This window comes from Arthrobacter sp. B0427-1-12, from assembly GCF_059092905.1.
Window position 1 is genome coordinate 57672 of record NZ_JBNHIC010000009.1, and the last position, 53399, is coordinate 111070.

Annotated in this window: 47 protein-coding genes and 4 tRNA genes (1 of these 51 only partly in view); 31 read left to right on the forward strand and 20 right to left on the reverse strand. The window is 66.2% G+C overall.

Annotated features, from left to right (window positions below):
* The 6 genes from gyrA to AC5RWU_RS08285 all read left to right on the forward strand — a co-directional run.
* A protein-coding gene (gene gyrA / locus AC5RWU_RS08260; RefSeq protein ID WP_494030475.1) for a DNA gyrase subunit A crosses the window boundary here: on the forward strand, positions 1-2335 show its 3' portion. 392 nt of this gene lie to the left of the window's left edge; 2335 of the gene's 2727 nt are visible here — the last part of the coding sequence; its start codon lies off the left edge, out of view; it ends in the stop codon at positions 2333-2335.
* Positions 2332-2859: a DUF3566 domain-containing protein gene (locus tag AC5RWU_RS08265; protein WP_494030474.1), complete on the forward strand. Its 528-nt coding sequence runs from the start codon at positions 2332-2334 to the stop codon at positions 2857-2859. The genes gyrA and AC5RWU_RS08265 overlap by 4 nt, the downstream gene beginning before the upstream one ends.
* A gap of 87 nt (positions 2860-2946) precedes the next feature.
* Positions 2947-3020: transfer RNA gene (locus tag AC5RWU_RS08270), tRNA-Ile, on the forward strand.
* Between the two features lie 48 nt (positions 3021-3068).
* Positions 3069-3185, forward strand: coding sequence for a DLW-39 family protein (locus AC5RWU_RS08275; RefSeq protein ID WP_494030473.1), 117 nt, complete (start codon positions 3069-3071; stop codon positions 3183-3185).
* A gap of 10 nt (positions 3186-3195) precedes the next feature.
* Positions 3196-3268, forward strand: a tRNA-Ala gene (locus AC5RWU_RS08280).
* An 88-nt stretch (positions 3269-3356) separates the two neighbouring features.
* Entirely contained in the window at positions 3357-4250 is an 894-nt protein-coding gene (locus AC5RWU_RS08285) for a DMT family transporter (RefSeq protein WP_494030472.1), read from the forward strand.
* 114 nt (positions 4251-4364) lie between these two features.
* Here AC5RWU_RS08285 and AC5RWU_RS08290 read toward each other — a convergent pair whose 3' ends face one another.
* Entirely contained in the window at positions 4365-5324 is a 960-nt protein-coding gene (locus tag AC5RWU_RS08290; protein WP_494030471.1) for a hypothetical protein, read from the reverse strand.
* 177 nt (positions 5325-5501) lie between these two features.
* On the opposite strand from AC5RWU_RS08290, the gene AC5RWU_RS08295 reads away from it, so the two are divergent.
* Together AC5RWU_RS08295 and AC5RWU_RS08300 are read left to right on the forward strand one after the other, a co-directional pair.
* Positions 5502-6044, forward strand: a complete 543-nt coding sequence (locus tag AC5RWU_RS08295; RefSeq protein ID WP_494030470.1) for a peptidylprolyl isomerase — start codon at positions 5502-5504, stop codon at positions 6042-6044.
* A 52-nt stretch (positions 6045-6096) separates the two neighbouring features.
* Complete coding sequence (locus AC5RWU_RS08300) at positions 6097-6966, forward strand: rhomboid family intramembrane serine protease (protein ID WP_494030469.1); 870 nt, start codon at positions 6097-6099, stop codon at positions 6964-6966.
* Positions 6967-8035: 1069 nt separating this feature from the next.
* Here the strand turns inward: AC5RWU_RS08300 and AC5RWU_RS08305 are convergent.
* A complete protein-coding gene (locus tag AC5RWU_RS08305) occupies positions 8036-8284 on the reverse strand; it encodes a cell division protein CrgA (RefSeq protein WP_494030468.1) in 249 nt (82 codons plus the stop codon).
* A 358-nt stretch (positions 8285-8642) separates the two neighbouring features.
* On the opposite strand from AC5RWU_RS08305, the gene AC5RWU_RS08310 reads away from it, so the two are divergent.
* Genes AC5RWU_RS08310 through AC5RWU_RS08320 form a run of 3 tightly spaced genes read left to right on the forward strand, consistent with a single transcriptional unit; the run spans position 8643 to position 10185 of the window.
* Positions 8643-9377, forward strand: a complete 735-nt coding sequence (locus AC5RWU_RS08310; protein ID WP_494030525.1) for a class E sortase — start codon at positions 8643-8645, stop codon at positions 9375-9377.
* Complete coding sequence (locus tag AC5RWU_RS08315) at positions 9377-9544, forward strand: hypothetical protein (RefSeq protein ID WP_494030467.1); 168 nt, start codon at positions 9377-9379, stop codon at positions 9542-9544. Before AC5RWU_RS08310 ends, AC5RWU_RS08315 begins: the two co-directional genes overlap by 1 nt.
* The gene (locus AC5RWU_RS08320; RefSeq protein ID WP_494030466.1) at positions 9541-10185 is read left to right on the forward strand and encodes an aminodeoxychorismate/anthranilate synthase component II; all 645 of its coding nucleotides are present in this window, start codon (positions 9541-9543) and stop codon (positions 10183-10185) included. Before AC5RWU_RS08315 ends, AC5RWU_RS08320 begins: the two co-directional genes overlap by 4 nt.
* Positions 10186-10279: 94 nt before the next feature.
* Here the strand turns inward: AC5RWU_RS08320 and AC5RWU_RS08325 are convergent, their stop codons facing one another.
* From AC5RWU_RS08325 to AC5RWU_RS08355, 7 genes are read right to left on the reverse strand one after another with little or no spacing between them, the layout of a single operon-like run.
* Positions 10280-12577, reverse strand: coding sequence for a protein kinase domain-containing protein (locus AC5RWU_RS08325; RefSeq protein ID WP_494030465.1), 2298 nt, complete (start codon positions 12575-12577; stop codon positions 10280-10282).
* 43 nt (positions 12578-12620) lie between these two features.
* On the reverse strand, positions 12621-14474 hold the full coding sequence (locus tag AC5RWU_RS08330; protein ID WP_494030464.1) for a protein kinase domain-containing protein: 1854 nt from the start codon (positions 14472-14474) through the stop codon (positions 12621-12623).
* Entirely contained in the window at positions 14471-15916 is a 1446-nt protein-coding gene (locus AC5RWU_RS08335) for a peptidoglycan D,D-transpeptidase FtsI family protein (RefSeq protein ID WP_494030463.1), read from the reverse strand. Before AC5RWU_RS08335 ends, AC5RWU_RS08330 begins: the two co-directional genes overlap by 4 nt.
* A complete protein-coding gene (locus AC5RWU_RS08340; protein WP_494030462.1) occupies positions 15913-17337 on the reverse strand; it encodes an FtsW/RodA/SpoVE family cell cycle protein in 1425 nt (474 codons plus the stop codon). The genes AC5RWU_RS08335 and AC5RWU_RS08340 overlap by 4 nt, the downstream gene beginning before the upstream one ends.
* A complete protein-coding gene (locus tag AC5RWU_RS08345) occupies positions 17334-19016 on the reverse strand; it encodes a PP2C family protein-serine/threonine phosphatase (protein ID WP_494030461.1) in 1683 nt (560 codons plus the stop codon). Before AC5RWU_RS08345 ends, AC5RWU_RS08340 begins: the two co-directional genes overlap by 4 nt.
* Before the next feature lies 1 nt (position 19017).
* Positions 19018-19494 carry an FHA domain-containing protein FhaB/FipA gene (locus AC5RWU_RS08350; RefSeq protein ID WP_494030460.1) on the reverse strand — a complete coding sequence of 159 codons (477 nt, stop codon included), beginning with the start codon at positions 19492-19494 and terminating at the stop codon, positions 19018-19020.
* Entirely contained in the window at positions 19494-20231 is a 738-nt protein-coding gene (locus AC5RWU_RS08355) for an FHA domain-containing protein (RefSeq protein ID WP_494030459.1), read from the reverse strand. Before AC5RWU_RS08355 ends, AC5RWU_RS08350 begins: the two co-directional genes overlap by 1 nt.
* A 487-nt stretch (positions 20232-20718) precedes the next feature.
* Between AC5RWU_RS08355 and AC5RWU_RS08360 the strand changes: the two genes are divergently transcribed.
* The 10 genes from AC5RWU_RS08360 (at position 20719) to AC5RWU_RS08405 (ending at position 29472) form a co-directional block, all read left to right on the forward strand.
* Positions 20719-20801 (forward strand) — tRNA-Leu (locus AC5RWU_RS08360).
* A gap of 88 nt (positions 20802-20889) precedes the next feature.
* Positions 20890-21267 carry a VOC family protein gene (locus AC5RWU_RS08365; protein WP_494030458.1) on the forward strand — a complete coding sequence of 126 codons (378 nt, stop codon included), beginning with the start codon at positions 20890-20892 and terminating at the stop codon, positions 21265-21267.
* A 64-nt stretch (positions 21268-21331) separates the two neighbouring features.
* Positions 21332-23314, forward strand: coding sequence for an acetoacetate--CoA ligase (locus AC5RWU_RS08370; RefSeq protein WP_494030457.1), 1983 nt, complete (start codon positions 21332-21334; stop codon positions 23312-23314).
* Positions 23311-24513, forward strand: coding sequence for a thiolase family protein (locus tag AC5RWU_RS08375; RefSeq protein WP_494030456.1), 1203 nt, complete (start codon positions 23311-23313; stop codon positions 24511-24513). The genes AC5RWU_RS08370 and AC5RWU_RS08375 overlap by 4 nt, the downstream gene beginning before the upstream one ends.
* Before the next feature lie 19 nt (positions 24514-24532).
* On the forward strand, positions 24533-24964 hold the full coding sequence (locus AC5RWU_RS08380; protein WP_494030455.1) for a Zn-ribbon domain-containing OB-fold protein: 432 nt from the start codon (positions 24533-24535) through the stop codon (positions 24962-24964).
* Positions 24961-26070 (forward strand): thiolase family protein, encoded by a 1110-nt coding sequence (locus AC5RWU_RS08385; protein WP_494030454.1) that lies wholly within the window; start codon positions 24961-24963, stop codon positions 26068-26070. Before AC5RWU_RS08380 ends, AC5RWU_RS08385 begins: the two co-directional genes overlap by 4 nt.
* 439 nt (positions 26071-26509) lie before the next feature.
* The gene (locus tag AC5RWU_RS08390; protein ID WP_494036956.1) at positions 26510-27229 is read left to right on the forward strand and encodes a DUF559 domain-containing protein; all 720 of its coding nucleotides are present in this window, start codon (positions 26510-26512) and stop codon (positions 27227-27229) included.
* Between the two features lie 207 nt (positions 27230-27436).
* On the forward strand, positions 27437-27958 hold the full coding sequence (locus AC5RWU_RS08395; RefSeq protein ID WP_494030451.1) for a sigma-70 family RNA polymerase sigma factor: 522 nt from the start codon (positions 27437-27439) through the stop codon (positions 27956-27958).
* Positions 27955-28704, forward strand: a complete 750-nt coding sequence (locus AC5RWU_RS08400; RefSeq protein ID WP_494030450.1) for an anti-sigma factor family protein — start codon at positions 27955-27957, stop codon at positions 28702-28704. Before AC5RWU_RS08395 ends, AC5RWU_RS08400 begins: the two co-directional genes overlap by 4 nt.
* A gap of 33 nt (positions 28705-28737) precedes the next feature.
* Complete coding sequence (locus AC5RWU_RS08405) at positions 28738-29472, forward strand: glutamine amidotransferase (RefSeq protein WP_494030449.1); 735 nt, start codon at positions 28738-28740, stop codon at positions 29470-29472.
* Positions 29473-29484: 12 nt separating this feature from the next.
* On the opposite strand, the gene AC5RWU_RS08410 is transcribed toward AC5RWU_RS08405, so the two are convergent.
* Both AC5RWU_RS08410 and AC5RWU_RS08415 read right to left on the reverse strand, forming a co-directional pair.
* Entirely contained in the window at positions 29485-30357 is an 873-nt protein-coding gene (locus AC5RWU_RS08410) for an SDR family oxidoreductase (RefSeq protein ID WP_494030448.1), read from the reverse strand.
* Positions 30354-30851, reverse strand: coding sequence for a Dps family protein (locus tag AC5RWU_RS08415; protein ID WP_494030447.1), 498 nt, complete (start codon positions 30849-30851; stop codon positions 30354-30356). Before AC5RWU_RS08415 ends, AC5RWU_RS08410 begins: the two co-directional genes overlap by 4 nt.
* Before the next feature lie 218 nt (positions 30852-31069).
* On the opposite strand from AC5RWU_RS08415, the gene AC5RWU_RS08420 reads away from it, so the two are divergent.
* Positions 31070-32458 (forward strand): SRPBCC family protein, encoded by a 1389-nt coding sequence (locus AC5RWU_RS08420; RefSeq protein WP_494030446.1) that lies wholly within the window; start codon positions 31070-31072, stop codon positions 32456-32458.
* A 73-nt stretch (positions 32459-32531) separates the two neighbouring features.
* Here AC5RWU_RS08420 and AC5RWU_RS08425 read toward each other — a convergent pair whose 3' ends face one another.
* The 5 genes from AC5RWU_RS08425 to AC5RWU_RS08445 are packed head-to-tail and all read right to left on the reverse strand — an operon-like array spanning position 32532 to position 38710.
* Positions 32532-33482, reverse strand: coding sequence for a carbohydrate ABC transporter permease (locus AC5RWU_RS08425; RefSeq protein WP_494030445.1), 951 nt, complete (start codon positions 33480-33482; stop codon positions 32532-32534).
* Positions 33479-34405 (reverse strand): carbohydrate ABC transporter permease, encoded by a 927-nt coding sequence (locus AC5RWU_RS08430; RefSeq protein ID WP_494030444.1) that lies wholly within the window; start codon positions 34403-34405, stop codon positions 33479-33481. The genes AC5RWU_RS08425 and AC5RWU_RS08430 overlap by 4 nt, the downstream gene beginning before the upstream one ends.
* A gap of 4 nt (positions 34406-34409) precedes the next feature.
* Entirely contained in the window at positions 34410-35807 is a 1398-nt protein-coding gene (locus tag AC5RWU_RS08435; protein WP_494030443.1) for an ABC transporter substrate-binding protein, read from the reverse strand.
* Positions 35808-35864: 57 nt separating this feature from the next.
* The gene (locus AC5RWU_RS08440; RefSeq protein ID WP_494030442.1) at positions 35865-37142 is read right to left on the reverse strand and encodes a cytochrome P450; all 1278 of its coding nucleotides are present in this window, start codon (positions 37140-37142) and stop codon (positions 35865-35867) included.
* Positions 37139-38710: an FAD-dependent oxidoreductase gene (locus tag AC5RWU_RS08445; protein ID WP_494030441.1), complete on the reverse strand. Its 1572-nt coding sequence runs from the start codon at positions 38708-38710 to the stop codon at positions 37139-37141. The genes AC5RWU_RS08440 and AC5RWU_RS08445 overlap by 4 nt, the downstream gene beginning before the upstream one ends.
* 74 nt (positions 38711-38784) lie before the next feature.
* Between AC5RWU_RS08445 and AC5RWU_RS08450 the strand changes: the two genes are divergently transcribed.
* On the forward strand, positions 38785-39345 hold the full coding sequence (locus AC5RWU_RS08450) for a cysteine hydrolase family protein (RefSeq protein WP_494030440.1): 561 nt from the start codon (positions 38785-38787) through the stop codon (positions 39343-39345).
* On the opposite strand, the gene ku is transcribed toward AC5RWU_RS08450, so the two are convergent.
* Positions 39342-40175, reverse strand: coding sequence for a non-homologous end joining protein Ku (gene ku, locus AC5RWU_RS08455; RefSeq protein WP_494030439.1), 834 nt, complete (start codon positions 40173-40175; stop codon positions 39342-39344). The two genes, AC5RWU_RS08450 and ku, sit on opposite strands and share 4 nt — an antisense overlap.
* Positions 40176-40258: 83 nt before the next feature.
* Between ku and AC5RWU_RS08460 the strand changes: the two genes are divergently transcribed.
* The gene (locus AC5RWU_RS08460) at positions 40259-42883 is read left to right on the forward strand and encodes an ATP-dependent DNA ligase (RefSeq protein ID WP_494030438.1); all 2625 of its coding nucleotides are present in this window, start codon (positions 40259-40261) and stop codon (positions 42881-42883) included.
* A gap of 19 nt (positions 42884-42902) precedes the next feature.
* Complete coding sequence (locus tag AC5RWU_RS08465; RefSeq protein WP_494030437.1) at positions 42903-43280, forward strand: VOC family protein; 378 nt, start codon at positions 42903-42905, stop codon at positions 43278-43280.
* A 28-nt stretch (positions 43281-43308) separates the two neighbouring features.
* Here AC5RWU_RS08465 and AC5RWU_RS08470 read toward each other — a convergent pair whose 3' ends face one another.
* A complete protein-coding gene (locus AC5RWU_RS08470; RefSeq protein WP_494030524.1) occupies positions 43309-44064 on the reverse strand; it encodes a CPBP family glutamic-type intramembrane protease in 756 nt (251 codons plus the stop codon).
* A gap of 207 nt (positions 44065-44271) precedes the next feature.
* On the opposite strand from AC5RWU_RS08470, the gene AC5RWU_RS08475 reads away from it, so the two are divergent.
* The 3 genes from AC5RWU_RS08475 (at position 44272) to AC5RWU_RS08485 (ending at position 47312) form a co-directional block, all read left to right on the forward strand.
* Positions 44272-46728: a phosphoketolase family protein gene (locus AC5RWU_RS08475; RefSeq protein WP_494030436.1), complete on the forward strand. Its 2457-nt coding sequence runs from the start codon at positions 44272-44274 to the stop codon at positions 46726-46728.
* 135 nt (positions 46729-46863) lie between these two features.
* Positions 46864-47136: a hypothetical protein gene (locus AC5RWU_RS08480; protein ID WP_494030435.1), complete on the forward strand. Its 273-nt coding sequence runs from the start codon at positions 46864-46866 to the stop codon at positions 47134-47136.
* A 99-nt stretch (positions 47137-47235) separates the two neighbouring features.
* Positions 47236-47312, forward strand: a tRNA-Met gene (locus AC5RWU_RS08485).
* A 68-nt stretch (positions 47313-47380) separates the two neighbouring features.
* On the opposite strand, the gene AC5RWU_RS08490 is transcribed toward AC5RWU_RS08485, so the two are convergent.
* Positions 47381-49324, reverse strand: a complete 1944-nt coding sequence (locus AC5RWU_RS08490; protein ID WP_494030434.1) for an acyl-CoA dehydrogenase family protein — start codon at positions 49322-49324, stop codon at positions 47381-47383.
* A 303-nt stretch (positions 49325-49627) separates the two neighbouring features.
* Between AC5RWU_RS08490 and AC5RWU_RS08495 the strand changes: the two genes are divergently transcribed.
* Positions 49628-50671 (forward strand): LacI family DNA-binding transcriptional regulator, encoded by a 1044-nt coding sequence (locus tag AC5RWU_RS08495; protein WP_494030433.1) that lies wholly within the window; start codon positions 49628-49630, stop codon positions 50669-50671.
* A gap of 16 nt (positions 50672-50687) precedes the next feature.
* Here AC5RWU_RS08495 and AC5RWU_RS08500 read toward each other — a convergent pair whose 3' ends face one another.
* Positions 50688-51794 (reverse strand): GTP pyrophosphokinase, encoded by a 1107-nt coding sequence (locus tag AC5RWU_RS08500; RefSeq protein ID WP_494030432.1) that lies wholly within the window; start codon positions 51792-51794, stop codon positions 50688-50690.
* 63 nt (positions 51795-51857) lie between these two features.
* Between AC5RWU_RS08500 and AC5RWU_RS08505 the strand changes: the two genes are divergently transcribed.
* On the forward strand, positions 51858-52775 hold the full coding sequence (locus AC5RWU_RS08505; RefSeq protein ID WP_494030431.1) for a carbohydrate kinase family protein: 918 nt from the start codon (positions 51858-51860) through the stop codon (positions 52773-52775).
* 51 nt (positions 52776-52826) lie between these two features.
* On the forward strand, positions 52827-53363 hold the full coding sequence (locus tag AC5RWU_RS08510) for a YbhB/YbcL family Raf kinase inhibitor-like protein (RefSeq protein WP_494030430.1): 537 nt from the start codon (positions 52827-52829) through the stop codon (positions 53361-53363).
* Positions 53364-53399: the final 36 nt, after the last annotated feature.

Consider the following 53399-nt stretch of genomic DNA (forward strand, 5'->3'; position numbering starts at 1 on the left):
CGGCGCCGCCGCCCCGCGGTATACCGAGACCAAGATGGCACCCCTAGCCATGGAGATGGTCCGCGACATCGACGAGGAAACCGTCGATTTCCAGGACAACTACGACGGCAAGAACCAGGAACCGACCATCCTCCCGTCCCGGTTCCCGAACCTGCTGGTCAACGGCTCCTCCGGCATCGCCGTCGGTATGGCTACCAACATTCCGCCGCACAACCTGCGCGAAGTGGTCAACGGCGTGCAGTGGCACCTGGACCACCCGGACGCCACCAGGGAAGAGCTGCTGGAGGCGCTCATCCAGCGGATCAAGGGCCCGGACTTCCCGACCGGCGCGCAGATCCTGGGACACAAGGGCATTGAGGACGCCTACCGCACCGGCCGCGGATCCATCACGATGCGTGCCGTGGTCAATGTGGAGGAGATCCAGGGGCGCACCTGCCTGGTCGTCACCGAGCTGCCGTACCAGGCCAACCCGGACAACCTGGCCATCAAGATCGCCGAGCTGGTCAAGGACGGCAAGATCCAGGGCATCGCGGATATGCGCGACGAAACTTCCGGCCGTACCGGCCAGCGCCTGGTGATTGTGCTCAAGCGTGACGCCGTGGCCAAGGTGGTGCTCAACAACCTGTACAAGCACACGCAGCTGCAGGACAACTTCGGCGCCAACATGCTGGCGATCGTCGACGGCGTGCCCCGCACCCTCAGCCTGGACGCCTTCATCCGGCACTGGGTCACTCACCAGTTGGACGTCATCGTCCGCCGCACCCGCTACCGGCTGCGCAAGGCGGAGGAAGCCGCCCACATCCTGCGCGGCTACCTCAAGGCTCTGGATGCGCTGGACGAGGTCATCGCCCTGATCCGTGCTTCGCAGACCGTCGAGGATGCCCGCAACGGCCTGATGGACCTGCTGGAGATCGACGAGATCCAGGCGCAGGCCATCCTCGACATGCAGCTGCGCCGCCTGGCCGCGCTGGAACGCCAGAAGATCCAGGACCAGCACGCCAAGCTTGAAGCCGAGATCGTCGAATACAACTCCATCCTCGCCTCCGATGAACGCCAGCGGAGCATTGTCAGCGAGGAGATGATGGAGATCGCGGATAAGTACGGGGATGACCGCCGCACGCAGATCATGATGGGCTATGACTCGGACATGAGCGTCGAGGACCTCATCCCCGAAGAGGAGATGGTGGTCACCATCACCCGAGGCGGCTACGTCAAGCGCACCCGAAGCGACAACTATCGCTCCCAGCAGCGCGGCGGCAAGGGCATCAGGGGTGCCCAGCTGCGCGGGGACGACGTCGTGGACCACTTCTTCGTCACGACCACCCATCACTGGCTCCTGTTCTTTACCAACCTGGGCCGTGTCTACCGCGCGAAGACCTATGAGCTTGCCGAGGGCGGCCGCGAAGCCAAGGGCCAGCACGTGGCGAACCTTCTGGCCTTCCAGCCGGAAGAGCACATCGCCCAGGTGCTGGATCTGCGGGACTACCAGCAGACGCCCTACCTGGTGCTGGCCACCAAGAAGGGCCTAATCAAGAAAACCCGGCTGGAAGACTATGACACCAACCGGTCCGCCGGCGTCATCGCCATCAACCTCCGTGACGGGGACGAGCTGGTCTCCGCACGGCTGGTTTCGGAAAGCGATGACCTCATGTTGGTTTCCCGCCGTGGGCAGTCGCTGCGCTTCACCGCAACCGACGAGGCCCTGCGTCCCATGGGGCGCGCGACCTCAGGGGTCACCGGCATGAAGTTCCGTGAGGACGATGAACTGCTGGCGGCCGACGTGGTTACCGACGGTTCCTTTGTGTTCATCGTCACCGAAGGCGGCTACGCCAAGCGGACCTCGGTGTCCGAATACCGCGTTCAGGGCAGGGGCGGCCTGGGCATCAAGGTGGGCAAGTACCAGGAGGAGCGCGGCCATCTGGCCGGTGCCCTGATCGTGCAGGAGGAAGACGAGGTTCTGGTGGTCATGGAAGGCGGCAAGGTGGTGCGGTCCTCGGTGGCCGGTGTCCCGGCCAAGGGCCGAGACACCATGGGCGTCATTTTTGCCAAGCCGGACAAGAATGACCGAATCATCGCCGTCGCGCGGAACACCGAACGCGGGCTGGGCGAGGACGAGGAAGCGCCCGAAGAGGCCGAATCCCCAGCGCTCGCGGGAACCGGTGGGCCGGCCGAGGGTGACGTCGAGCCGGGCACCGGCGGGGACGAAACCGGGGTCATGGCTGCCGTGGACCGGGATGCCGGATCTGCGCCGGCGGCAGATGATGAAGTACCGTTGTCTGCAAACGGACAGGGCGGCCGCGATGCCGCGCCTGAAATTGATGGAGGTACCGAGTGAGCACACCCAACTCAAACCCGCGGCCGGGGGGGACCCGTCCTCAGCCAGGCAGCGGACCGAGGGTGAACACTCCGGCACGTCCGGCACAGCGTCCGGCACCGGCCTCTGCGGCCAAGACGGCGCAGCGGCCCAATCTGGTGAAGCCGGCTCCTAAGGCCAAGGCCCGCCGGGCGCGACTGCTGGTGAGCAAGATCGATCCCTGGTCGGTGCTGAAGATGTCCTTCCTGCTGTCGGTGGCGCTGGGCATTGTCACGGTCGTGACGGCCATTGTGCTGTGGACCGTGTTGGACTTGACCGGCATTTTCGACAGCGTCAATGCCCTGCTGTCCGAAATTTCCGGGACCGAAGGCGGCGGCTTCAGCATCCAGTCCTTCGCCTCTCTGGGGCAGGTCGTGTCTTTTGCCACCATCATCTCCGTGGTGAACGTCGTGCTGCTGACGGCGCTGTCGATGCTTGCCGCGGTGCTCTACAACATCGCATCGACGCTGGTCGGCGGCATCGGCGTGACCCTGACCGATGACTAGAGGGCGCTGAAACCGGGCCCATCGGCGCCGATTTGGGATTCAGCGGCAAAGTGCTGTAGAGTCTTATCTCGGCCCGATGAGGCATCGGGGCGTATAGCTCAGGCGGTTAGAGCGCTTCGCTGATAACGAAGAGGTCCCAGGTTCAAGTCCTGGTACGCCCACGGACCCGTTACTGACCGGAGGAATCCGGACCCGTAAGGAGGCACACTGTGAAGAAACTGCTGGCTCTCGCCGCCGCCATCGCAGGAGTGGCCGTCTATCGGAAGTGGCAGGAATCCGAAGCGGAAAAATCTGTCTGGAAGAAGGAAACCGACAAGGTAGACTGACTTCCGGTGCGGGGGCATGGCGCAATTGGTAGCGCACCTGCTTTGCAAGCAGGGGGTTAGGGGTTCGAGTCCCCTTGCCTCCACCGATGAACAGTCCCGGCTGATGAAGCCGGGACAGTTCTTTTTAACGCCCCATTCGTCTGGCTGCCGGCCGCTCATTAGAGTTCACTCGTGAACTACTTCCTGGCCGTCATCGGCGTGCTCGGCATCTCGGCCTCCGGTCCGCTTCTGGCCGGAATCAACGCTCCTGCCCTCACCATGGCTTTCTGGCGCAACGCGGCCGGTGCTGCGGTCATCGGCAGCTTCGCCGCCGTAACCCAACGTCGAGAACTGGCCACCGTCGACCGCCGCACCTGCTTTTGGGTGGCCGTCGCCGCCGTCGCACTGGCCGCCCATTTTGCCACTTGGGTGACGTCGCTGAAGCTTACTTCAGTGGCCGCGTCCACCGCCCTGGTGTGCATGCAGATGGGCTGGATCGCGCTGTTCAACCGGCTTCGCGGGGAACGCATCCCAGGCAAGGTGCTGCTGGGACTGGTGCTGGCCTTCGCCGGGGTGCTGCTGATTTCCGGATTCGACGTGAACCTGGCGCCGCAGGCGCTGCTGGGCGACCTCCTGGCCCTGCTGGGCGGGATCTTTGCCGCCGTCTACACAGTGACCGGGGCCAAGGTCCGCCGCAGCCTGTCCACCACCAGCTACGCGGCGCTGTGCTACGGCGGCTGCGCGGTCCTGCTCCTGCTGCTGTGCCTGGCCACCGGCACTGAGCTGGTACGGCTGGAACCGGCGGCGTGGCTGGGCATCGCCGCCGTTACGGTCCTGGCGCAGCTGATGGGGCATACGGTGTTCAATCACCTGCTGGCAGTGATGAGCCCGATGCTGGTCTCTCTGCTGATCCTGCTCGAGATACCGGGGGCAGCGATCCTTGCCGCCGTCGTCTTGGGCCAGGCGCCACCGGTGGGGACGTACGCGGGGCTCGTTCTGATCCTGGCCGGGCTGGCCGTCGTCGTACTGGCACAGTCCCGGACCAGGCAGCGCGAGCAGCTCCGCGCTGGCATCGCCGCGGACTGACGTAGGGTGTTCGGCGCCGGAAACCGCCGGAAACCCTACGACCGGCAGGCAAAAGGCGGGGACCCCCGGGTGGGGATCCCCGCCTTCAGGAACTGCTGCTGTCCTTAGGAACGCTTAGGAAGCAGAGCCGTCGGCCCGGTGCGGTCCCGGCTTGGGGGCCTCGGTCGGCAGAGTCTCGGTCGGCAGGGCGGACTTGTCGGTTTCCTCCGCGGTTCCTTCACCGGACTTGATTTCATCGGCGGCGATCGACTCGGCGACCGGCGAGGTGGTCCCGGCTTCCTTCTCGGCACGGTCGGCGGCCGCTGCGGGGGAGGTGGTGTCCGACAGGGCGATATCCGCATCGGCGTTGGTGCTGGCCGAGGCGTCCGTAACGGTGGCTGCCGGGGCTGCCGTGTCCGGCTTCGGCGGCACCGGCGCCGGAGTCTTCCACGGATCCTCGACCGGAGTGGAAGCGCGCCAGGCAGCGATGCCAGCGGCCACAGCGGCGGCGATGATGCCGAAGATCAGCCAGCCCTTCTTGCTGCTCCTGCCGCTGCGCTTGAGGTCCTTGGCGGCCTGCTTCGCGGCCGCGGCAGCGGCTTTCTGCGCTTTCTTCACGGCCTTCTTGTTTCCGGTGGCCTTTGCGACGGCGACCTGCACCGGAGCCGGCACCGCAGCGGATTCGAGGGCACGGGACACGCTGCCTGCGGTCTCGCCCAGCCGGTGCGACAGGGCCGGGATGTACTCGCCGACTACTCGTTCCTTGGCATGGGTGATGGCCGGGGTGGCACGGTCGAGCGTGCCCTGGATGCGGGGTGTAACTTCATCCACGGCGTGGGAAATCTTCGGGGCAGCCTTTTCCAGGCTCCCCTGAAGCCGCGGCGTCACTGTGGCCACGCCGTCGGCCAGCTGGTGCGCGGCCCGGGTGATCCCTTCCTGGATTTTCGGAGAGGCGGTTTCGATGCCCTTTTCGATGCGGGGCACTGCCCAGCCCATGGCAGCCTCGACGCGCGGAGTGGCCCATTCCCGGGCGCTTTCCACGCCGACTGCGACGCTGTTTTCCAGATCACGGGCAATGCTTTTTGTCTTTGTCACAACAACCTCCCGAAACAATTTACGGTTTGGCTTTAGCCTACGTGCTGTGCGCAAGCGTGCGCTATGCGTCCGAAAAGTTGGGCAGGATTTTCACTGTCCGCTGAATGATGCCGCGGTCCTGCCCGGAAGCTGGCTGTTCCCGCGAACCGATGGAACAGCCGTGACAGAATGGGGCCTATGACTGCCATTCCTACAGCCAAAGCGACCATCCACACGAACCACGGTGACATCAACGTCAACCTCTTCGGCAACCACGCTCCCAAGACGGTGAAGAACTTCATCGGCCTGGCAACCGGCGAGATCACCTGGACGCATCCGGGGAGCGGTGAAGAAACCAACAAGCCGCTTTACGATGACACCATTTTCCACCGCATCATCAAGGACTTCATGATCCAGGGCGGCGATCCGCTGGGCCAGGGCATCGGCGGGCCCGGCTACAAGTTCGACGACGAGATCAACCCGGACCTGGACTTCACCGAACCCTACAAGCTGGCCATGGCCAACGCCGGAATCCAGATGGGACGCGGCACCAACGGCTCGCAGTTCTTCATCACCTCCGTTCCTACGACCTGGCTGCAGGGCAAGCACACCATCTTCGGCGAGGTTGCCGACGCGGAGTCGCGCAAGATTGTCGATGAGCTCAACAGCGTTGCTACGGACATGCGCGACAAGCCGCTCGAGGACGTCGTCATCAGCAGCATCACCGTCGAGCAGCTCTGAGCTGCACCGGCCGACTCTGCCGAAATCCCTCGAAAGATCCGCGAAGAAGTAAATGACCTACGGAATTCCGGCCCAGCAGCCGGCCCCTGAAGTTCCTGTCTGTCCCCGCCACCCGGACCGCGTCGCCTATGTGAGGTGCCAGCGGTGCGGGCGGCCTGCCTGTCCGGAATGCCAGCGGCCGGCTGCGGTCGGTTTCCAATGCGTGGACTGCGTCCGCGAAATGTCCCGCACCGTGCGCGGTACACGCACCGTCTACGGCGGAGCAGTGACCGATGGGAAGCCCAAGGTGACCATCGGCATCATGATCATCTGCGCGGCATTGTTCGTCCTGCAGTGGATCGTACCGAATAATGCCATACTGCAGGCGCTGGCCTACGTGCCGTTGTACACCATGGACGTGCCGGGCGTGCCCTTCGAACCCTGGCGGATGATCACGGCGGCATTCCTGCATTCGCAGGGTTTCATCCTGCACATTGCCTTCAATATGTATGCGCTGTGGATCCTGGGCCAGCATCTTGAACCGCTGCTGGGCCGATCCCGCTTCATTGCGCTTTATCTGATATCCGCCTTGGGCGGTTCCGTGGGCGTGCTGCTGCTCTCGAATCCCCTGACCCCGGTGGTGGGAGCCTCGGGCGCCATCTTTGGGCTCTTCGGAGCGCTCTTCGTCGTACAACGCCAACGGGGCGGAGACGTGCGGTCGCTGGTGGTCCTGATTGCCATCAACGCGGTCATCGGCTTCATCTACCCCAACATCTCCTGGCAGGCCCATCTGGGCGGGCTCGTGACAGGCCTCCTCGCCGCCGTCGTCCTGGCCTATGCGCCGCGGAGGAGGAACAGGAACCTGTTCCAGGCGGCAGGGCTTGCAGGAATCGTGGTCCTGTTAATTATCGTCTCCGTCCTGCGGAGCACTGTCCCGCTGTAATCTGTCCGGAGCGTGCTATCCACGCGGAGCGCCGGGCCCGGCGCCGCCCGCCCGTTGCTTTGGCCAAGGTCCCTGACCTTGGCCAAAGAGTTTTAAACAGGGTTTTAAACAGCTGTGGATGAGTACCTCAGGCCCTCGTCGAGCGGGGAATCCAGGGCGTACCCGGCGGACAAAAAGATCCCTGGTCGGTTCTGGAATGTTGATTGAGCGTCCGGAGCCTGCCCAACCAGGCGCGGGGGAAACGGTTTTAAACAGGGTTTTAAACAGCTGTGGATGAGTACCTGACGCCGTCGTCAAGCGGAGAGCAAAGAACCCATCCCTGCACCCAGGATGGGGCTGGCCACAGGGCTCCGGCACGGCTCCGGGTCCCTCCGCGGGACGTTCGGCGGAAGTTTAAACAGGGTTTTAAACAGCTGTGGAGAAAGCAATCCGCCACACTTCCGGCACGTCGTCAAAGGGTTATCCACAGCGGCAGCCGAACTGGGCGCAGGTTCGAATGAACCCTTCAATGTGGACATCGGCATGCTTATCCACAGGCATTATCCACACCGGGGATAAAGTTACACACATGTAATTCCTCAGCTGTGGATAAGAAGAACGGCGGAATCACAAGGGTGCTGGCTTGTTAATTCCCCAAACTTTCCCACACCTGTGGATAACTATGTGCACAACTGTGCAGAACTGTGGGCAGAGGTTGACGGGCACGAATAATCCACAGGGAAGTGGGGGCCGACAGCCCCGATGCAGCCCGGGGCGCCGAGGCACCGGCGGACCGCTGAACGGCGGAGCCGGCGGGGACGGTGGATGGGATCGGGGAGCCAGCGCCATAACGGCCAGTGGAGGAAGGCACTGCCGGTGGATGAAGGCACGGCTGAGGAGGGGTGCGGGCGGAAGCGCCCGGGAAGCGCCAGGACGCGCCGCGTGGGAGGCATGGAAAGGGCGGGAGGCAGCGAAAGTGCGTCCGGCACGAAGAGTGGCGTCCGGCGTCGACAGTGTATCGACCGGACGGGGCTACAGCCGGGAGAAGACCGGTCGAATTGCCGGGGGCGGCATCCCGGCTCTGCGGGAGCTAGGACCTCCAGCGGGTGGTCATCAGGAAGCCGAGGATCGCAATGCCGAACCCGACCACGATGTTCCAGGATCCGATGGCGCCGATCGGGAACTGCGCTTCGGTGATGTAGAAAACGATGATCCAGAGCAGGCCGATGATCATCAGCCCGAACATCACCGGCTTGTACCAGACAGGGTTCGGCTTGGGGGCCGAAGATGCCTGCGGCTGGTTCTGCGTCGGCTTCTTCCGGGACCTTGACTCGGGCACTGATCCTCCTGGTGGGCTCACCGCCGACGATCCGTGTGCCGCCGGCTGGGTAGGCTGAATGGGTCGCCGCGCGGGACGCAATGTATCCTGACAAAAGATCCTTGTATCCACGGCGGCTGCGCTCATTCTAACGAACGTTGCCGCTTGTGCGCGCCGCCGGCCGGCGGCGGGGACGGAACCAGGCGGAACACAGTCAGGAGAGGGCGTGGCGGAGCCAAGCAACGACGGCGGCACAGCCACGTCCGAGGCAGCGCGCCCCGGCGGCCGGCAGTCCCCTTCGCCCACCGCCGGACAAATGCGCCCACGCCGGCGCCAGGACCGCTCCCGGGCCTCCGGCCGCCGCCCCGGAGCCCTCGGAATGATCGCCCAGGTCTTCGGTGAACTGCTCATCACAGCAGGCATCATCCTGGTGCTCTTCGTGGTCTGGGAACTCTGGTGGACCAACGTCGAGGCCAACACCAAGCAGTCGCAGGCCGTCGAAAACCTGCTGAAGGATTTCGACGGCCCGGTGGTGCCGCAGCAGCCGGCGGCCCCCGTGGACCCGGCCGCTCCGCCGCCGGATTACGGCGAGCCCGCTGTCCTCACCGCCGCGGACTACGGTGAGACGTTCGCCGTCGTCTATATACCGCGCTTTGGCGAGACCTATTCCCGCCCGGTCACCGGCGGTACCGGCATGGACGTACTGGATACGCTGGGCCTTGGCCACTACCAGAGCACGGCGATGCCCGGTGAGGTCGGCAATTTCGCCGTCGCCGGCCACCGCCAGACCCACGGGCAGGTGCTGGACCTGATCCACACCCTGGTGCCCGGGGACCGGATCTACGTCCAGACCAAGGACGGCTACTTCACGTACGTGTTCCGCAACAATCAGATCGTGCTGCCGGACCGGGTCGACGTGCTGGCGCCGGTACCGACCCAGCCCGGGGCAGCTCCCACCGAACGGATTCTGACCATGACCAGCTGCAATCCGCGCTACGGGGCCGAGGAGCGCATCATCGCCTACGGGGTGATGGAGTCCTGGCAGCCGGCGTCGGCCGGTCCCCCGGCCGAAATCGCCCCGCAGGTCGCAGCCAACGCAGGAAGGTCCATCTGATGTACGCCTGGATATTCCGCCACCTGCCCGGCCCGCTGTGGCTGCGGATCATCATCGCCGCTGCGCTGATTGCCGGGGCTGTGATGCTGTTGATGCAGTATGTCTTCCCCTGGCTGTCCCAGTTCAACCCGCTAAACGACTCCACGATTGGTTCCCTGGAAAGATGAGCTTCGTTCCCCGCATCCTGGTCATCGACAACTATGACAGCTTCGTCTACACGCTGGTGGGTTACCTCCAGCAGTTGGGCGCAGAAACCACCGTGGTAAGGAACGACGACGTCACGCTGGCCGAGGCGGTTGAACTCGCCTCCGCGCGCGACGGCGTGCTGGTCTCCCCCGGCCCCGGCAACCCAGGCGAGGCCGGCGTCTGCATCGAGCTGATCCGCTGGTGCGGGGACAACAGCAAGGCGATGCTGGGTGTCTGCCTGGGCCATCAGGCACTGGCTGAGGCGTACGGCGGCACGGTCACCCACGCGCCGGAGCTGATGCACGGCAAGACGTCGCAGGTGGAACACGAAGGCAGGAATGTCTTCGCCGGCCTGCCGTCCCCGTTCACAGCCACCCGCTACCACTCCCTGGCCGCTGTCAATGAGTCCATCCCCGCCGATCTTGAGGTCACCGCCCGCACCCACAGCGGCGTGATCATGGGCCTGGCCCACCGGACGGCTCCGCTGAGCGGGGTCCAGTTCCACCCGGAATCCGTGTTGACGGAGGGCGGCTACCTTCTGCTGGGCAACTGGCTGGAATCCCTGGGCATGGAAGGCGCTGCGGAGCGTGCCTCCACGCTCAGCCCGCTGATCTCCAAATAGCCCGCCAACCTCCCCGCCCGCTCCGCAGCAGGCGCACGAATAATGCCGTATTCGTGCGCTTCACGCTGAGCCAGCGGGGGTCAGGGCCTGGGGGTCAGTCGTCCTCGTCCCGGTTGCCCCGGTCCGGATTGGAATTGGCGTTCCCGTTGTTTCCACTGTTGCCATTGTTCGCGCCGTTGCCGTTGCCGTTCCCGTGTCCGGTGCCGCTGGTGGCGGTGGGGCTGCTGGTCGGGGAGGGCGAGGGCGTGGGTGATGCGGGCGGTGCCGGTGCCCGTGCCACGGTAACCAGGATTTCGGTTCCCTGGTCCACATTGCTGCCGCCGGGCACATTCTGGTTGGTCACCGTGCCGGCCGGCACCACCGAGTTCTCGACTTCCTGGAACCTGTACGGCAGCGCGACTGCCGGATCCTGCAGGGCGGCCTCGGCCTCGGCACGGGACAGCTCCACCAGATTCGGCATGGTGACCTGTCCGGTGGAGATGACCAGATTGACCGTGCTGCCGACCGCGACCTTCGAGCCGAGCGCGGGAGTGGTGGAAATCAGCATGTCCCGCGGCACCGTGGCGCTGTTGGCGGTGGTGGTTTCATTGCCCACCAGGTTCAGGCTGCGCAGGATGTCACGCACCTGGGCCTCCGTCTTGCCCGCCAGATCCGCTGGAATAACGACGGCGGAGGGCCCGGTGGAGACGCGGAGCGTCACCTGGCTGTTGAGTTCCAGCTGCGCTCCGGCGGCCGGGTCGGTGCCGATGGCGTTGCCCGACTGGATGGTGTCGTGGTGGACCTGCTCGATGAACGGGCGCAGGTCGGCCGCCGTAATCATGTTCATGGCTTCGGCCTGGCTCCTGCCCGTTACGTCCGGAACCGCGACGGTGGCCGGCGGCCGGGTCAGCGTGTACAGCACGTAGGCGCCGGCACCGAGGACCAAGATCAGGGCGATGGCCAGGGTAGTGATCCAGGCGCGGCGTTTGGCCCGCTGTTCCGGAGGCCGTTCGTTGCTGTTGCCGATGGCCAGGGCCGTGGGAACTCCGTCGGTGCGGGGCGGGTCCGCATGGGGCCCGGCGGCCGCGACTCCGACGGCGCCGGCCGATGCCATGGACCGGGTCTGCGGACCGTTCCACGCGGAGCCGTCCTCCGGGGCCTGGTGCTCCGCATAATCCCGTTCGGCTGGGTATCCCTGTTCCGCAGAGTAGTCCCGTTCGGCCGGGTAATCCTGTTCTTCCGGATAGTCCCGGGCAATGGAATAGGCTTGGGTAGGCGCCGGCCCTGACACGCCGCCAGCGTCTCCGGCGGCCGGCGCGGCCGCCGCCGGGGGGGCGCCGAAGGCCGCGGTGGGAGCCGTCACCGGAGTGGTCGGGCCGTGACCGGCGGGATTGTGATCGGCGGGACTGGGATGGGCTGGGAAGGCCTCCGTTCCGGCTTCGGACAGGTCGACAGTTCCGGCCGCGCCACCGGCGGACAATCCGGCGGCCAGGCCTGCCACCCCCGCCGTCCCTGCGGCCATCCCCGGTGCGTGGGACGGTGCCGCGGAATGCCCGGTGGGCTCGGGGGTCCGGCCGTGTGCCGCCAGCAGCGCCGCGCGGAACCCGGCGGCATCCGCGAACCGGTCCTCCCGGTCCTTCTGCAGGGCCCGGGCCAGAACCGAATCCATGGCCGCGCTGAGCTCCGGATTGTGCGTGCTCGCAGGCTCCGGCACCTCGCGGACATGCTGGTACGCCACGGAAACCGGGCTGTCGCCGACGAAGGGAGGCCGGCCCGCCAGCATTTCGTACAGCAGGCAGGCGGCGGAGTAGAGGTCGCTGCGCGCGTCCACAGTCTCCCCGCGGGCCTGTTCCGGGGAAAGATACTGCGCGGTGCCCACCACGGCCTGGGTCTGGGTCATGGTGGCCGCCGAGTCCGCGATGGCCCGGGCGATGCCGAAGTCCATGACCTTCACCCTGCCCTCCGGGGTGACAATTACATTCGCCGGCTTGATGTCGCGGTGCACGATTCCGGCCCGGTGGCTGTACTCCAGCGCCGAGAGCACGCCGAGGGTGTAGTCCACGGCCTGGTCGATGGTGACGTCCTTGCCCTGGATAAGCTCCCGCAGGGTGCGGCCGGCCACGTATTCCATCACGATAAACGGAACCTTGAGGTCCGAGTCCCCGTCGGCGGGGTTTTCGCCGGTGTCGAAGATGGACACGATAGTGGGGTGGTTCAGCGCGGCTACCGCCTGTGCTTCGCGCCGGAAGCGGGATTGGAAGAGCGGATCCCGGGCCAGGTCGGCGCGCAGCAGTTTAATGGCCACACGGCGGCCCAGCCGGATGTCACGGCCGAGGTAAACATCGGCCATTCCGCCACGGCCGAGGAGTTCACCTACTTCGTAACGTCCGTCGAGGACGCGTTGGTCGTTCACAGTCTGCTGTCCTTCCGAGGATTCCGGTTGCACCGCGCGGTGGCTATCCGTTTCCGTCGCCATTGGGGCCTGTGGTCGGCACGGTCGGCACGGTGGGCGGGACGCTCGGGGTGGTGGGAGCCGTCGTGGGCGGGGAGGGCGAAGCCGGTCCTGCCGACAGGATGTAGGTCACGGTGGAACCCTCCTCCGCCTGCTGGCCTGCACCCGGACTGACGGACAGGACGGTTCCCTCCGGCTCGTCCGAGACCTGGGTGCCGCCGTTGGCCGGTGTCAGGCCCGCCCCGATGATCGCCTCGCGGGCCGACGCCTGATCCAGTCCGACGACGTTGGGCACTGCAACCGTCTCCGGCCCGGTTGAGTAAATCACGCTGATGGCCGTGCCGACCTGCAGCGGGCCGACCGGGTTGACGTCCAGCACCGTGTTGGCCGGCTCGGCGGAGGCCTGTCCCTGCCGCGAGACCTGCAGCCCGAGGTTAACCAATTCGGCCGAGACCTGGTCCACGTTCCGTCCGCGGTAGGTGGACGGGTTGACCGTCACCACTTGGGGTGCGGCTGACGTCGGCGGAGCCGTTGTGCGCGCCGGCGGCGAGGTGCGGGAGGGCGACCGCGACGCCGTCGGAGACGCGGAGGTAGCGGAGGCACTCGCTGTGGCTGGATCATCGGTGGACTGTTCCGTGGTCCGGTTGAACAGCTGCGGTCCGAGGAAGATCCCCAGGACAGCGAGCAGGACGAGCAGCAGCAGCAGGATCAGTGGAAACCTCCAGGGGCTGCGGCCTCGCTTCTGCTCGACGGGCGCCTGGTCAACGTCCTCTTCGTGCCATTCGCGCTCAGACCAAGGGCGCTGGGCCGCCAGTCCGGCGCCGGCCCCGGCGGCGGCACCGAAGCCGGCGCCAGCACCGCCGTCGGACTCCGGATCATGATTGACGACGGGCAGCGCGGAGGTCGCGGGCGCCCCCCGCGACGGCTGGACCGCCTGGGTGGGGGCCGTGCCGGACATGGGAACCGGTGCGGTGATGGCGCCTGTGGCGGTGTCGCTGAAGGCGAGCATGCCTGGAACGGCTGCCTCGGCGGCCTTCACATCGCCGCGGCGGATGGCGTCCGCGGCCTCGGCGAGGTCTTCGGCGTTGGATGGGCGGTCGGCCGGATCCTTGGCCAGCATGGACATGAGCAGGGCGCGGACCGGCGCGGGGATGCTCTCCGGCAGGTCCGGGGGAGTGTCATTGACCTGCGCCAGGGCGATCGCGATCTGGGACTCACCGGAGAACGGACGGTAACCGGCCAGGCACTCGTAGCCGATCACGCCCAGGGAATAGATGTCGCTCTGGCCGGTGGCCGTCTGGCCGGTGGCCTGCTCCGGCGCGAGGTACTGCGCCGTGCCCATGACCTGGCCGGTGGCGGTCAGCGGCACCTGATCCGCCAGACGCGCGATGCCGAAGTCGGTGACCTTGACCCGCCCCTCGGGCGTGATCATCAGGTTGCCGGGCTTGATATCGCGGTGCACCAGGCCCTGGTTGTGCGCGATCGTCAGGGCCTTGGCCGTCTGGCTGATGATGGACAGCGTCCGGTCCGGGGAAAGGACCTGTTCGCGCTCGATGATGTTGGACAGTGGCTGCCCCGGCACCAGTTCCATGACCAGGTAGGCCGAGCCGCCCTCCTCGCCGTAGTCGAAGACATTGGCGATGCCCTCGTGGTTGACCAGGGCGGTGTGGCGGGCCTCCGCGCGGAAACGGTTCAGGAAGCTGGGATCACCGGTGTATTCCTCCTTGAGGATCTTGATGGCGACGATCCGGCCCAGGACCTGGTCCTGTGCCTTCCAGACTTCGCCCATCCCGCCGATGGCAATGCGTTCGGTGAGCTGGAACCTGCCGCCTAAGGTGATACCCGATGTAGGCCTCACTTATTCAACACCGCCTCTAGGATTCTCTGCGCGCTTGGAGTAGTTAGCTGTAAACCGGTGGGGACATCCACGCCTTCCACGACGACGGACACCACGACCTCGGGATCATCGGCCGGAGCAAAGCCGGTGAACCAGGAATTGTTCAGGCCGCTGTCGCCCAGTTCCGCGGTCCCGGTTTTGCCCGCAACACTGTAGCCCGGAACGGCGGCGGCGCCCGCGATGCCTTGGTCCACGACGTTGACCATCCATTCGGTGACCTGGTTGGCGATCTGGGGTGTGGTCGAGGTGCGGAACGTCTCCGGCTGGGGGTCGTCGATGATCTGCAGGTCCGGTGCCCGGACTGCCTTGATCAGGTTCGGTTTCATCAGTTCGCCATCATTGGCGATCGCAGCGGTCATCATCGCGATCTGCAGCGGGGTGGCCTTGACATCGAACTGGCCGATGCTCGCCTGGGCCAGCTGTGCCGGGTCCATGTCTTCGGGGAACTGGCTGGGGGTGACCGGTACCGGGATGTTCAGGCCCTCGCCGAAGCCGAAGTTCCGTGCGGTTTCGGCAATTGCCTCCTGCCCCAGGTCCAGGGCGATGCTGGCGAACGGTGTATTGCAGGACTGCTCCAGGGCAAAGGAGAAGTCGGCAGTGGTGCGCGCGGCACAGCCGCCGCGGGCAAAGTTCGGCAGCCCGATCGCGGTGCCGGGCAGCGGCAGCACCGCAGGGTTGGGCAGTTCACTGTCAGCGGTGTACTGGCCGGACTCCAAGGCAGCAACGGTATCGATGATCTTGAAGACCGAGCCGGGGGCCAGCAACTCGTCCGTGGCTGGGTTGGCGTAGGGAGAGAGCCCCGGAACCTGCTGCAGGTCTTCCATGTTCTGGACCACGGCGGCGGTGTTGTGGCCGGCCAGCAGGTTCGTGTCGTAGCTGGGTTTGGAGACCATGGCCAGGATGTCCCCGGTCTTGGGGTCCAGCGCCACGATGGAACCGGACTGGCCGTCCGGTATCAGGTCGTAGGCCAGCTGCTGCAGCTGCGGATCGATGGTCAGCTCCACCGACGCACCTTGTCCCTGCGTGCCGGAGAGCAGCTGGATGATGCGGTCGTAGAATAGCTCGCCGCTGGTACCGGCGAGGTGGTCGTTGAGCGCCGCTTCCAGTTTTGTGGAACCGTACACCAGCGAATAGAACCCGGTCAGCGACGAGTAGAGTTCCGGCTGGTTGTACACCCGCTGGTACTCGAATTCCCCGTCGGAGGGGACCGACTCGGCGATCGGCCGGCCGTCCACCAGAATCGCGCCGCGGTTGCCGCCGAACTGCTGGTACAGCCCGCGGCTGTTCCAGTCATTCTGGTTGAGGTCTTCCGCCTCGAAGAACTGGACGTAGGTCAGCGAGCCCAGGATGAGCGCAAACATGGCCATGGCCACGACCCATGAACTGCGGATTGCCTGGTTCATGATGCGCCCACCTCCTGGGTCTTGCTGGTTGAATGTGCCGGATCGGTGCGTTTCCTGTTCCGTTCCGTGGCCGGCGGGACGAGCTCATCCACGGGTCCGGTTGCTATCGGCCTTCGGGATGCATCGGAAATGAGCAGCAGCAGGGCCACGATGATCCAGTTGGCCAGCAGCGAGGAACCGCCGGCGGCCATGAAAGGGGTGGTGAGGCCGGTCAGCGGGATCAGCCGTGTGACGCCGCCGATGACGACGAAGCACTGCAATGCCAGAGTGAAGGAGAGCCCGCAGGCCAGCAGCTTTCCGAAGGCATCGCGGGTCCCCAGCGCGGCGCGGAACCCCCGGCTGATCAGCAGCAGGTAAAGAAGCACGATGGCGAACAGCCCGATCAGGCCCAGTTCCTCGCCGAGGGCGGCGATAATCATGTCGCTGTTGGCGTAGGCAACCAAATCCGGACGGCCCTCGCCCAGGCCCGTTCCGGTGAGGCCGCCGCTGGCCAGGCCGAAGAGCCCCTGGACGATCTGTCCGCTGCCGCCGGGATTGCGGTTGTAGACGTCCGGGCTGAACGCATTCCACCAGCTGTCGAAACGCAGCATGACGTGCGGGAACAGCTGCAGCGCGATGAAACCGCCGAGGCCGATCATGGCCAGGCCGATCAGGATCCAGCTCACCCGGCTGGTGGCGACATAGATCATGGCCATGAACAGGCCGAAGAAGAGAATGGAGGAGCCCAGGTCCCGCTGGAACACCAGGACGCCGATGCTCACCAGCCAGGCGGCCACCATCGGGCCGAGGTCCTGGAACCGGGGGAGCTGCAGCGGCCCCACCTTCTTGCCGGCCAGCAGGATCAGGTCCCGGTTAGTGGATAGATACCCCGCAAAGAATATAGCGAGGGTGATCTTCGCGATTTCGCCGGGCTGGAAGGAAGCGGAGCCGAACGTGACCCAGATCCGGGCGCCGTTGATCTCCGTGCCGAGGCCCGGAAGCAGCGGCATCACCAGCAGGACGGCGCTGACAATCAGCGAAATATAGGTGAACCGGCGCAGCATCCGATGGTCCTTCACCACCAGCAGCACGGCAATCGAGACGACGATGGCCACACCTGTCCAGAGCAGCTGCCGGGCAGCCGCATCCTGGCCCGTGGCAATGTCCAGCCGGTGGATCATGGTGAGTCCAAGGCCGTTCAGAGCGGTCACGATCGGAAGTATTACCGGATCAGCATATTTTGCCCGGAGCCGCAGGATGATGTGCACGGCCAGCGCCAGGGCCACGAGCGTGCCCGCCTGGAAGTAGAAGTCCGTGTCGAAGGCGCGCTCTTCGTCCAGCCCCACGATGATGTTGGAGCCGATGCCGACGGCCAGGGCCAGCACCAGCAGGAGCAGTTCGACGTTCCGGCGCGGCTTGGGGACGGTTTGGATATTACTCACGGGGTTGCCTCTCCGCAGACGGGCGGTGGGGTCGCGGCAGCGGGGGTGGACGCACCTTCGGCCGGAGAGGCCGGTGGGGGCGTCGGGGAAGGCGAGGGTGCTGCCGTCGGCCCGGCAGTGGGCGTAGCGGGGGGCGGCACCGTAGCCGGCGGACAGCTGACGGCGCGCATTTCGCGCCTGAGTTCCTCGACGATCTGCTGGGCATGCTCCAGGTCCCGGGCGGAGATCGTGCTCTCGAGGCGCTGGCGGTAGTCCTCGGGCAGGTTCGACACCGGGATGTCCTCGTAGACGGTGTCCACATGGGAGAGCTCGACCGGTCCAAGGGACTGGGAGACGCCGTTGAAGATGGCTACCCGGTTGTCCGATTCGGCCACGTAGTACCGGGTCTGGGTCCAGGAGTAGCCGAACCACATGACGGCAACCAGGATGAGGGTCATCAGGGCCAGGAAGCTGGGGATCAGCCAGCGCTTGATCCGCCGTTCCGGCAGCTCCGGTTCCTCCAGCGCTTCCTGGTCGGGCGCCTTGTGGGTCAGGAGCATGGCCGCCCGGCGCTCGGTGGAGCGCTGGGTGACGATCGGAATCTGGCCCGTTTCGGTCGCCAGCGCTGCGGCGCCGACGAGGATGTGGGGCCGGGTTGCCAGGTCCCGGCGAATAGCCTCGGCCCGTACGGTTCCGGTGACCGGTTCTGCTGCTGTTGCCTCGGCTGCGGCTACCCCGCCGGTGGCTGCCCCGTTCCCGGGAACGGGAGCGGGATCGGCGCCCCGTCCGGCGGGTGCAGCGGACGGCAACGTGTCGTCACCGTCCGGAGCGGCGCCGTCGTACCTGGGGGATACCGCGGCGGAAACGGCGGCAGGCACGGCGGCCGTGGGGACGGCACCGTCGCCGCGCACCGTGTCTCCATCGCCCTCGGGGGTGCCCAGCTCCGCTATCGCATCCGTTGCGGTCTCGTCCGCAGTCGCTTCTGCGACGTCGACGACGGCGATGGTGACGTTGTCCGGTGCGCCGCCGTCGAGCACCATCTCCACGAGGGTGTTGACGAGTTCGCGGCGGTCCGGGGTGTGCCGCACGATCTGCTCCACCTCGGTGTCCCGGACTACCGCGTTGAGACCGTCGGAGCAGAGCAGCCAGCGCTCTCCTGCCTCGGCTGCAAAACTGTGCAGGTCCAGTTCTGGGCTGGCATCCACATCGCCGAGCACGCGCATCAGCACATTCTTGTGCGGATGGATCTCCGCTTCCTCGGGACGGAGGCGGCCTTCGTCGATCAGTCGCTGCACGAAGGTGTGGTCGGTGCTGATCTGCTCGAAGACCCCGTTCTTCAGCCGGTAGGCACGGGAGTCCCCGATGTGCGCGAATTCGAGCCGGTTTCCCGACAGCAGGATTGCGGTGACCGTCGTTCCCATCCCGGCCAGGCGGGGATCGGTCTGCACCAGCTCGGACAGCAGGGAATTGGCAGTCTGGATTTCGTCGGCCAGGACGGTGCCGGCGTCGTCGTCGTAATCCTTGTGGTCCAGATGGACCAGATCCAGCACGGTCGATGCGGAGGCGACATCGCCGCCGGCGTGCCCGCCCATGCCATCCGCCACGACCGCCAGATAGCGGCCGACGTAGGCGGAGTCGTCATTCTTGGAGCGGATCTTGCCAACATCCGATCGCGCCGCATAATGCAGAACCAGGGCCACGCTAGGGCCTCAGCTCAATCACTGTCTTCCCGATCCGGATGGGAACGCCCAGTTCCACGGGAAGCGCCCGGGTCAGCTGCGTCCCGCCGAGGAACGTGCCGTTGGTGGAGCCGAGATCCTCGATGAACCAGCGGCTGCCTTGGGGGAAGAGCCGGGCGTGCCGGCCGGAGGCGTAGTCGTCTTCCAGGACCAGCGTGGCCTCCTGGGCACGGCCCAGGAGGACGGGGCTGGAGGCAAGGTCCAGGGTGGTGCCGGCCAGCGGGCCTTCGGTGACCACCAGCCGGCGGGCATGGAGCCGCTGCGGCGCCGTTTCCGGTCCTTCGTGGCTGCGCTCCTGCCGCGCACCCGGCGCGCCGGTGCGGCTGCGCTGGCCGATGGCCAGATCGCGGCGCAGGGCGCTGACGATGCTGATGACAAGCAGCCACAGCAGGATGAGGAAGCCGTAGCGTAGGGCCGTCAGGGTCAACTCACTGAGCACTAGCGCCCTCCTGATCGGACCGGCAGCAGCCGGAAGGTGATCCGGGTGCGGCCCATGGTGATGACGGAGCCGTCCGTCAGTTCGGACCGGTCCTGGATGCGGTGGCCGTTGACGAAGCTGCCGTTGGTGGAGCCCAGGTCGATGGCGCTGGAGACGCCGTTCTCTGTCCGGACCTCCAGATGCTTGCGTGAGACGCCCGTGTCGTCAACCATGATGTCCGCCTCGGAGGAGCGGCCGAGCACGATCGACGACGCATTCAGCGAATACCGCTGGCCGTTGATGTCCAGGACGGGCTGCAGCCGGGTGGGCTGGCGCGCTGGTGCCGTCGGGGCAGCCGGATGCCGCGGTTCGGCGTGGGCCTGGCCGGATTTCTCGGTGTGCGAGTCGATTTCAAACACCCCCGGGCGCAGGCTCGAATCCCGGGTGAAGGAGACCCTGACCGGCCCCTGGAGCATGTAGCCCTGGCTGTTGACGTGCCGGATGACGACGTCGCACAGCTCCTCGGCCAGGGCGGAGCCCCATTCCTTGGCCAGGGCAAAGTCCGAATCCGAGAGGCGTGCCTTGAAGACATTGGGGGCCAAGGTGCGGCCCTGCGACAGCGTGATGGAACGGTGGTCCAGTTCGCGGCGCAGGCGGCTGGCGATTTCGACGGGCTGGACCTGGGCTTTGGAACCGTGGGAGAAGGCGCCGCGGACAATCTTTTCGATGCTGCGTTCAACATTGTCCAGCAGACCCATGCACTGCCTCCTCACTGAATTCTGCGCTCTCGGGCGCTTGCTCTGTCCGTTGCTCTGTTCGTTGTTCGTTGCTCAATCCGGGCCACGCGTTCAGGTGCCCGGCGGATGGGTACAGGCACACGGAAATAAGGCCACACTTAATCCGATACTACTTGTACACCCCGCAAAAGGTTTCCAAGAGTTCTTGTGTGTAACGATTCGACTGGCCTGCAGGTTACCGTGCTGTGGTTTATTTCACAGTGCGGTTTTGCGGCCGGCAGGGTGCCCGGCAGGTTCGACGGCGGCGGCCCGCCACGGGTCGAATGCCGCGCCACTGCACGGATTTCGGTGGGCAGGACGGCGCGGTTCCGTGGGAGTGGACGGGCCGGAAGCGCCGGTTTGGGAATTTCGGAAAATGTTGGCTATGATGGATCTCGCTGTTCTTACCGGGAAGCAAATGCCGGACAGGGAAACCTGGGCGGGGCCGAACGGAATAAGGGCAAGCTGCGCGCGAGTGGCGGAACGGCAGACGCGCTGGCTTCAGGTGCCAGTGTCCGAAAGGGCGTGGGGGTTCAAATCCCCCCTCGCGCACGCAGAAAGCAGAACCCCGGTCTTCGGACCGGGGTTTTTGCGTTTCCGGGGTGGCTGACGCGGACGCCCAACCCGTAGTGTGCTGCTTATGCGGATCAAAATGTGCAGCATCCATGTCAAGGACCCGGCCGAAGCCTTCAAGTTCTATACCGAGGTCCTGGGCTTCGAAGAGCTCATGGCCATGCCGGAGTACTACCTCTATATAGTGCGCTCCGCGCAGGACCCCAACGGCACCGGCCTGCTGCTGGAGCCCAGCGACAACCCGATCGGCGCGGCGTACATGAATGGCGTGCACGACGCCGGCATGCCGGCGATCGTCTTCGGCGTGCCGGACGTGCGGGCCGAGTATGAGCGGCTGCGCGGCCTTGGCGTGAAATTCACCGCCGAGCCCGCGACGGACGAATCCGGCACACACGTGGTCTTTGACGACACCTGCGGCAACCTCATCCAGCTCCACCAGGACTGAGCCGCCAGCGGCAGGAGCTGCACAAATTCCGGGTGGGAGGGGGCGGCATGAAAGAATTTGCTGCGTGAACACCACCGTCGTTTCCCCGCAGCCGAAGCAGGTTCCCCTCTGGACCCCTCCGGAGGAGGCTTTTACCGAGTCGAACCTGGCCCGGTTCGCCGCGGCGAACGGCTACTCGGCCAGCAACTACGAGGAACTGCACCGCTGGTCCATCAGCCGGCGCGGCGATTTCTGGGCCGCGGTCTGGGACTTCGGCGGCGTGATCGGGGACCGCGGCGGACGGTCCGAAGTACTGCCGCCGGCCCAGGGCGCGTCCCGGCCCCAGGATGTGGACCCGAGCAGCCACATGTTCGGCACCGTGTGGTTCCCGGACGCACGGCTTAACGTGGCGGAGAACCTGCTGCGCGGCGACGATGCCCGCACCGCCGTGATCGCCGCGGACGAAACCGGCGCCCACACCACCCTCACGCTGCATGACCTGAAGCGTCGCGTCGCCGGGGCACAGCAAGGACTGCGCAGGCTCGGTGTGGGCCAGGGCGATGTGGTGGCGGGGGTGCTGCCCAATACCATTGACGCCTTGGTGGCCATGATCGCCTCGGTATCCCTCGGCGCGGCCTGGGCAGGCTGCTCGCCGGACTTCGGCGTGGCGGGCCTGGTGGACCGCATTGGTCAGGTGGCTCCGAAGGCGATCATCGCCGTCGACAGCTACGTCTACAACGGCAGGACCTTCCCGGTAGCGGAGAAGGTGGCGGCCGTCGTCGAGGCCCTGGAAGCGCCGGTGTCCGTCGTCGTATCCGGTACGGATTCCTGGGACAGCCAATTCGGTGACCTGGACGCGGAACTGACCTTCGAGCGCTTCCCGTTCGACAACCCGTTCCTGGTCATGTTCACCTCCGGCACCACCGGGCTGCCCAAGGCGATCGTGCACAGCAGCGGCGGCGTCCTGCTCCAGCACCTGAAGGAGCACGTGCTGCACGGGGACGTGCGCCCCGGCGACGTGCACTCCTGGTTCACCTCCACTGCCTGGATGATGTACGCCTGGGTGGTGTCCGTGCTGGCAGCGGAGGCCGCCGTCGTTCTGATCGACGGCACGCCGCTGCCCTGCAAGCCCCAGGACCGCACACAACTGGACTACGGGCACCTGTGGCGGATCGCCGAGGACGCCGGGATCACGCACTTCGGCACCAGCCCGCGTTATCTGACCTCCCTGATCGACGCCGGCTACAGCCCCCGGGAGCACCACGACCTGTCCGCGCTGCGCTCGGTGCTGTCCGCCGGTGCTCCGGTGTCCCCTGACCAGTACGACTGGGTGTACGCCAACATCAAGCAGGACCAGATCTTCGCATCCATCTGCGGCGGCACCGAAATCCACGGCTGCTTCATGCTCGGTTCGCCTGTTCATCCGGTGTACCGCGGGGAGATCAGCTGCCGGGCGCTGGGCCACGCCGTCAACGTGATGGATGACCGCAATGCGCCGCTGATCGGCGAGAAGGGGGACCTCGTCTGCACCGAGCCGTTCCCCAGCGCACCGCTGACCTTCCTGGGCGAGGGCGGCCGGAAGCGTTTCCACGACGCGTACTTCGCCGACCGGCCGGATATCTGGACCCACGGGGACCTGGCCGAAATCACCGAGCGGGGCACCGTGGTGGTCTACGGCCGCAGCGACACCACGCTCAACCCCAGCGGTGTGCGGATCGGCACGGCGGAGATCTACCGGGTGCTGGACCGGCGCCCGGAGATCGGGGAATCGCTTGTCTTCGGCTACACCCCGGAGAACGACGAGGAGATCGTGCTCTGCCTGGTCATGGCTCCCGGGCATGAGCTGACCGAGGAACTGGTGAAGGACATCCGGCAGGACATCCGCGTGCAGGCGTCGCCACGGCACATGCCCCAGCACGTCTTTGCGGTGAAGGCGATCCCATACACCCTCAATGGCAAGAAGGTGGAAAGCGCGGCCAAGGCCGCAGTGGCCGGCAAGCCGGTGAAGAACCTGGGCTCGCTGAGCAATCCGGAGTGCCTGGCGGAATTCGAGGGGTTGTTCGCATGAGTACGACGGCGGTACCCGGCGCCGGGCACACGGCAAGCCGGCACGCGCCCTGGGGCGCGCTGATCGGCATCGGCGAATTGAAGCCGGTCCGGAAGACCGAGGGCAAGACCACCATGGGCCTGCTGGCCGAAGCCGCCCGGCGGGCCGTGCAGGATTCGGGCCTGGCCAAGGACCGGATCGACGGACTGCTGGTGGGCCCGCAGGTGGGCGAAACCCCGCAGCACGTGCCGGCCACGGTGGCCGAATACCTGGGGCTGCGCCCGCGGATGTCCAACGTCGTGGACCTTGGCGGGGCCTCCGGGCCCGGCATGATCTGGCGCGCTGCCGCGGCCATCAACGCCGGCATGGCCACCGCGGTGCTCTGCGTGCTGGGCAACCACCGCAACCCGGTACCGCCGCGCTCGCCCAACCGCAATCCCATCCGGGAGTTCGACGTGCCCTTCGGCGCCTCCGGGGCCAACACGGCCTACGCGCTGCTCAAGCAGCGGCACATGGCGGACTACGGCACCACCACGGAGGACTTCGCCGAACTGGCGGCGATTTCCCGGGCCAATGCCCAGCTGAATCCGGAGGCCATCTTCTACGGCAAACCGGCGACGACGGCGGACATCCTCGCCTCGCCGATGGTCGCCGATCCGCTGCACCTGCTGGAGATCGTCATGCCGGTGGCGGGTGCGGACGCCGTCGTTGTGGTCAGTCCGGACCTGGCCGGGCAGCTGGACCTGCCGCACGATCCGGTGTACTTGCTGGGTGCCGGCGAGATGGTGACCCACCGGGCGATGAGCCAGGCGCCGAGCCTGACCAGCGGACCGCTGAAGCCGTCCATGGAGCAGGCTTTCGCGCAGTCCGGCGTCGCCGCGCAGGAGCTGGACCTGCTGTCCCTTTACGACTGCTACACCGTCATGGTGGCCATCACGCTGGAGGACGCCGGGCTCTGCCCGCCGGGGCAGTTCGCCCGCTGGGTCAAGGACCACGACCTGTCCCACGCCGGGGACTTCCCGCTGAACACGCACGGCGGTCAGCTGGGCTTCGGCCAGGCGGACCTGGCCGGCGGCATGAGCCACGTGGTGGAGGCCGTGCGGCAGCTGCGTGGCACGGCCGCCGGCCGGCAGATCCGCGACGCCCGGACTGCCCTGGTGACGGGCAACGGCGCGACCATGAGCGAGGCCGTAGCCCTGGTGCTGGGGGCAGCCCAGTGATGCGGGGAGAGGACCAGGAATGCAGGTAGACCCGAGGACCCTCACCGTCCCGGCGCCCACGCCCACGGGCGAGACCGAGGCCTTCTGGGAGGCCTGCCGCCGGAAGGAATTCGCCCTCCAGTACTGTACGGACTGCGGCCGCTGGGTCTTCTACCCGCGTGCCGCCTGTCCGTTCTGCTGGAGCCCGGCCCTGGAATGGCGCCAGGCTTCCGGCACCGGAGCCGTCCGGAGTTTCACCGTGGTGCACAAGCCAGGCCACCCCGGTTGGGCCGCGGCCGCGCCGTATACCGTCGCAGTAATATCTCTGGCCGAGGGCCCCACCATGCTTACCGCGCTGGTGGGGATCGCCCCGGAAGACGTGCGGGTGGGCCTGCCGGTGCGGGTGGAATTTATGCGAGTAGGAGAATATATGCTTCCGTTCTTTACCCCCTCCGAAGCGCAGGCCGCATGAGCGCGTACCTGCTCGACGGCGTCCGCGTTCCCTTCGGCAAGCTCGGCGGCGCGCTCTCGGCCATCCCCACGCTCGACCTCGGCGCGCTGCCCGTGGCGGAGCTTATCCGCCGGCACCCCGCGGCCCGCACGCCGGACGCCGCCCTGATGGGCGTCGTCGTACAGTCCGGGCTGGGCCAGAATCCCGGCAGGATCGCCGCCCTGCGCGGCGGCGTGGCACCGACGACGCCGGGAATCACCCTGAACAGCGTCTGCCTGGCCAGTCTCGAGGCCGTCTGTGATGCCTCCCGGCGGATCGCCTTCGGTGAGGGCGGCACCTATCTGGTGGGCGGCTTCGACTCGATGTCGCAGGCCCCGCGGGAGACCATGCTGCGCGACGGGCTGGAATGCGCCATCACCGGTGAATCCATGGGCGTGGTCTCCGACGAGGCCAACCGAGAGCTGGGCATCAGCCGCGAGGACCAGGATGACTGGGCCCACCTGTCCCACCAGCGCGCCCTGGCCGCGCGTGAGTTCCTGCAGCAGCATGAACTGGTGGCAGTGGAAACTCCAGCGGGCCGGCACGAGTATGACGAGGGCGTCCGGGAGTCGTCCGACCGCGCCGCGCTGTCCGGACTGCGCTCTGCCTTCACGGCGGACGGCACCCTGAGCGCGGGCAACTCCTCGCAGATGGCCGACGGCGCCAGCGCCGGCCTGGTGGTCAGCGACGGCGTGCTGGAGGACCTGGGTCATTTGCCGCTGGGGCGGATCGTGGACTGGGCCGTTGTGGCCGGGCCGGACACCAGCCTGCACCTCAAGCCGGCCGAGGCTATCCGCCGGGTGCTGGAGCGGCAGCAGCTCAAGGCCGCCGACGTCGATGTCTACGAGATCAACGAGGCCTTCGCCGGCGTCACCCTGGCCACGATGCGCAATCTGGGTCTGCCCGCGGACGTGGTCAACGTCAACGGGGGTGCGGTGGCGATGGGACATCCGCTGGGCGCCAGCGGGTTCCGGCTGCTGCTGACCGCGGCCCTGGCATTGCGGGAGCGCGGCGGCCGGCGGGCCATCGCCTCCCTCTGCGGTGGAGGCGGGCAGGGCCTGGCCGTGCTGCTTGAGACCGTGGACTGAGTGCGGGGGCCTGAGTGGCGTGGACTGACTTTCCCGGGTAGCAGCAGCTGACCAAGGGTCACTTCGCGGTGGTAAGTCCGGTTGGGAGCAACGCGAACTGACCATTGGTCATCCTGGGAGCAACCTGAATTGACCCTTGGTCGATTCGCACGGACGGGTGGCAACCTTCTTCAATGCACTCTCGCGCAGCTCCCTGTCGATAACCGAGGTGGAGCCGTGCACATTGGCAACAATGGGTGGCATACGCAGCCCTTCGCCCTTGCCGGAACCGTTTTCCGACTCCGCTTTTGCAGTCAAGGCGGCCCTTGAGCAGGGGATCAGCAGTCAGCGGCTCCGTGCCGCAGACCTTGAAGTCCCTGCCCGGGGAGCGAGGTTTCCGGGCGGCAATCCGACCCTCCGTGATAGGTGTGCCGTCCACGTTGCCGTAGTGCCGGATGCCGTGGCCAGCCACAGTACTGCTGCCATGCTGTGGGAGCTCCATCTGCCGCTGAGCCTGAAACGGTCCCTGATGATCCATCTGACCCGGCAGCCGCCGCACCGCGCGGTCCGGCGGACCGGCGTCGTCGGGCATGTGCTCACCCTCCACCCGGAGGACGTCGTTGACGGCAAGCACTTCGCAGCCACTTCGCCGCTGCGGACCTGGTATGACCTGGCGAGTCTGCTCCCGTTGGACGACCTGGTCTACGTCGGGGATCAGTTGGTGCGGCGCCGGAATCCATATTCGGCCATCGAGCAGATGACCGCCTTGCTTGAGCGGATGTCCGGCCAGCCAGGTGTGGCCAGGGCACGCCGTGCCATGGAATGGGTGCGGTCCAACACGGACTCTGCAAAGGAAACGGAACTGCGCCTGGCACTGGTCCGGGCGGGCCTTCCGGAACCCGAGATCAATGCCGGGATCTTTGACGAGCACGGTCTGCATGTGGAAACTCCGGACATGATGTACCGCGAGTACAAGATCGTTCTGCAGTACGACGGAGGACACCACATCACCGAAGATCAGCGCCGTTACGATATCGGCCGGGACGAGGACGCGCAGGATCTGGGCTGGAGGGTACTCAAGTTCACGCAAATGGATCTCGATACCCGGGACTCGAGCGGCCTGCAACGGGCTGTTGTCCGGGTCGGGAACGCGCTGCGGGAGCGCGGCTGGCGTCCCTGAACGGGGCGAAAAGGGTCTGCGAAATCCATTGGGCAGGCTCGGAGCAACGGGAACTGACCAATGGGCGCCAGGCAGAGCCGGACTTCCGGGGACGGTGCAAAGCCCACCATATTTTCCCAAGCTGCCTCCGGTAGTCAGGGTCCATGGCACCCATCACAGTGAACCATTCGGGTACGGGTTACGTTTTCAGTTCAGGGAGGAGGGACCATGACGGACGGCCAGGCGGACCTGCTCAAAGCCCTGCATGATGAGCATGCGGCGGCGCTCTGGCGTTACGTGGTCCGCCTGACTGGAGATGAACAATTTGCCCAGGATGTTGTCCAGGAAACGCTGCTGCGGGCCTGGAAACGGCCGGAGGTGCTGGACCAATCGGAGAGCAATTCCCGTGCCTGGCTGTACACCGTGGCACGGAACCTCGTCATCGACGACCGCCGGAGTTCGCGCTGGCGCCGCGAGTACGGGACGGATGAGATTCCCGAAGGCGCCGCCGGCGGACACGACGGCGACCGGACCGACGCGGTACTGGACTCCTGGCTGGTCACGGAGGCATTGAGTGAACTGACGGAGGACCACCGCACGGTGATCGTCCTGGCCTATTACGGCGGAAAGTCCATCGCGGACATGGCTGCCCAGCTTCAGCTGCCTCCCGGCACCGTCAAATCAAGACTGCACTACGGATTGCGGGCCCTGCGGCTCGCGCTTCAGGAAAGGGGTGTCACCAGCCCGTGAGTGTTTCTGCCAGCCATCCGGCGGACCCCTACCGTGAGTGGGATGCCGCCTACGTCCTCGGGGGGCTCTCGCCTGCCGAGAGGCGCGAGTACGAGCGCCATCTGGCGGAGTGCGATGCGTGCTCCGCCGAGGTGGCCGGGCTCGCAGGGATGGGTGGTTTGCTGGCGTCGGTGCCGCGGGAGCATGCGCTTGCACTGGTGCACGACGCCGGCCCTGGCACCAAGGAGGCGGAGGCACCAAGCATGCTGCCGGGACTGCTGGAGGCAGCGCGCAAGGCGCGCCGCTGGGCACGGATCCGGTTGGCCGCCGTCGTTGCCGGTGTGGCGGCTGCGGCGGCGGCGCTGGCGCTGTTCCTGCCGGTCGTCTTCGGCGGAACGGAGGCACCGGTGGAGCCCGCGGGCACCCGGGTGGCCCTGCAGCAGGTGATGCCGAGCACGGTGACGGCTGAAGCCGTGCTGTTCGAGGAGGAATGGGGAACCCGGATCGATGTGCACTGCACCTACCAGCAGCTGGCGTCGCCGACGAACCCCAGCGGTGAGCCGTCCACGGGCTATGCCTCGAAGTATGAGTATGCGCTGTTCGTGACGGACACCGACGGTGAGACCACTATGGTGGCGACCTGGATGGCTGCGCCGGGCACTTACATGGTGCCGACCGGAACCACAGGCGCCACCATCGACCAGATCCAGTCCCTCGAAGTCCGGCTGATGCCCACGGAGGCAGTCGTCCTGCACGCCGCCCTGTAGGAGCGGAATTGAACCAGGTGCAGAATTAACCCTGTGAAGCCCTTCCTGCTGTTGGCCTCCCGGGCCGAGGATGCCGCCGCGGACGATGAATACCGTGCCTACCTGCGCTACGGCGGTCTGGAACCCGGACAGCTGCACCGCGTCAGGATGGAGACCGGTCCGCTGCCGCAGATCGACCTGGACCGCTATTCCGGCATCATCGTCGGCGGCAGCCCCTTCACCTCCAGCGATCCCGAAGCGGAGAAAAGCCCCGCCCAGCACCGGGTGGAGCGGGAGCTGGCCGTCCTGCTGGACCGGGTCGTCGCGGAGGACTTCCCGTTCCTGGGCGCGTGCTACGGCGTCGGAACCCTTGGCGCGCACCAGGGTGCAGTGATCGACCGCACCTACGGCGAACCGCTCGGGGCGGTGACGATCAAGCTGACCGAGGATGGCCTCCTGGACCCGGTGCTGCGCGGACTGCCGGAACGGTTCGAGGCCTTCGTCGGGCACAAGGAAGCGTGCTCGGTCCTGCCGCCCAACGCCGTGCTGCTGGCGTGGTCCGCTGCCTGCCCGGTGCAGATGTTCCGGATCCGCAGCAACCTCTACGCCACCCAGTTCCACCCGGAGCTGGACATCGACGGCTTCATGACCCGTGTGGAGATCTACAAGCATTACGGCTATTTCCCACCGGAGACCGCCGGTTCCCTGGTGGAGCAGGCCCGCGCGACCGGCGTGACGGAAACGCCGACGCTGATCATGCGCAACTTCGTGGAGCGTTACGCCCGGTAGGCCCGGCAGGAACTACAGCCCCTTACCGCCCGTCACCGGGACCACCGCACCGGACACATAGCTGGCCCCGGGTTCGGCCAGGAACACGTAGGCCGCCGCGAGTTCGGCCGGCTGGCCGGCCCGTCCCAGCGGTGTGTCCTGGCCGAACTTCGGCAGTTTGTCCGGCCAGTCGGTGGCCGGAATCAGCGGTGTCCAGATTGGACCCGGAGCCACGGCATTGACCCGGATACCCTTCTCCCCGAGCTGCTGCGCCAGCGCCTTGGTGAAGGCCACCTGCGCGGCCTTGGTCATGGCGTAGTCGATCAGCCCCGGGGACGGATTGAAGGCCTGGATGGAAGAGGTGGTGATGATCGACGACCCCGGCTTCAGGTGCGGAATGGCGGCCCGCGCCACCCACATCACGCCGTAGAGGTTGGTCTTGAAGACCCGGTCGAACTCCTCCGTGGGCAGGTTTTCCAGTCCCTCGCGATCCTGCTGGTACGCGGCGTTGAGCACCACGATATCCAGCCGGCCAAGCTCCCGGACGGCCCGGTCCACCAGCTCGCTGCAGTACTGCTCCTGCCGGACGTCGCCCGGGACCAGCACGGCCTTGCGGCCGGCCTTTTCCACCCAGTCGGCGGTGGTCCTGGCGTCTTCCTCCTCCTGGGGCAGGTAGGAAAGCACGACGTCGGCGCCTTCCCGTGCGTAGGCAATGGCCACCGCCCGTCCGATGCCGGAATCGCCGCCGGTGATCAGGGCGACCTTGTCCGCCAGCTTGCCGGAGCCGACGTAGCTTTCCTCGCCGTGGTCCGGCTCGGGTGTGGTTTCCCCGGTCAGGCCCGGCTGTTCCTGGGTCTGCTTGGGGAAGCCTTCCTGGTGGTGCTTGGTTGTGGGGTCCTCGCTCATGACGCCTTCTTCGCCGGCTTCTTTTCCGGCTTAGCTACCTTGGCCGTCGGCGTCATGTTCTCCGCGTTGACCATCCAGGCGTACTGCTCCAGCTTCTCGATGAAGCCGTGGAGGATGTCCGCCGTTACCGGGTCCTCTTCGTCAACCTGGTCATGGACGTCACGCATGGTCTTGACCGTGCCCTCCAGCAGCTCCACGACCAGTCCCACGGTGTCCTTGGTGTCCACCAGTCCCATGGGGAAGGGCTCCAGGCTGGTGGTCTTGGCGATGGTTTCGCTGCGGCCGTCCGGCACAGCATGGAGCGCCCGCATGCGCTCGGCCAGCTGGTCCGTGAAGATTCGCGCGTCCGCGATGATTTCGTCCAGTTGCAGGTGGAGGTCGCGGAAGTTCTTGCCGACCACGTTCCAGTGCGCCTGCTTGCCTTGCAGATGCAGTTCGATCAGGTCCGCCAGGACAGCCTGCAGGTTATCGCCCAGGGTCTTCGATGCTTTCATGGATCCTCCTAGCTTGCAGCCGACAGTGCATTTCCCGCGCCCGGAACTCCTTGAGCCGGCACGGTTCCTGCAACATTATCAGTAAACTTACTAAAGAGGTCCAGAGTCATTGCAACGGCTGTGGGCCGTTTGTAGCCTTGAAGTGGAGCCAAGCATTCGGCCTCTAGGTCCGTTTCACCCGACGCACCCTGCGTCCTGTAATGGTGAGGAGAACCATCATGGCAACAGTCCAGGAATCAATTGATGTAGCAGTTCCGGTATCCACCGCCTACAACCAGTGGACGCAGTTCGAATCATTCCCGCGTTTCATGGAGGGCGTTGAATCCGTGACACAGGTGGACGATACGCATAACCACTGGAAGACCCGGATTGGCGGTGTGGAGAAGGAATTCGACACTGAGATCACCGACCAGCGTCCGGACGAACGCATCGCCTGGCGCTCCATCGGTGGAGTCAACCAAGCGGGCAGGGTCACCTTCGACAAGGTCGACGCCGGGCACACCCGGGTGAATGTGCAGTTCGAATGGGATCCGGAGACCTTCAAGGAGAAGGTGGGGTCCGTCGTCGGAATGGACAACCGCCAGGTCCACCAGGATCTGGAGCGGTTCAAAGAATTCATCGAGGGCCGCGGCGGCGAAACCGGCGCCTGGCGCGAGGAAGTTACGACGGAAGGTAAGCACACCGGCGGAGTTGCCGCTCCCGCAGCGGCCGGAACCACCGAACCGGGAACCACCGACGCCGGAACCACTCCGGGCGGAGCGACGGCCGGAACCGGGAACTTCGATACCGAGGTTGACACGGCGACCACCGCTGAACCGACCTTCCCCGAGGGCGACGCCGGAACCACCGGAGTGCGCAGCGAATTCGGCAGCACCACCTACGGCAGCAGGGAAAACTACGAGGAAGGTGTCCGCAACGACGGGACCGAGGTCGGCACCCCTGCCGACGTGACCTACCCCACCAGCGCTGCTGGCACCGGACCGGGAGCCGGAGCTGCCGGACTCGGATCCGAGGGAACCCGCTATGAGAACCGGGACACGGTCGACAGGCGGGACGAGGACACTTACGCGGACAATCCGGAGAGGTCGCCGGAGAAGTCAGGACTCAAGGACCCGATGCAGGACGCTGCACCCGAGGACGTGGCCGCCCGCGGCGGCGAGTACCCGATGGATCCCGACTCCGTGCTGCGCGAGGATGTCCCTGACAGCGAGCTGCTCGAAGGAAAGGACCGGGGCGGACGCGCCGGAGGGCTCGGCTCCACCATGGGTGCAGCCCTGGGCGGAGTTGCCGGTGGCGGCAGCAGCAAGGCAGCTGATGCGGACCGCGATGAAGACAGCAACCGCACTGAAGGCGCCGACGTTGGCAAGCGGGGCGAGGGTCCGGAGACCGGAGATCCGAAGTTCGGCGGGGACCAGAACCTCGGCGATGCCGCGACGGGATACCCGGAAACCGGCAACCCGGAGGTGGACGAAGCCGCCCGCCGCGACCGGGCCGTGAACGACCCGGCCGCGGATGATCCCATCCGCGGCGAAACGACGCTGCGGGACAGCCGCCGGTCCGACGGCGTGCTTGACGAAAGCGGCGAGGACCGGCCGGGCAACATCTGAGGCGGGGAACATCTGAGGTATGGCTGGCCGGGGCGGCGGGCATGATGGCCCGCCGCCCCGGTATGCGTCCGCACTAGCCCTTGGAGCCGGTGGTCGCGATGCCTGCCACGAAATGCCGCTGCGCCAGGAAGAACAGCACGATCATCGGGATGGTCGTGATGACGCTGGCTGTCACGATGATTTCCCACTGCATTTCGCCGCCGAAACCGAACTGGTCCACCAAGGACTTGAGCCCGCGGGGAATCGTGAAGGTGGAGCTGTCCCGCAGGTAGATCAGCGGCCGCATCAGGTCCGTCCAAGCCACCTGGAACTCGAACACCAGGGTAACGATCAGCGCCGGCCGGCACAGCGGGACGGCGATCCGGGTGAATAGCTGCCAGTTGTTGGCGCCGTCGATCCGCGCCGCTTCGAACAGTTCCCGGGGCAGGCCCAGGAAGAACTGGCGGAGCAGGAAGATATAGAACGCGCTGCCGAAGAGGTTGCCGGCCCACAGCGGAACCAGAGTACCCACAAAACCCAGGCTGTCCCAGATCAGGAACTGGGGAATCATGGTCACCGCGCCGGGCAGCATCATGGTGGCCAGTACGACGCCGAACAGGACGTTGCGGCCCCTGAACCGGAAGAAGGCGAACCCCCAGGCCACCATCGCACTGCTGAGCGTGACCGCCACCGCGGCAAGCACAGTCACCAGCGCGGTATTGGCCAGCCACAGCGCCAGCGGTGCTTCCTCCCATACGCTCAGGTAGTTCTCCAGCGTAACGGTGTCCGGTATGAGTTTGTTGTCGAAGACCTCAGCGCGCGGCTTGAAGGATGCGCTGACCAGCCAGATCAGCGGGTAAGTGAAGAGCAGCGTGGCCAGGCCCAGTGCACCCCAGGTCAGCAGCCGCGCCGGCAGGGACTGAGGGAACCGCCGGCGCGGAACCGGTGGAACCTCCGGTGCGGATCCCGCTTCCGGTCCTGGTCCGGGCAGCCCGTTCTCAGGCAACTGCCCGGACAGCTCCGAGGCTCCGGTCCGGGCCGTCAACGCTGTGCCCCTTCGTAGTAGACCAGCCGTCGGCTGACCAGGAACTGGACGGCCGTGGCGGCCATGATGATGGCGAACAGGAGCCAGGCCAGGGCCGACGCGTAGCCCATGTGCAGGAACTCGAAGGCCTGCCGGAAGATGTAGATGGAGTAGAACAGCGCCGCATCATTGCCATACGTCTGGTTGCCGGCTCCGAAGAAGGCCGTGTAGGCCTCGGTGAAGGTCTGGAACGCCGCAATGGAGTTGACAATGAAGATGAAGAACAGGGTGCCACTGATCATGGGGATGGTGATGCGCGTAGTCCTCTGCCACGAGTTCGCCCCGTCCACCCGGGCGGCATCGTAGAGCTCCGCAGGGACGTTACGCAACGCTGCCAGCAGGATGATGATCGAGGAACCCAGTGTCCACAGGCTCATCAGGATCAGGCCGGGCTGGACCCACGCCGGATCGGTGGTCCAGGCTGGCCCCTGGATCCCGAACCAGCCCAGCACCGTGTTCACCAGTCCGTTCTGCCCGTTGAAGAGCAGCAGCAGCAGGACGCCGACGGCCACCGGCGGGGTCATATTCGGCAGGTAGAACACGGTGCGGAAGAAGCCGGACGCCCGTCCTACCCGGTTGAGCAGCAGTGCCAGCGCCAGCGAGACGATGACATGCAGCGGAACGGACACCAGCGTGTAATAGAGCGTGTTGCCCAGTGCAGTGCGGACCTGCGGATCCTGGGCCAGCTGCGCGTAGTTCCCGAAGCCGATGAAGTTCGGGTCATTGATGACGTCGTAATCGGTCAGGGACAGGTAGCCGCTGTAGAGGATCGGCCAGGCCGTGAAGACGAGCATGCCGATGATCCATGGACTGATGAAGAGCCAGGCGGCCCGGGTGTTGGCCCTGGCCGCTCTGTTCTTCCGGCGAACCGGAGCTAAGGACACGGTCCTAGCTCTTCCCGTCCCAGGCGGCCCACGCGGTGTCCAGGGCCTGCTGGGCCTCGGTCTGCGCCTGGGCCATCGCCTCAGGGGGTTCCTGCTGGCCCAGCAGCACGCGGTTCACCGCGGACTGCCAAGCTGCCTTGAACTCGGCATCGGCCGGATTGGCGGGCAGCACGAAAGAGTTGTCATTGGCCTCGTAGGTGGCCTGCATTCCCCGGTACCAGTTGCTGTCGCCGGACTCTTCGACGAATTCGTCGCGAATGGCCTGGTCGGCGGCGGCGTTGCCGGTGAAGAGCCCGGTGAAGGGATGCCCCTCCGACCGCTGCTTGTCTGCGCGGGCCAGGGCGGCCTGCATCCAGGCGTCCTGCGAGGTCATGTGTTTCAGGAAGCGGCAGGCGGCCTGCGGGTTGGCGCTGTTGGCCGGGATGGCCCAGGCGGAACCGGTGGCATAGCTCATCGGCTCGCCCTCCTGGGTCTTCAGCGTGGTGAAGTCCACCGGTGCGTCCGGGGAAACATCGCTGAGGATGTTGACGTACCACTGCTCCATAGGCATGGCGCCGAGCGTGCCGGAGGCGAATTGGTTGCCGGAACCGAAGAAGTCGGCCGAATCCTTGAAGGCCTTCACGGCGCTGTAGCCGCCTTGGTCCGCATAGACGCCCGCGGCGAATTCCAGCGCCTCCACGGCCTCCGGGGAATCCAGCTGCGCCGTCCGGCCGTCTTCGGACAGCAGGGATCCGCCGTTGGCATGGACCCAGAGCGGCAAGAACTCCGGCAGCTTGCTGTCGAAGCCGATCACGGCCGGCTGCCCGCCGTTGCTGCTGTGCAGTTGTGCGGAGGCTTCGCTGATGCGAGTCCAGTCGGAGCCGTCCACATCCTCCAGGCCGAGCCCTGCCTGGCCCAGCAGCTGGGTATTGGCCATCAGGATCTGGACCTGGTTGAATTCCGGAACGCCGTAGACCTGGTCCTCGAAGGTGACTTGCTGGATGGCCGGCTGCCGGAAGTCGTCCAGATTGATGCCCTCGGCATCGATGCATTGGTTCAGGGGCATGATGGCGCCGCGGGAGGCGAAAGTGCCCAGCTGCTCGCGGTCGGCATAGATCAGCCCGGGCGGGTTGCCGCTGGCGAAGGAGGACAGGAACTGCTGGATGTCGAGTTCGCCCTCGACCAGGTTGATGTCCACTCCCTGCAGTTGCGCCGACGCGTGGTCGAACCTGACGGAAGCAACCTCGTCGCCGGTGCCGAACCCCATGACCTGCAGCTCGCCGGAGAGCTCAGCCTCCGGATCAAAGGTTGCAGTGGAGGTGCTCTGCCCGCCACCCGTTCCGGTGGCGCAGCCTGCCACCAGGGCCGCAGCTGCTGCCCCGGCGGCGGTGCCGAGCAGCCGACCTGTCGATTTCGATCGCATCGTCTTTCCTGCCTTCGTGGTCAATACCTCTCGTAGCACTATAGGCAGGACTGACGCTCAATTAATGGATCCATCCACGCTGCTCGCGCGGTCCGCAGGCATGCCGTCCGCACTGAGGATGACCCCGCTGGCCGGCAGGGCGGGAATCCGCCGCAGGCTGATGCTCAGGTCCTGGGTGGGCAGCGCCAGCCGCGCCTCCGCAAGCAGCCGCACGGCGGTTTCCAGCAGGCCGACCGTAATGTCCTCGCCGGGACAACGGTGGCCGGAAGCAGGGTCTCCGCCACCCTGGGGCACCAGGTTGTGGGACGTGATCCGTTCTGTGCGGAACCGTTCCGGACGGAAGCTGCCAGGATGGCTCCACAGCCGCGGATCGTGGTTGGTGCCGTACAGGTCCAGCATCACCCAGGTGCCCGCCGGCAGTTCCTCCCCGTCCCATTCGAACGGCCGCAGGGCCACTCCGGCCATGAACGGGAAGAACGGATAGAAGCGCCGGACTTCGTTGACGAAATTGGTCAGCTCCCCCAGCTCCCCGGCCCGGAACCTGTCGGCCCACTGCGGCTGCTGCTCCAGTGCGACGGCGGCGAACACCACGAAGCGGCCAATGGCCACGATCGGCCGGAGCAGGTTGATCAGTTCGACGGCGGCGTCCCCGGCATCCAGCGGCCGTCCCGCCTCGTCGGTGAAGGTGGCGAGGGTACCCAGGGGTGTGTCCGGCGTCGTACCGGCACCGGCTTTGAGGCGCATGTCCTCGATCAGTCCGCGCGCCCAGCGTTCCGTCCGGTGCCGGTGCAGCCGCGCCATGAGGTTCGCCGGGCCGACGCTGCCGGCGTTCTCCACCATCGCGCCGAATTCGCGTGCCCTCGCGGCGACATTCTGGCCCTCCGGATCGATCCCCGCCCACCGCATGCCGGCGCGGGTCAGCAGCACAATCAGCTCCTTCTGGAGCACCACGCTGGAACGGCTCTTCCACTGCTGCAGTGCGCTGTGCCATTCCTCCTCGAAGATCTCGGCCAGCCGCCGGCTCGCGTCCGCGCCGGCCATGGCTAAGAAGAGCGATTTGCGGTGCCGGTGTGCCGCCCCGTCGAGCATCTGGACGCTGCCCTCGTCCTGCAGCAGCCGCCCGGCCGACCGCGGGACGGCACCCACCCGGGTGAAGGCGCCCGGCGCGTAGAAGAGCGCGGCAGCGGCCTCGCCCCGCATGCAGAGCAGCGGCCGGAACATGAGGCGGGTCCGGAAGGCGTCCACCCCCAGGCGGTCGCAGTGCCAGCCGATGAACGCGTAGCCGCGGTGCAGGAAGGACGCACTGGCGTCCGGCCGCTTCAGTGCCGGGATCACGGGCGGTCCAGGTTTCGCGTGGCCGGACCCTCAAGCAGTTCGCCCTCGGCGCTGAAGCGGGAGCCGTGCAGCGGGCAGTCCCAGGACCGCTCGGCGTCGTTCCAGCCGAGGACCCCGCCCAGGTGGGTGCAGATGGCCGAGACCCGGTGCGTGGCGCCGTCGACGGTGCACACGCCGACGGGACGCGCCTTCGCCCGGGTCACCACCCCCTGGCCCTCGGGCGGGTGCACATCGTGAGTGCGGGCCAAGCCGCCCAGCCAGCCGCTGAGCAGCTCCACCGCCACCTCCGCGTTGGTCTCGGCCGTGGACAGGGCATCCTGGGGGCTGACCCGTCCCTTGTACAGGATCTTGGCCCATTCATTGTCGCCACCCAGGATGTCGGCCGAGAGCGCCAGCGCGGCGGCGACGCCGTTGGTCATGCCCCATTTATGGAAGCCGGTGGCCACGTGGATCCGGCCGCTGCGCCCGGTGGCCGAGGGGACCGGGATCGGGCCGACGTACGGCAGCGCTCCGGCCGGCTGGTAGTCCTGTGCGGACCACTCATGGGTGGCCTCGGCACCGGGGAAATGCTGGTGCGTCCAGCGTTCGATGTCCTCCAGCAGGCCGCGGGTGTGGGCGTGGCGGCCGACCGGGTGACCGTTGCCGCCGACAATCAGATACTCCGGGGCGGGCGCAGCGGGACCTGTTTCCTCGGCACCGCCGGCGCCTTCGCCTTCACCGGGATGTTCGACGATGTTGGCCGGGTAGGTGCGCAGTGTGCGCCCCGGCGAGTCGATGGAGAGGTACATGCCCTGCGGGAGTGCTTTTTGACCGGAGAGCAGTTCGGTCTTGAACGCCATGGCGTAGGAGCGGCCGGGCTTCAGCAGGGCGAAGTGGCCGCCGCGGTTCAGGATCGGCGTGCCGGTGGCGAGCACTAGTTCCGCGCCGGTGACCTTGCCAAGGTCCGTCCTGACGCCTACCGGAGTGCCGGCGTCGACATGGCGGACCCGCAGGTTTTCGACGACGATCCCGCCGCGGGAGCGCAGCTCCGCCACCGCCGCGGTCAGATAGTCCATCGGGTTGAACTGGGCCTGGTCCGGCAGGCGGACAGCCCCGGTGACATCGAACGGCAGCTCGGTGTCCGTGGTGAATTCCGCCTGGAGGTTGCAGCGGTGCAGCGCCTCCAGTTCGTCCTCCAGCGCGCCATGGCCGGAGTCCGTAACCGCATAGGTGTAGGCGTCCCGGCGCTGGAAGGGGATAAAGTTGTCCCCGCAGTAGCGCAGCAGCCAGCTCTGCCCCTCCAGGTTCGCCTCGAAATAGGCCCGGGCCACCTCCTGAGAGTGGTGCCGCAGGATGCGGGAAGCCTGCTTGCTCTGCAGGAGGGAGATCTTGGCCGTGGTGTTGCCGGTGGTGACCGCGCCCACCTGCCGGGCCTCCAGCACTGCCACGCGCCGGCCCGCGCGGGCCAGCAGCAGTGCCGTGGTGATGCCGGTGATGCCGGCCCCGACAATGACCACGTCATAGGCGGCCCCGGGCTCGAAGGTGTCGGTTTCGATGCGGGCTTTCGTGTCCAACCAGAGGGACGTCATGGCTGATCCTTCCTCATTGCAGCCGGCCGGATGGCAGACTGTTGAACCTGAGCAAAATACGTAGGAGCGGGGAAATGACTGTTGCACTGCTGGTGATCGATATGCAGAACGCCTACTTCGAGGACGAGACCCTGGCGGCCGAGCAGGACCGGCTGGTGGCCAACTGCAACCAGCTGATCATCGCCGCGCGGGAGGCCGAATGTCCGGTGTTCCTGGTCTGTACGGAGCATGAACGGGACAGATCCACCTGGACGCTGAGCATGCTGGACGACAACCAAGGCTTCATCTTCACCAACTCCACACAGGCCCGGACCGTCCCGGGACTGCGGACGGACAATCTGCCCCGCGTGGTCAAGACCAGGGACAGCGGCTTCGTGGGCACGAACCTGCTGCAGCGGCTGCGCACCGTGGGTGCAACAAAGCTGGTGCTGACGGGAGTGTCCACCCACAACTGCGTGGCGCAGACCGCCGCTGACGCCTTTGCCCACAACTTCCGGGTGGCGTATGCCAGGGACGCGATCGCGTCGAACCGTCCGGATTACGCGGAGCAGGTGCTGAAGGTTCTGTCGGATGAGTACCGGCAGGATGTGCTGGGAATGCCGGAAGCGGTTGAGCTGCTGGAGGGCGGCCACTAGGCGCCCTTTTTTCCCTTGGTGGTCTTGCCCGGACCCGCCTTCTTCTCCGCGCGGTTCTTTTCCACACTCCGGCGCAGGGCCTCCATAAGGTTCAGGACCTTGCCGCCTTCTTCCTCCCTCATCCTGCCGAAGGTTTCCTCGGTGTCCAGCGCGTCGCCCTTCTCCAGCTTCGCCTCGATGAGGAGCTTCAGCTGCTCCTGGTACTCGTCCGTGAACTCTTCCGGAGTGAAGTCGGAGGAAAAGGACTCCACCAGGGCGGCGGACATTTCCCGCTCCTGGCGGGAGATTCTGACGGTTTCCTCCAGTGCCGGGAAATCGGCTTCACGGAGCTCGTCGCTCCAGAGCAGGGCCTGCAGCATCAGCACCTTGTCGCGGACCCGCAGCGCACCCAGCCGGCTTTTCTGCCGCAGCGAGTACCTGACGATCGCCGTGCGCTCGGTATCCTCCAGGGTCTGGCGCAGCAGGGCGTAGGCCTTGATCGACTTGGAATCGGGCTCCAGGTAGTAGCTCTTCTCGAACATGATGGGGTCCAGCTGCTCGCTCGGGACAAATTCAACCACTTCGATCTCGCGGCTTTTCTCCACCGGCAGCGCGGCCAGGTCCTCGTCCGTGAGCACCACGGTGCGCTCGCCGTCGTCGTACGCCTTGTCGATGTCCTGGTAGTCCACCACTTTGCCGCACACTTCACAGCGGCGCTGGTAGCGGATCCGTCCGCCGTCCTTGGCGTGGACCTGATGGAGGCTGATGTCATGGTCCTCGGTTGCGGCGTAGACCTTTACCGGGACGTTAACCAGACCAAATGCGACGGCACCCTTCCAGATGGACCTCATGGAACAAGTGAACACCAAGCATGGTTGTTTGTGTATGGTGGCGCCCCTAGCCAAGCGGCAGGGAGCGGGGAACACTGGGGGTTATGGCGACCAAAACCTCCAGTTCGGGGCAGCCCGTGTCCGTGGATGGCCATCGGGTCAAGCTGACCAGCCTGGACAAGGTTCTTTACCCCGCCACCGGGACCACCAAGGCCGACGTCCTCGCCTACTACGCCGAGATCGCCGGGTTCCTGATTCCGCATGCGCAGGACCGGCCGGTCACCCGCAAGCGCTGGGTCCACGGCGTGGGCACTACTGAAAAGCCGGGCCAGGTGTTCTTCCAGAAGAACCTGGATGAGACAGCACCTACCTGGATCAAGCGGTACCCGATCGAGCACAAGGACCACACCAACACCTACGCCTTGGTTAACGACGTCGCCACGCTGACCTGGATGGCGCAGATGTCGTCGCTGGAACTGCACGTGCCGCAGTGGAAGTTCGGCCCGCGCGGCAAGATCCAGAATCCGGACCGCCTGGTGCTGGACCTGGACCCCGGCGAGGGCGCCGGGCTGCCCGAATGCGCGGAGGTCGCGCTGCTGGTCCGGGGCATCCTCAAGGAGATGGGCCTGGATCCAGTCCCGGTCACCAGCGGCAGCAAGGGCATCCATCTTTATGCGGCGCTGGACGGCGGGCAGACTTCGGAGGAGGTGTCCGAGGTGGCGCACGAGCTGGCCCGGGCGCTGGAGGCAGACTATCCGGACCTGGTGGTCAGCGATATGAAGAAGAAGCTGCGGACCGGCAAGGTACTGATCGATTGGAGCCAGAACAACTGGGCCAAGACCACGATCTGCCCCTATTCGCTGCGCGGGCGCCTGAAGCCGATGGTAGCGGTGCCGCGGACGTGGAAGGAGCTGGGCGATCCGGCGCTGGAACAGCTGGACTACCGGCAGGTGCTGGAGCGGATGAAGCGGCGGCAGGACCCCATGTTAGCCATGCATGCGGGCCATCTGACCTCGTCGGAGCCTGTGGTGGTTGAGGGAGCGAGGAACGAGCGAGTCGAAACCGAGCAACCCGGAACCCACGACCGCCTCGCGAAGTACCGCTCCATGCGGGACGCTGCCAAGACTCCGGAGCCTGTGCCGCAGGATCCTGTCTGGGCGCACCGGGAACGGCCGGCGGCGGGAACCTCGTTTGTCATCCAGGAACACCACGCGCGGCGGCTGCACTACGACTTCCGGCTGGAGCACGACGGCGTGCTGGTGTCCTGGGCGGTGCCCAAGGGCCTGCCGACCGATCCCCGGAAGAACAACCTCGCTGTGCAGACCGAGGACCACCCTCTGGAATACGGCAACTTCGAGGGCACCATTCCCAAGGGCGAATACGGCGGCGGCGAGGTCACCATCTGGGACTGGGGCAGCTACGAGCTGGAGAAATGGCGGGACGGCAAGGAAATCATCGTCACCCTCTACGGGCAGGACGGCGGCGGCCTGGAGCGGGCGTTCGGCAAGGGCGGGCCTCAGCAGGTCACCGGCCGGCGCTACGTGCTCTTCCATACCGGCGGCGAGGAGGACAGCGACCGGAAGAACTGGATGGTCCACCTGATGAAGGACCAGCCCAAGGCGGCGCAGCCGGCGGTTGAGGAAGCCGAAATCCCGGTGGTTGAGGGAGCGAGGAACGAGGGAGTCGAAACCGACACCGAAACCGAGGAAACCGAGCTCCCCGCCATCAAACCCATGCTTGCCACTCTCGGCAGCCCGCAGGATGTCACCGGGGATGAGGACTGGGCGTTCGAGATGAAGTGGGACGGGGTCCGGGCCATCGTCAACCTCACTCCGGACGGGGTGCGCCTGATCAGCCGCAATGGCAACGATGTGACCGCCACGTACCCGGAGTTCGCCGAGGAGCTCGCGGACTGCGTCCACGCCAAGACCGCCGTGCTGGACGGGGAAATCGTTGCGCTGAACAAGCAGGGTCGCCCGGATTTCGGGCTGCTGCAGACCCGGATGAAGCTGACCAAGAAGGCCGAGGTCCAGCGAGCCGCGGCACGCACTCCCGTGGATCTGATGCTGTTCGACCTGCTGCACCTGGACGGCCATTCACTGCTGGACCTGGGCTACCGCCAGCGCCGCGAGGTGCTGGAGGCCGCCGTGGAGCCGGACGAAGACGGACCCATCCACGTACCGCCCGTCATCGACACTTCGCTGGAAGATGCCATCGCGTCCAGCAAGGAGCTTGGCCTGGAAGGAGTGATAGCCAAGAAGTGCGACTCGCGCTACGCGGCGGGCCAGCGGACCCGCACTTGGGTCAAGCTGAAGAACGTGGCCACCCAGGACGTGGTGATCGCAGGATGGCGGCCCGGCAATGGACGGCGCGCGAACCTGCTCGGCTCGCTCCTGGTGGGAGTGAACGACGGCGCCGGGAACCTGACGTACATGGGCCGGGTGGGAACGGGGTTCAGTGACAGGGACCTGGCGGAACTGACCGAGGCGCTGAAAAGGCTGGAGCGCAAGACCAGTCCGCTGGGCCGGGTTCCGGAAGCCGATGCGCGTGGAGCCCGCTGGGTGACGCCCCGGCTCGTCGGCGAGGTCGAATTCACCGAGCAGACCGGCTCGGGAAAACTCCGGCACCCCACCTGGCGGGGACTGCGCCCCGACAAGGCGGCGGCCGACGTCGTACTGGAAACGCCGCCCGAAGCGGCGGACGGAACAGAACCGGAACAACCAACCTAATAAGTCACAGGAGGCAACCATGTTCAGGAACATCAAGGCATTCAGCGGGTTTTCGGTAGACGACGTGCCGAAGGCCAAGGACTTTTACGGCCAGACGCTCGGCCTGAACGTTTCGGAGGAGAATGGCATGCTGATTCTCCACATTTCAGGCGGCACCGACATTTTTGTGTACCCCAAGGAATCGCACGCGCCGGCGACCTTCACCATCCTCAACTTCCCCGTCGGGAACATTGACGAGGCGGTCGACGAACTGGCCCGCCGCGGTGTTCAGTTCGAGCGTTACGAGGGCTTCGATGCGGACGGGAAGGCCATTGTCCGCGCCGCCGGGGGAGGACCGGACATCGCCTGGTTCAAGGACCCGGCCGGCAATATCCTCTCCGTGCTGCAGGAATCCTGACCAAGGCCTGCGCACTCAGTACAAAAACTCAGTACAAAAAGATGTCCACCCATTCTCGGTTGTGCGCGTGCAGCAGCACCAGGAACAGCACGAAATCGAACAGCAGGTGCACGCAGACAATGTAGGAGAGGGACTTCGTGAGCTTGAAGGTGTAGCCCTGCACCAGTGCGAACAAGTAGATCAGGAACGGGCCCCAGCTGTGGAAGCCGAGCTCATAGAGGAAGGACGTGAACAGCACCGCCTGCAGCAGGTTGGCTTGCCAGTCCGGCAGGTGCCGGCGCAGCAGCGTGAAAGCGGTGCAGACGAAGAACAGTTCGTCCCAGATACCCAGCGCGTTGGTGCCCACAAACAGCCGGGCGATCATCTGCGGGTCGGAGGCGGCCGGCCAGTTCTGGTAGACGCCGGTATTGATCATGTAGGTGGGCAGCAGCAGGTAGCCGATCACTACCACGGCCGCCAAATACGCCCATTCCAGCCGGGTCCAGCGCTGCCCCGTGTTCACGGGGAACCGCACTGCATGGTCCCGGTAGCCGTAGCGCGAAATGGCGTAGGGAATTCCGACGGCGGCAATCATCGCCGTGCCCATGATCAGCATGTGGGAGGTGCTGATGTCCGTGGTGATGGGCACCGTGCTGATGACCGCCACACCAATGGCAATCAGCGCCAGGTCCCTGAACAGCGGGCGGTTCAGGGCGAAGGCCAGCACCAGCGACGCCGCCAGCAGGCCGTAGCCGGCCAGCCGCAGTTCCAGCCCGAAGAGCAGGAAGCCGGAGGCGGACAGCATCGCGGCCGGAATCAGGTTGGTCGTGGTGCGGTTCGTGGCTTCGTGGGCTGCTGTGGCGGGGATGCTTGCTGGTGCGCGGCTCACGGTAGCTATTTTCTCAGCCTCCTTCGGTTGGGGCCACCCCTCGAAACTGTCCCCGGTGGCGGCTAGGCTCGAAACTGTCCCCGGATATCACAGGCCCGGACATCGCGGAGAGGTGCATGGATTATGACAGAGAACACTGACGGTGCCAACGGCCTCGACCAGGAACGGCTGGAACTCCTCCATGCGTGGTGGCGGGCCGCCAACTTTATTTCCGCCGGACAGATCTACCTTCGCGCCAACCCGCTGCTCCGCCGGCCGCTCGAACCCACGGACGTCAAAGCCCGGCTGCTGGGACACTGGGGGACGACGCCGGGCCTGAACTTTATCTACGCCCATCTGAACCGAGCCATCGCTCAACGCCGGCAGAAGATGCTTTTCGTCACCGGACCGGGACACGGCGGTCCTGCGAATGTGGCCAATGCCTGGCTGGAGGGGACGTACTCGGAGATCTACAGGCACGTGGGCACGGATGAGTCCGGTCTGCAGGCGCTGTTCAAACAGTTCTCCTACCCCGGCGGTATCCCCAGCCATGCGGCCCCGGAAACTCCCGGATCCATCAATGAGGGTGGTGAGCTGGGCTATTCGCTGGCGCACGCGTACGGGGCAGTGTTCGACAATCCGGACTTGATCGCGGCCTGCGTGATCGGCGACGGCGAGGCGGAGACCGGGCCCCTCGCCGCCAGCTGGCACTCCAATTCCTTCCTGGACCCGGTGTCGGACGGCGCAGTACTGCCCATCCTCCACCTCAACGGCTACAAGATCGCCAACCCCACCTTGCTTTCCCGGATGCCGGAGCAGCAGCTGCGCAGCCTGCTGGAGGGCTACGGCTACGCACCGCACTTCGTAACGGTCAAGGACCCGGCTGCGTTCGAGCAGGCGCACCGGGAATTCGCGCAGGTCCTGGACGAGTGCATGGAGGAGATCGCCCGGACCCAATCTGAGCACCGCGCGCCGGTTGTTGAGGGAGCGAGGAATGAGCGAGTCGAAACCGAGCGAGCCGATACGCCTGCAGACCATGCCCCCCGCTGGCCGATGATCGTGCTGCGCTCGCCGAAGGGCTGGACGGGTCCGGACGTGGTGGACGGCAAGCCGGTCGAGGGCACCTGGCGGGCCCACCAGGTGCCGCTGTCGGAAGTCCACAGCAACCCGGACCACCTCAAGCAGCTGGAGGAGTGGCTCCGGTCCTACAAACCGGAGGAACTGTTCGACGACGGCGGCCGCCTCCTGCCGGAAATTGCCGCCCAGGCGCCCGCAGGTGACCTGCGCATGAGCGCCACGCCCTACGCCAACGGCGGACGCCTGTTGCGGGACCTGAAACTGCCCGCGTACCGGGACCATGCCGTCGCCGTCGACAGTCCAGGGCTGGAACGGGTAAGCCCGATGATGAACCTCGGATCCTGGCTGCGCGAAGTGGTGCGGCTGAATCCGGAGAACTTCCGGGTCTTCGGTCCGGATGAGACGGCGTCCAACCGTCTGCAGGACGTGTACGAGGTAACGGACAAGGTATGGCAGCAGCGCCTCGAGTCCGTGGATGAGCACCTGGCCCGGTCCGGACGGGTGATGGAGGTGCTCAGCGAGCATCTGTGCCAGGGCTGGCTGGAGGGCTATCTGCTGACCGGCCGGCACGGCGTCTTCAACTGCTACGAGGCGTTCGTGCACATCGTGGATTCGATGTTCAACCAGCACGCCAAATGGCTCGAAGTGCACCAGGAATTGCCCTGGCGCCAGCCACTAGCGTCCCTTAATTACCTGCTCTCGTCCCACGTCTGGCAGCAGGACCACAACGGCTTCTCGCATCAGGACCCGGGGTTCGTTGATCTGGTGGTCAACAAGAAGGCAAAGGTGGTGCGGGTGTACCTGCCGCCGGATGCCAACACCATGCTCGCCGTGACCGAGCACTGCCTGCGGTCCCGCGACTATGTAAACGTTGTGGTGGCAGGCAAGGTTCCTGCTCTGACCTGGCTGGGACCGGAGGACGCGGTGCGGCACGTCGCCCGCGGGATCGGCGTGTGGGACTTCGCCGGGCGGGAAGTGCCGGGCGAGGATCCGGACATTGTGCTCGGCTGCGCCGGGGATGTCCCCACCCTGGAAGCGGTGGCCGCCGCACAGCTGCTCCGCGACCACCTGCCGGACCTGAAGATCCGGCTGGTCAACGTGGTAGACCTGATGCGGCTGCAGGATGACCGCGAACATCCGCACGGTCTCGCGGACAAGGACTTCGACGCGCTCTTCACCACCGACAAGCCAATCGTCTTCGCGTACCACGGCTACCCGTGGCTCATCCACCGGCTGACCTACCGGCGTACCAACCACGGCAACCTCCACGTGCGCGGTTACAAGGAAGAGGGGACCACGACGACTCCTTTCGACATGGCTATGCTCAACCAGATCGACCGCTTCCAGTTGGCCATCGATGCCATCGACCGGATCCCCGGTCTGGGCTCGAAGCAGGCATCGTTCCGCCAGTGGCTCCAGGACCAGCGGCACCGCGCCCGGCAGCACACCCGCGAGGCCGGCGAGGACCTGGAATCGGTGCGCGAATGGACGCTTGGCGGTGCCCCGAAATCAGCGCAGGGCTGAATTAAAGATGCAGCCTTTTGCTAAGCCTGCTGATGTTTTAGGATGAAACTCCCTGCGGCAATGGTGCCGCCCGGAGAGAATCCGCGCGGGGTGCAGGACCACGGTCCGAAGAACCGAACTGAATGGAACCGAAGAATGACATTGACCATGGGCGGACCGCCCGAAGCTCTTCCCGAACCCGTCGACCCCGGACTCCGCACAACGCTCGCAGAGCACATTCACTGCGGCCAGCCGATGCAGATCGTGACCGCCGACGTTCTGTCCATTACCCAGCCGCTCGTCGTCCTGCCGACCGAAGGCGGCCGTGCGGTGGCCCCTGCCCTGGCCGAGCCCGGTATCACCACCTACCGCTGCGACTGCGGCTTCACCTTCGACGAACCGAGTTCCGCCTGGCCCGAGACCGCCTAGTCTGAGCCTGGCCCGTCCGGCGCTGTACCGCCAGCGGAACCACCTGAGCAAACCGGATTCGACTTCTACCCCCGGCATGGCATATAGTGGAGACTTCGCCGCGGGGTGGAGCAGTTCGGTAGCTCGCTGGGCTCATAACCCAGAGGTCAGAGGTTCAAATCCTCTCCCCGCAACCAATGGTGAGGCCCGGAACGGCAGTAACGCTGTTCCGGGCCTTCGCTTTTGCAGCTGCTTCCGCCATGATCTACCGGTACCGGCGCAGCAGGTTTTCCTTCCCGGACGGCCCCGGCCGGTCCTCGGAGATCCACGGTCCGGTGCCTTCGGACACGTCGAGGATCCCCTCCTCGAGCCAGCTGTATTCGCCGCCGAGCACCTTGCCGGCAAGGACCCGGTCCGCGGCATCCGTGTTGCGCCACAGCCGGTCGAAGAGCTCATCCACGCGCACACGTGACTGCCGGCAAAAAGCATCCGCCAGCTCGTAGGCCTCCTTGCCCTGCGCAGGATCCTCGGCGCGGAGCGTCTCCGCCCGCGTGCAGGCGGCCGTAATGGCAAAAAGCTCGGCGCCGATATCCACGATCCGGCCCAGGAACACCTGCTTATGTTCCAGCCTGGCCTGCCAGCGGCCCATCGCATAGAACGTCTGCCGGGCCAGTTTCCGGGAGGCACGTTCGGCGAAGCGCAGGTGCTTGGCCAGCTGGCCGAATTCAGTGAAACCGTTCGGCAACGTTCCCTCGCCGGCGACCAGCTGGGGCAGCCACCTTGCGTAGAAGCCGCTCGCCTTGGCTGCCGAGACCGCCTTGGCGCGGATATCCGCATCGGCGGACGCCAGGTCCCCTGCCGCTGCCAGGTGCGCGTCCACGGCTTCCCGGGCAATGAGCAGGTGCATGATCTCCGTGGAGCCCTCGAAGATCCGGTTGATGCGCATGTCCCGCAGCAGTTGCTCGGCAGGGACGGCCCGCTCGCCGCGGGCGGCCAGCGAATCGGCCGTCTCATAGCCCCGGCCGCCGCGGATTTGTACGAGTTCGTCGGCGATCCGGTAGGCCATTTCGCTGGACCAGAGTTTCGCCAGGGCCGCTTCGATCCGGATGTCCTTGGTGCCGGCGTCGGCCAGTCCGGCGGAGAGCTCAAAGACGGCTTCGAGGGCAAAGGTTGTGGCGGCGATGAAGGCCAGCTTCTGGCCCACCGCCTCGTGCTTGCCGATGGGCCGTCCCCATTGCACCCGCTCGCTGGACCATTCGCGGGCGATCTTGAGCGACCATTTGCCCGCGGCGATTGCCAGGGCCGGCAGCGAGAGGCGGCCGGTGTTCAGGGTGGTCAAGGCGATCTTCAGTCCCTGTCCTTCGCGGCCAAGCCGGTTGGCGGCAGGCACCCTGACCTGGTGGAAGCGGGTCACACCGTTCTCGATGCCCTTGAGCCCCATGAAGGAGTTGCGGTTCTCCACGGTGATGCCCGGGCTGTCAGTCTCCACCACGAAGGCCGTGATGCCGCCGTGGCCGCCGTCGTGCGGGGGGACGGCCGCCATTACGACCACGAGTTCGGCGATGACGCCGTTGGTGGTCCAGAGCTTCACGCCGTCGATGATGTACTCCGAACCGTCCGCTGAAGGTGTGGCCGTGGCGGCCATGCGTGCCGGATCCGAGCCGACATCCGGCTCGGTCAGAAGGAACGCGGTCACGGCGCCCGCCGCACAGCGCGGCAGGAACGCCTGTTTCTGTTCCTCGGTCCCGAAGACCTTGACCGGCTCCGGTACTCCGATCGACTGGTGGGCCGAAACCAGGGCTCCGATGCTCGGATGAACGGAGCCGAGCATCGCCAGCGCACGGCCATAGTAGGCCAGGGTCAGGCCCAACCCGCCGTACTTCACCGGGATCTTCATGCCGAACACTCCGAGGTCCGCAAAACTCCTGAGGTATTCGTCGGGTATCCGGGCCTCGCGTTCGATCCGCTGCCCGTCCATGGCTGCGCAGCAGGCCTTAAGCCGGGCCAGGAATTCCTCACCGCGGGCGGCATCCTCCGGATCCGGACGCGGCTGGGGGTGGATCAGCGACAGCTCCATGCGCCCCAGGTACAGCCCTTTGGCAAAACTTGGGCGGGTCCATTCTGATTCGCGGGCTGCTTCGGCAACCTCGCGGGCAGCCTGTTCGCTTACTGCGGGCACGGACGGTTGTTCGTCAACATCGGCGCTCATTGGAGGCCCCTTTCGCCCGGGCCGCAACGGTGCAGGCCCGTCAGCTAAATAAGTTAAATGCTACCCACGCCGGTCAAGGCTCCGCCGGTCCGGAAAGTTGGAGAAACCTAGGGCCGGAGGACGGGACGGGTCCCAAGTGCTGCGGAGCTTCGTAAGCTGGAGGTCCGGGACGGATGCAGCCAGAGGATACTTATGCATCCATCCCGGAAAATGTGCGTAGAATATGGTCCATTGCACATTGGCCAATTGAATACGGCTATTGTGAACATTGCGCTGCATCTTTTTGGGGGAAGAGGAGCAATTATGACGACGCGACGCGTTAAACCAACGATTCGGGATGTTGCGGCGAAGGCGGGCGTCTCACTCGCCACCGTCTCGTACGTACTGTCCGGCAGGTCCGGGGGGACCACCAGAATCAGCGAACCGACCAAGGAAAAGGTCCTCGGTATCGCCAAGGAGCTGGGGTACGTGCCCAACCAGGCCGCCCGCGGAATGCGGCGGGGGAGGACGGATCTGGTGGCGGTCGCCGTCGGAAACCTGGACTGGCCCTGGGACCGCGCCATTGCGGAGACCGCGGCCCGGATCCTCCCGGAATACGGGTACCAGCCGCTGGTGCTGCTGGGAGCGACGGCGTGGCGGGACTTCATGCTCGCCGGCGGCGCCGACGGAGTGATCATCGGCTACGTGCCGGACACCGTCACCGAGGACCGGACCGTGATGGAGTTGGCCAGCCGCGGCGTGGCGCAGGTGGTGGTGTCCGAGGTCATGCAGCCGGACGGCTTCGATGTGGTGGTGCCGGAGACCGCCAGTGGTATCGCCGAAGCGATGGAACAGTTGACATCGCGGCACAGCCGCATTGCCTGCATCGGCCGCAGCGGCGATTCGCCGATCCGCCACGGCAGCTGCCGCTTCTCGGACTTCGAAGCCAGAATGGAACAGGCCGGGTTGGCGATCGATCCGACCCTGGTCACGACTGCCGAGAACCAAGGCAGGTTCGTCTACGACCAGGTGCTGGCGATGCTGCAGCGCCCGGACCGGCCGACGGCGATCTTCGCCTGCGACGACCAGGAGGCACTGTCCGCCCTGCGGGCGGCCTTCCGGCTGGGGCTGAGCGTACCGGAGGATGTGGAGATCATCGGCGTGGGCAACTCCAAGGAGGGACTGGAATCCGATCCGCCGCTGAGCAGCGTCGGACCGGAACCGATCCTGGAGCAGGTGGTGAATCTGCTGGTGGCCAGGCTGCAGGGCAGCGCGCCGCCGCAGGGTGTCCGCAGGGCGGCTCCGTGGCGCCTGTACAACCGCGGAACCACCCTGGCCCCCAGCGTGGCAAGGCTGAGCGCGGGGTAAAGCGAGGCGCCGGAGGTCAGCCGTGCAGCTTCCGGTACCGCTCCATTTGCTGGTACCGGCGCTGCAGGCTGTCCCGCCGCGGTGTGTCGGCGGCGTTTGCCGGCTCCGCCGTGAGCTCGATGTGGTCTGGTCCGAACCTCCACAGCAGCAGGTCGTCCAGCAGGCGGTCCGGGCCGGGGGAGTAGCGGTGTTCCAGCGCCCGGCGGACCGTCGTGATGGTTTCCGCCTGCAGCAGGTCCACTAGGTCCAGCGTGGTCCGCATACCGTGGGCACGCACCAGTTCTGCCGCCCAGCCCCAGTCGTCGTCGGCCTTGCGGTCCACGTGCGGAAGCAGGGTCTGCCAGATTTCGCGGAGGCGGTTCGGTGTCAGTGGAACTGAACCTTCGCCGTCGGGATCCCAGTAGCTGGTGACTGTATCGTAGCGCTCGTGCAGTTCGGAGAAGGCGGATTCAACCGTTTCCAGCATCGCCGCCGTCGCAGTGAACTGGCGGTCGAAATAGGGACTCCAGGCTTTCGGATTGGCGGCCTTGAAGCGGATGTCGTGCTCGATCTCGGACCAGGCGTGGGCGAAGACCGTACGGATCTGCACCTCGAAAAGATAGCTGCCGCTGGGCTTGCCTGCCGGGTCGCGCATCTTCTGGTACTGCTTGACGACGTCGTTCTGGATGGTGCGGATAATCAGGTGGCGGCTGGAGTAGCCGTAGGTGCCGGACTCGATGCTGCCGATATCCTTTTCCCGGTCCCCGCGGATATCGAAGATATGCCGCTGCCGCTTGATGACCGCGGCCGCTGCTGAATTGTCCGCCGGCAGGGTGGTGATGACGCGCACTCCCACCAGGTCGGTGAGGTTCCGCAGTGGATCGGGGAACTGGAGGGTAGGGGCCGCTCCCGGATCCACAGGTTCGTTGATCCGGGAGGCCTTGTCCCGGAAGGACTCGATGGACTTGGTCCGGGAGGTGACAAAGAGGGGTTTGACGTCCGCGTCGTCGAACGCCGCCCGGATGCTGCCCTGCACCTCGAGCGTCACGGCCTCCAGGTACGGGCGCAGCCGCGCGTACTCGTGGGTGCTGGCCGCCACGGCCGGCCGCAGCCGCTCGTCCAGCAGGTTCCATGGAGTGGGCACATGAGCAATCTACCAAGGCCCGTCCTCCTGCCAAAGACAGGGCCGTTCTGTAATGTTGGTTCCGTGCTCACCGTGATGGGGGAAACCCTCGTAGACGTCGTTGTCAGTGATACGTCCCCGCCGCGCCCGCATGTGGGCGGAAGCCCCATGAACGTGGCCGTGGGCCTGGCCCGGCTGGGGCACCCGGCCCAGTTCATCGGCCGCTACGGCCGGGATGAGTACGGAAACATGATCGCGGCCCACCTCCGCACCAACTCCGTGCTGGTTCCACTTCCGCCGGACGACCAGCCGACCAGCGTGGCCACCGCAAGGCTCGATCCTGCGGGCGGCGCCAGCTACACCTTCGACCTGGTATGGGAATTGCCCAGCCTGCAGCCCCGGCTGCCGTTCCTGCTGGAGGGAACCTCGCTGCTGCACACCGGCTCCATCGCCACGATGCTGGAGCCCGGCGCGCGCGACGTGTTCACCGCCGTCGAACGCGCCCATCCGCTGGCCACCATCAGCTACGACCCCAACTGCCGCCCCAGCATTATCGGGGACCGGGACCACGCACGGACCCAGGCCGAGAAGTTCGTGGCGCTGGCCGACGTCGTCAAGGCCTCCGATGAGGACCTGCTCTGGCTGTACCCGGACCGGCCGGTGGAGGAGTCCGCCCGCGACTGGCTGGCCCGCGGGCCGGCCATCGTCGTCGTCACCCGCGGTTCCAAGGGACCGTGGGGAGTTGCTGCCTCCGGCGAGGCGTCGGCGAAGGCGCCGGTGGTGGACGTGATGGACACGGTGGGTGCCGGCGATTCCTTCATGGCAGCGCTGCTGGCGGCCATTGTGAACCGCGAGCTGGACGGTTCCGGCCGGCGTGAAGCGCTGCGCAGGATCTCCACGGCGGTGCTGGCGGATTTGTTGGACTACGCGGCCAGAGCCGCCGCGATCACGGTCTCCCGCGCCGGGGCCAATCCGCCGACGCAGGAGGAACTGGGCCGGTAGCCCGCTCAGGCCGCGCCGGCCTTTCGCACGAACAGTGAGAAAGGGCGAAAGATGAAGAAGAGAGATCCACACGCCGGGCTTCCCGACGTCCCCGCCTTCGAGCTGACGTCGGAGGATGTCGCCGATGGCCGGCAGCTGGGCAACGCCCAGGTCAGCGGGATCCTGGGCGCCGGCGGCGAGGACGTCTCGCCGCAGCTGTCCTGGCGCGGCTTCCCCGAGGGCACCCGGAGCTTTGCCGTCACCTGCTTCGATCCCGATGCGCCCATGGCGGGCGGCTACTGGCACTGGGCGGTCGCGGACATCCCCGCGTCGGTCACCGAACTGCCGCGCGGTGCGGGGGACGACGGCGGCACCGGGCTTCCGCAGGGCGCCCACCAGCTGGAGAACGACGCGCACAAGAAGCGCTTTGTGGGCGCCGCCCCGCCGCCGGGCCACGGCCCGCACCGCTATGTCTTTTCGGTGCATGCGCTCGACGTCGAATCGCTGAGCCTTGCGCCGTCGGCCCGGCCCAAGGACCTGGAGGACGGGCTGCGGAAGCACACCGTGGGGCGCGCCGAGGTCACCGGAACGTACGAGCGGCGGAGGTGACAAAGCTGCGGCCCCCGGTCCTGGTGGACCGGGGGC

Bases quoted from the DNA above. Each gene is read 5' to 3' on its own strand.
- AC5RWU_RS08295 (WP_494030470.1), top strand. From the start codon at position 5,502: ATGACTGCCATTCCTACAGCCAAAGCGACCATCCACACGAACCACGGT.
- AC5RWU_RS08300 (WP_494030469.1), top strand. From the start codon at position 6,097: ATGACCTACGGAATTCCGGCCCAGCAGCCGGCCCCTGAAGTTCCTGTC.
- AC5RWU_RS08310 (WP_494030525.1), top strand. From the start codon at position 8,643: ATGATCGCCCAGGTCTTCGGTGAACTGCTCATCACAGCAGGCATCATC.
- AC5RWU_RS08315 (WP_494030467.1), top strand. From the start codon at position 9,377: ATGTACGCCTGGATATTCCGCCACCTGCCCGGCCCGCTGTGGCTGCGG.
- AC5RWU_RS08320 (WP_494030466.1), top strand. From the start codon at position 9,541: ATGAGCTTCGTTCCCCGCATCCTGGTCATCGACAACTATGACAGCTTC.
- AC5RWU_RS08335 (WP_494030463.1), bottom strand. From the start codon at position 15,916: ATGAACCAGGCAATCCGCAGTTCATGGGTCGTGGCCATGGCCATGTTT.
- AC5RWU_RS08355 (WP_494030459.1), bottom strand. From the start codon at position 20,231: ATGGGTCTGCTGGACAATGTTGAACGCAGCATCGAAAAGATTGTCCGC.
- AC5RWU_RS08365 (WP_494030458.1), top strand. From the start codon at position 20,890: ATGCGGATCAAAATGTGCAGCATCCATGTCAAGGACCCGGCCGAAGCC.
- AC5RWU_RS08375 (WP_494030456.1), top strand. From the start codon at position 23,311: ATGAGTACGACGGCGGTACCCGGCGCCGGGCACACGGCAAGCCGGCAC.
- AC5RWU_RS08380 (WP_494030455.1), top strand. From the start codon at position 24,533: ATGCAGGTAGACCCGAGGACCCTCACCGTCCCGGCGCCCACGCCCACG.
- AC5RWU_RS08385 (WP_494030454.1), top strand. From the start codon at position 24,961: ATGAGCGCGTACCTGCTCGACGGCGTCCGCGTTCCCTTCGGCAAGCTC.
- AC5RWU_RS08395 (WP_494030451.1), top strand. From the start codon at position 27,437: ATGACGGACGGCCAGGCGGACCTGCTCAAAGCCCTGCATGATGAGCAT.
- AC5RWU_RS08410 (WP_494030448.1), bottom strand. From the start codon at position 30,357: ATGAGCGAGGACCCCACAACCAAGCACCACCAGGAAGGCTTCCCCAAG.
- AC5RWU_RS08415 (WP_494030447.1), bottom strand. From the start codon at position 30,851: ATGAAAGCATCGAAGACCCTGGGCGATAACCTGCAGGCTGTCCTGGCG.
- AC5RWU_RS08420 (WP_494030446.1), top strand. From the start codon at position 31,070: ATGGCAACAGTCCAGGAATCAATTGATGTAGCAGTTCCGGTATCCACC.
- AC5RWU_RS08435 (WP_494030443.1), bottom strand. From the start codon at position 35,807: ATGCGATCGAAATCGACAGGTCGGCTGCTCGGCACCGCCGCCGGGGCA.
- AC5RWU_RS08445 (WP_494030441.1), bottom strand. From the start codon at position 38,710: ATGACGTCCCTCTGGTTGGACACGAAAGCCCGCATCGAAACCGACACC.
- AC5RWU_RS08450 (WP_494030440.1), top strand. From the start codon at position 38,785: ATGACTGTTGCACTGCTGGTGATCGATATGCAGAACGCCTACTTCGAG.
- ku (WP_494030439.1), bottom strand. From the start codon at position 40,175: ATGAGGTCCATCTGGAAGGGTGCCGTCGCATTTGGTCTGGTTAACGTC.
- AC5RWU_RS08460 (WP_494030438.1), top strand. From the start codon at position 40,259: ATGGCGACCAAAACCTCCAGTTCGGGGCAGCCCGTGTCCGTGGATGGC.
- AC5RWU_RS08465 (WP_494030437.1), top strand. From the start codon at position 42,903: ATGTTCAGGAACATCAAGGCATTCAGCGGGTTTTCGGTAGACGACGTG.
- AC5RWU_RS08470 (WP_494030524.1), bottom strand. From the start codon at position 44,064: ATGCTGTCCGCCTCCGGCTTCCTGCTCTTCGGGCTGGAACTGCGGCTG.
- AC5RWU_RS08475 (WP_494030436.1), top strand. From the start codon at position 44,272: ATGACAGAGAACACTGACGGTGCCAACGGCCTCGACCAGGAACGGCTG.
- AC5RWU_RS08480 (WP_494030435.1), top strand. From the start codon at position 46,864: ATGACATTGACCATGGGCGGACCGCCCGAAGCTCTTCCCGAACCCGTC.
- AC5RWU_RS08490 (WP_494030434.1), bottom strand. From the start codon at position 49,324: ATGAGCGCCGATGTTGACGAACAACCGTCCGTGCCCGCAGTAAGCGAA.
- AC5RWU_RS08495 (WP_494030433.1), top strand. From the start codon at position 49,628: ATGACGACGCGACGCGTTAAACCAACGATTCGGGATGTTGCGGCGAAG.
- AC5RWU_RS08510 (WP_494030430.1), top strand. From the start codon at position 52,827: ATGAAGAAGAGAGATCCACACGCCGGGCTTCCCGACGTCCCCGCCTTC.